Raw genomic sequence first — 54,028 nt, forward strand, 5'->3', positions numbered from 1 at the left:
GATCGAGCGGGAGCGCGTCACCGACACCGGCGCGGTCCCCGCGGTCGCGCAGCGCTGGGTGGACCACCGGGCCGCGGACGACCGGCGCGACCTGTCCAGCCTGCGCGCCCTGCAGATCGGCGGGGCCCGGCCGCCCGCCGCGCTCGTCCGGCGGATCCGCCCGGTCCTCGGCTGCGCCCCGCAGCAGGGGTACGGGATGGCCGAGGGGCTGATCTGCTTCACCCGCCCCGGCGACCCCGACGAGGTCGTGCTCGGGACGCAGGGCCGCCCGATCTGCCCCGCCGACGAGCTGCGGGTCGTCGGCGCGGACGGCCGCCCGGTGCCGCCCGGCGAGCCGGGCGTCCTGCAGACCCGCGGCCCGTACACGCTGCGCGGCTACTACCGCGCGCCCGAGCACAACGCGCGGGCCTTCACGCCGGACGGCTGGTACGTGACCGGCGACATCGTCCGGCTGCGCCCCGACGGCAACCTGGTCGTGGAGGGCCGCGACAAGGACATGATCAACCGGGGCGGGGAGAAGATCTCCGCCGAGGAGGTCGAGGACCTCGCCCACCGCCTGCCCGGGATCGCGCAGGCGGCCGCCGTCGCCATGCCCGACCCGGTGCTGGGCGAGCGGGTCTGCCTCTACGCGGTGCCCCGGCCGGGCGCCGCGCCGCGGCTGGCGGACGTCGTCGCGGAGATGGACCGGGCCGGCGCGGCGCGCTACAAGCGGCCGGAGCGGCTCGTCCTGGTGGACGCGCTGCCGTTCACGCCCGTCGGCAAGGTCGACAAGAAGGCGCTGCGGGAGGACGTCCGCCGCCGGATCTCCGAGGAGTCCTGACCCCGCCGGGGCGCGCCGTCCCGCCGGGTCACCGCTGCCGGGACGTCTCCGCCAGGCGGCGGGTGAGGTAGCGGCGCTCGGCGTCCGTCGGAGCGAGCGCGAGCGCCGCCCGGTAGGCGTCGGCCGCCGCGCCGCCGTCGCCGAGGCGGCGCAGCAGGTCGGCACGGGTGGCGGGCAGCAGGTGGTAGCCGGCGAGGTCGCCGTCGTCCTCCAGCCGCCGGACGAGCGCGAGCCCTGCCGCGGGCTCCTCGGCCATCCCCACCGCCACCGCCCGGTTCAGCTCCACCACCGGCGACGGGACCAGCTCGACGAGCCGCCCGTACAGCGCGGCGATGCGCGCCCAGTCGGTGTCGGCGGCGTCGCGGGCCGTGGCATGGCAGGTGGCGATCGCGGCCTGCAGCCGGTAGGGGCCGGGCTCGCCGGCGTGCGACGCCGCTGCCAGCACCGCCACCCCCTCGGCGATCTCGTCGCGGTCCCAGCGGGCGCGGTCCTGCTCCTCCAGGGGCACCAGGTCGCCGCCGGCGTCCACCCGGGTGCCGCGGCGGGCGTCGTGCAGCAGCATCAGCGCGAGCAGCCCGCCCGCCTCCGCCTCCTCCGGCATGAGCCGGGCGAGGACCCGGGCCAGCCGGATGGCCTCGGCGCACAGCTCCCGACGGATCAGCTCCGCGCCGGCCGTCGCCGAGTAGCCCTCGGTGAACAGCAGGTAGAGGACCCCGAGGACGGCCGTGGTGCGCTCGGGCAGCTCGGCGGCCTCCGGCACCCGGTACCGGATCCCGGCGTCGCGGATCTTCCGCTTGGCGCGCTGCAGCCGCTTGGCCATCGTCGCCTCCGGGACGAGGAAGGCGCGGGCGATCTCCGGGACGGTCAACCCGGCGAGGGTCCGCAGCGTCAGCGCGACCCGCCCGTCCAGCGGAAGCGCGGGATGGCAACAGGTGAACATCAGCCGGAGCCGGTCGTCGCGGACGCCGCTGACCGCCGCCCCGTCGTCGGTCTCCGCGCCGGCGGCCGCGCGGTCGGCCAGCACGGCGAGCTGGCGGAGCTTCGCGCTGCCGGTCGCCTCCCGGCGCAGCCGGTCCGTCGCGCGGTTGCGGGCGGCCGTGGTGAGCCAGGCTCCGGGCCGCCGCGGCACGCCGTCGCGCGGCCAGCTCTCCAGCGCGCGGGCGAACGCGTCCTGCGCGCACTCCTCCGCGAGGTCCCAGTCGCCGGTCAGCCCGATCAGGTAGGCCACGATCTGGCCCCACTCGTCGCGGAACGCGCCGTCGACGGCCGACTCCACCCCCGGCGGCGTCACGGGGTCTCGAACGGGTGTCTCACGAACCCTCCCTGCCGGTCCTGCGGCACGCCCATCGTAGCCGCCCTCCGGCTCCCGTCGGCAGCCTCGCGGTCACGCATCGTCACAGGGCGGGTCCGCGCGCCGTCCCGGCGGGGCCCGCGCACTCCGCACGTTGGAATAGTCGCCGACCGGCCGGCTTGGCTAGTCTCGGAAGCGCATGATCGAAAGATGCTTGGCCGCGGGATCCGGCCACGTGCGATGCGACGAGGGACTCGAACGTGACACTCCCCATTCCGACCGGCGCGGGCGCGACGCCCGCGCGGCCACGCCGATGAGCCCCCGCCGGCACGACCCGCGGATGCGGCCGGCGCTCGTCGACATCGCGGCGCGGCTGCTGCGCGAGGAGGGCCCCCAGGCGCTCACGGCGCGTCGGCTCGCCGCGGAGGCCGGCTGCTCGACGATGGTGGTCTACACCTACTTCGGCGGGATGAGCGGGCTGGTACGCGAGGTCGTCCACGAGGGGTTCGCGCGGCTGCAGTCGTACTTCAACCGGGTGGCGATCACCGAGGACCCGGTCGCCGACATGGCGCTGCTCGGCCGGGCGTACCGGCTGAACGCCCACGCCAACCCGCACCTGTACGCGGTGATGTTCGGCGCGGCCTCGCTGGCCGGGTTCTCGCTGTCGGAGACCGACCGCCAGCACGGCCGCTACACCCTCATGAACGTCGTGCACTGCGCGCACCGGTGCGTGCGCGCGCGACGGTTCACCGCCGACGACGCCGAGCTCGTCGCGCACCAGATGTGGACCGCCATCCACGGGCTCGTCACCCTGGAGCTCGGCGCGTACCTGGTCGCGCCGTACGACGCGGACGTGTGCTTCGAGGCGCAGCTCGTCGCGCTGATGGTGAGCGTGGGCGACACGCGGGAGGCCGCGTCGCGGTCGGTCGCCACGTCGCTCGAGCGGCAGGGCACCGAGGTGCGGGCGGCGCCCGGCCAGACGGTCCGCTGATCCGGTCCCGCGGCCGACGGCCGCCGCGCCACCGGCCCGCCGCCGGCACCGGCGCGGCACGGCCGTGGACTAGCATGCGGGCGTGAAGTACATGCTCATCTTCTGCAGCGACGTGTCGACCGGCATGAGCGCCGCCGAGGTCGAAAAGGCCGCCGTGGCGATGGACGGCTGCGACGAGTGGACGCGGGACATGGAGCGCCGCGGCTACCTGCGCGGCGGCGCGGGCCTGCGGCCGAGCGAGGAGGCGCGGACGCTGCGGGTCCGCGACGAGCAGGTGCTGCTGTCGGACGGCCCGTTCGCCGAGACCCGCGACCAGATCGGCGGGTTCAACCTGCTGGAGTGCCCGACGATGGACGCGGCGCTGGAGGCCGCGGCCGGGCACCCGTGGGCCCGGATCGGCCAGATCGAGGTCCGGCCGGTCTGGGAGCCCTGAGCCGGCGCCCGGCCGCGGCCCGCCCGCCGAGCGGCGGCGGGGTCCCAGGGCGTCAGGACGCCGCGGCGAACTGCCCGGGGGCGCGTCCCGGCCCGGCGGGCCCGCGGTAGGCCTGCGCGATGTCCAGCCACCGGTCGGCCTCCGGCCCCGACGCGGTCACGGCGAGGTCGGCGCGGTGCCGCCGCCGCGTCACCAGCAGGCAGAAGTCCTCGGCCGGGCCGCTGATCCGGTCCGGGGCGTCGGCCGGGCCGAACGTCCACCGGGCGCCGGACGGGGCGGTGATCTCGTACCGGAACTCGTGCGCGGGCGGGGTGAGCCCGCGGGTCTGGTAGCCGAAGTCGCGGGTGAGGATCGCGAACCCGACCAGGTGCAGCAGCCGGTCGGTGCGCTCCGGGCGGATCCCGAGCGCGTCGGCGATGTCCTGGCCGTGCGCGAACGCCTCCATGATTCCCGCGCAGGCGAGGATCGCCGGGGGCAGCGGGTTCACCAGCCACGGCACTGTCTGATCCTCCGGGAACGCGGCGAGCGCCGCGATGCCGTCGGCGCGCTCGCGCTCCCAGACGGCCAGCAGTTTGTCCGGTGATCCGGTGGGGTATTCGCGCAGCGCGGCGTTCACCGCGCCGTTGAAGTCGTCCTTCGCACGCGCGGTCAGCGCCTGGAACGCCGCGGCGTCGGAGGCCGCGGTCCCGGCGAGCCGGAAGATGAAGGCCAGGTGCGCGACCTGGTCGGCGACCGTCCAGCCGGCGGCGGGGGTGGGCCGCGCCCACCCCGCGCCGTCCAGGCCGGCGACCATCCGGTCAACCTGGGCGCTCTCGGCGTCCAGGTCGGCGATCACGGTTTTCAGATCCGTCACGAGCCGGTCCTTTCCCGATGCGGAGACCCCGCGGGCAGCGGGCACGACCAGCGTCTCCCGCCGCCGCGCGGGCGTCTCGTTCGATCGTGCGGACCTGGGCCCGGACGTCCGTCAGTCGGCCACCGAGGCGGACTCCGCCGCGGGCGCGGCTTCGTCCGCCCGCTCGCCGCGCCGGAAGATCTCGCCGGGCCACCACATCCACCGGCCGAGGTCGAGCGCCACGGCCGACACCAGCACGGACCGGACCACGAACGTGTCCAGCAGCACGCCGAGCGCCACCGCGATGCCGATCTCGGCCATGAACGCCAGCGGCAGGACGCCGAGGGCGCCGAACGTCCCGGCGACCACGACGCCCGCCGAGGTGATGACGCCGCCGGTCGCGGCGAGGGAGCGCAGCACGCCCGGCCGGGGCCCGTGCAGCAGCGCCTCCTCCCGCATCCGGGTGGCGAGGAAGATGTTGTAGTCAACGCCGAGGGCGACCATGAAGACGAACGCCCACAGCGGGAAGGACGGGTCGGCGGCGGGCAGGCCGGCCAGGTGGTCGAACACCAGGGCGCTGAGGCCGAGCGCGGCGCCGAAGGCGAGCAGCACCGTGCCGACGAGGACGAGCGGCGCGACGACGGCCCGCAGCACGAGCAGCAGCAGGACGAGCACGCCCAGCGTCACCAGGGGGATCACCACCGCGCGGTCGTGCCGGGAGGCGCGCAGCACGTCCAGGTTGACCGCGTCGCCGCCGCCCACCTTCGCCTGGGCGCCCGGCACCGCGTGCGCCGCGGAGCGGACCCGGTCGACCGTCCGGTACGCGGCGGACGACCCGGGCTGCGCCGTCAGCGTGGCCTCCAGATACACGGCGTCACCGGAGGTGCGGGGCGCGCCGACGCCCGCGACCCCGGGGGTGCGGGACACGGCGGCGGCGAGCGCGTCGCCCGCCCCGGCCCGCCCGACCACCTGGAGCGGCTGCCCGGCCCCGGCGGGGAAGTGCCGGTCGCTGACCTGCTGGCCGACGACCGAGTCGGGCTTGCCGCGGAAGGAGTTCGCACCGCTGAAGCCGTTGGCGTTGAGGCCGAGGACGCCGAACGACAGCGCGCCCAGCACCACGACGGTGCCGATCCAGATCGCCCGCGGCCGCGCGGCGATGACGCCGCCCGCCCGCGCCCACAGGCCCGCGCGGTCCGGCTCCGCGGACCCGGCGAGGGGACGCGCCGGCCAGAACATCCAGCGGCCGAACACGACGAGAAGGGCGGGCAGGAACGTCAGCATCACCGCGAGGCTGACCGCGACGCCGATCGCGGCGACGGGCCCGAGGCTCCGGGTGGAGTTCAGGTCCGCGGCCGTCAGGCACAGCATCGCCAGCACGACGATGCCGGCGCTCGCGGCGAGGCTCAGCGAGGCGCGGCGCAGCGCCGCCGCCATCGCCGCGTGCCGGTCGGCGTGCCGGCGCAGCTCCTCCCGGTACCGGGAGACGATCAGCAGGGTGTAGTCGGTGGCGACGCCGAAGACCAGGACGATGAGGACGAACGAGCTCTCCCCGCTGACGGTGAGGCCGCCGTGCCGGGCGAGCCCGTAGATGATCGCCTGTGCCACGTTCAGCGACAGGAACGCGCCGATCAGCGGCAGGACCCACAGGATCGGACTGCGGTAGGTCAGCACCAGGATCGCGATGACGACGAGCACGGTCACGCCGAGCAGGGTCGAGTCGAGCCCGGTGAACGCCTTGCTGGAGTCGGCCTGGAACCCGGCCTGGCCCGCCACGTGCGCCTGGAGGCCGCCGCCTCCGGCGCGGGCGGTGGCGCGCAGCCGGTCGACCATCGGACCGAGGGCCGGCCAGCCCTTCGCGCCGACCTTGATCTGGACGACCGTCTCCAGCACCTGGCCGTCCTTGGACGGCATCGGGCCCGCCACGCCGACCACGCGGCTGTCGACCGCGCCGCCGGCCCCCTCGGTGAGGGTGGCGAAGCGGCGGGCGTCGGCGGCGGCCTTGGCGCGGTCGGCGGCGGTGACCGCCGTCCCGTCCCGTTTGTAGACGACCAGCGCCGGATAGGTGTCGCGCGAGTGGAACCGCTGCGCCACCTGCAGGGCCCTCGCCGACTCGGCGTTGCCCGGAAGCCACTGGGACGCGTCGTTCTTCTGCGCGTCGGCGAGTTTGGCGGACAGCGATCCGGTGGCGAGGAAGACGACTATCCAGAACAGCACGACCAGCCATTTGGTCAGCCGTCCGACGGGGAGCCCGGACAGTCTGTGCACTGCGGACATGGGACCTGCAACCTCCCGCTCGTTCGGTTCAGTCGCCCTACCGACGAACGCGCGGCGGCGGAAAGGACACCCGGCGCCGGACGGACACCGCACGAGCCGAGAAGACCGCGCCGGCCGGGAGCCGCGCGCCGAGAACGCCGTGCGGGCCGAGAACGGCGTGCGAGCCGAGAACGGCGCCCGCCCGGTCCCGGCGGGATGCCGGTGACCGGGCGGCGCCGGGACGGTGCGGGCGGTCAGCCCGCGAAGAACGCGGTGAGGGCCGGGGCCAGCGCGCCGGGCGCGGCGTCGTGGGACTGCCCCGCCAGCTCGGCGTGCTCGCCGGCCGGCAGCAGTTCCGCGAGCCGCCGCGCGACCTCCTTCATCGGGTCGGGGCTCGCGCCGCCGTAGGCGACGAGCGCGGACACCGCGACCCCCGCGGCGAGGTCGGCCGGGACGGACCCGCCGGCGTCCGCCGCGATCACCTCGTGGTCGTAGGCGAGGGTGTGCGCGATGGCCTCCAGCGCCGGGAACATCGGGGTGTGCCGCATCCCCTGCGCCATCTCCGGCGGCATCCCGATGCCGGTCATGAACTCCACCACCGCGTCGGCGCGGCGTCCCTCGTCCAGCAGCGCCCGCACCGCGTCGCCCCGCCGCCGGGCGTGCTCGCGGGCACCCTCGTCGTCCGGGACGAACGGCACCTCGTACACCGCGACCCGCGACACCGGCACGCCGGCAGCGGCCGCGCGCAGCGCCAGCGCCCCGCCCGACGAGAGCCCGAACAGCGCTGGCCGGCCGCCGATCTCGGCGACCAGCGCGGCCAGGTCCTCGATCTCGCGGGCGACGTCGTAGGGCGGGGTGTCGCCGCTGTCGCCGCGCCCTCGCCGGTCGTAGCGGACGGCGGTGAGGCCCGGCGCCAGCAGCTCGGCGAGCGGCGCCGCCGAGCCGCGGTCGTTGAACGCGCCGCCCACCAGGATCACCGCCGGCCCCTCCCCCGATCGCTCGAACGCGATCGGGGTGCCGTCGGCCGAGATCACCTTCTCCATGGCAGTCCCCTTCCGGTAGTTCGTGTCCTGCCCCTTCGCCCTACCGACGAACGGGGCGTCCCGGAGAGGACACGTCCGGAGCGTCACTCGCCCCAGCGGAAGTAGATGACGGGCGGCTCGCGGCCGGGCACCGAGATCTGCCGCAGGGACACCTGGTCGAACCCGATGACCTCCTGCAGCGCAGTCGTCTCCCCCGGCCACTTGGGGTGCGCGAACTCGTCGAACGCGACGATGCTGCCGCGGGTCAGGTGCGGCAGGATCGCGCGCAGCGTGTCGCGGGTGGGCTCGTACAGGTCGAGGTCGAAGTAGGCGAGGGCGATGACCGTCTCGGGATGGTCGGCCAGGTACTGCGGCACGGTCTCGCGGACGTCGCCCTTGACCACGAAGCTGCGGCGGGTGTGCCCGAACGGCTCGCCCACCTCGTGCGCGGCGAGGACCTCGCGCAGGTGCTCCACCTCGTCGGGCGGGACGGCGAACCGGCCGTCCACCGCGCTCGGGCTGGCCCGGTCGATGTCGGCGATGCCGGTGAGGCCCTCGAAGGTGTCGAACCCGACGACCCGGCGCAGCGAGTTGTACGGCTCGTACACGTGCCGCAGCGCGGTCAGCGCGGCCAGGTGCCGGCCGTGCAGCACCCCGAACTCCATGATCACGCCGGGCAGGTCCGGGATCATGCGGTACAGCGCGTCCATCGACAGCAGGTCGCTGAGCTCGAACCGGCGCAGGTACACCGTCAGGTTGTCGATCAGGTACTGCGGCGGGATCGGGGTCTCGGCCAGCAGCTTGGCGAGCCGCTCGCGCGACTCGCGCTCCAGCTCACCCTCGTGCGGGACGGTCCGCGGGTCGCGGTACTGGGCCTCGGTCATCTGCGACGTCCTTTCCGGAGGGCCGCGGCGGGACGGGAGGTCATCCCTCCGCCCCGGTGCGGGTGGACTCCACGGCCCGGTAGAGCGCCCGGATGTTGCCGGAGCCGAACGAGCGCGCCCCCAGCCGTTCGATCACTTCGAAGAAGAGGGTGGCGCGCGGGTGCGCCGACCGGGTGAAGATCTGGAAGAGCTGGCCGTCGTGGTCCGCGTCGACCAGGACGTTCAGCTCCCGCAACTCGGGAACGGTGTGCCGGGCGACGGTCAGCCGCTCGGGCAGCAGCCGGTAGTAGCCGTCGGGGGTGGTGAGGAAGTCGACGCCCCCGGCGGCCATGGCGCGCACCGTCCCGGTGATGTCGCGGGTGGCGAACGCGATGTGCTGCACGCCGGGCCCGTCGTGCGTCTTGAGGAAGTCGTTGATCTGGCCGGCGGTGCGCGACGGGTCCGGTTCGATCAGGGTGAGGGTGACCTCGCCGGACATGCTCTGCACCACCGTCGTGATCATGGCCTGGGCGCCCACCGCGATGCGCTCGGTGAAGATCGTCTCGAAGCCGAGGACGCGCCGGTAGAACCGCTCCGTCGCCTCCAGCTCGCCCGCCTCGACGCACACCGCGAGGTGGTCGACCGCGAACAGCCCGGTGCCGTCGCCGCCGTCCGCCGCCCCGGCCGCGGGCCGGGCCGGCAGGCCGGGCAGCGAGCGCTCGTCCGCGCCCGCGGGCCGCTGCACGAACGTGTGGACGGTGTCGCCGAACCCGCCGATCGTCGCGGTCACGAACCCGTCCCGCTCGGACGGCTCGGCGACCGGGCGCGCGCCGGCCGCGACGGCCGCCGCGTAGGCGGCGCGGGCGTCGGCGACGCCGAGCGCGATGTCGGCGACGCCGTCCGCGTGCCGGGAGAGGTAGGCCGCGCCCGGGTGGTCGCCCTCCGGCGGCGCGGTGAGCACCAGCCGGATCCGGCCCGCGCCGAGCCCCGCCGAGCGCCCCTCCGCCGCGGACTCGGCGTCCGCGTACGGACGGAATCCGTATCCGCCGGTGAAACGCCGGACCTGCTCGTCGAGATCGGTGACGTAGAAACGCAGGTGGTCAACCGTCATATCGGAGAACGGCGACCGTTGTGCCGGTGACATCATTGCCTTCCCATGGAGTTCCACTTTTACCATTGTCGGTTCCGCGGCCGCGCTCCGGCATCTCCCGGGTTGCGCTCAGAAATCGCGGAATTTACGCAGTTCCCGGAAGGAGTCGAGGTCCGGCGCGGTCCAGCCGTCCAGGTCGTACTCGGCCATGCAGCGCTCGGCGAACGCCTTGTAGCCGTCGATCTCGCCGCTGGCAAGCTGCGCGGTGAGCAGGTCGACCCGCGTGGTCTCGTGGTTGCCGAAATGGTTGAGCTCGTACAGTTCGTGCCGGCTGCCGAACTCCGTTCCCACGGCGTCCCACAGCAGTTTCATCAGTTTCACGCGGTCCTGCGCCTCCACCCCGCCGGAGCCGCGCAGGTAACGGTCGAGATAGCCGCGGACGTCGGGATTGGCGAAGTCGTCGGCGGACGAATTGACGTAGATGAGCCCGCTGGCGACGTCCTTCAGGATGTTCTGCCGGACCGCCGGGTACGCCTGCTGCATGAACCACCGGTAGGCGAGCCCGTAGCGCGGGTTCGGCAGGACGGCACCGTTGCGCCACGGCACCGGGTTGCGGGCCGCCGCGTCCGACAGCGCCCAGAACAGGTTCCGCCACGCCAGCACCTCGCCGACCCGGGCCTGCACACCGCGGAACCCGTCGGTGCCGTTGATCTCCAGCGCCTTGACCAGCAGCCCGGCGATGAACTCCAGCTTCACCGCGAGGCGCGTGCAGCTGTGGAACGTGCCTTGCTCCAGGAAGCCCGACTGCCCGGTGAACAGCTGGGAGCGCCCGACGTCGCCGTAGACGAACACGTTCTCCCACGGAACCAGCACCTCGTCGAACACCAGGATCGTGTCGTTCTCGTCCAGCCGCGACGAGAGCGGGTAGTCGAACGGGCCGCCCATGACCGCGGAGGACGCGGTGTAGGACGTCCGGCAGATCAGCTTCACCCCCGGCGCGGCCATCGGCACCGCGGCGACCAGCGCGAACTCCTTCTTCCTGATGGGGAGCCCGTAGTGGGCGATGAAGCTGAAGTGGGTGAGCACCGACCCGGTCGCGACGACCTTCGCCCCGCTGATGACCACGCCGGCGTCGGTCTCCCGCACCACGTGCACGAAGACGTCCGCGACCTCGTCGGGCGGGCGTGTGCGGTCCACCGGCGGATGGACGATCGCGTGGTTGAGGTAGAGGACCTTCTCCTGCGCCTCCGCGTACCAGCGGCGGGCGTTCTCCTCGAACGGGCGGTAGAAGTCGGCGTTGGCGCCGAGCGTGCTGAGGAACGCCGCCTTGTAGTCGGGGCTGCGGCCCATCCAGCCGTAGCTGAGCCGCGCCCACTCCGCGATCGCGCCCTGCGCGGCGACCAGGTCGTCCGCCGACCGCGGCGTGGTGAAGAACGGATGGGTGTAGCCGCCGCTCCCGGTGTCGGTGGGGCGGGTCAGGACGTCGCGCCGGGCGGGGTCGTGCAGCGCGTCGTAGAGCCGGGCGGTCATCGCGACCGGGTTGCGGAAGGCCGGGTGGCGGGTCGGGTCCTCGACCCGTTCGCCGTACAGGTAGACCTCCCGCCCGTCGCGCAGGCTCTCCACGTACTCGTCGCCGGTCAGCGGCCGGGACCCGGCCATCAGTCGACGACCGTGCCGCAGGAGACGTTCACCACGGTGCCCGTCATGGCCCCGGCCCGGTCGGACGCCAGGAACGCCGCGACGTCCGCGACCTCCTGGACGGACGGGCGGCGCCGCAGCAGCGCCTCCTGCTCCACCACGTTCGTGATCGTCGCGCGGTGCGAGTCGGGGTCCGGGTCGGCGAACGGTTCGGCGATCCCCTCGGGCCGCAGGCACACCACGCGGACCCCGGACGTGCCGAGCTCCCCGGCGAGCGCGCGGGTCAGGCCCTCGATCGCGGCGCACGCCACGCCGAAGCCGCCCATGGGGATGGGGGTGCGCAGGGCGACCTTGCTCAGCGTGCCGGTCGCGCTGAGCGTGAGGATCACGCCGGAGCCCTGCGCGGCCATCCGCCGCGCCGCCGCCCGCGCGGTGAGGAAGTGGGCGGTCGTCGCGATCTCGACGGGCCGCAGGTAGTCGGCCAGGCCCAGTTCGACCATCGGGGTGGCCTGGACGTCTCCCCAGGTCCCGACCGCGTTGAAGGAGACGTCGAGGCTCCCGGCCGCGGCGGCGACCGCGGCGGCGTGCTCCTCCACGGCCCGCTCGTCCAGCGCGTCCACCACGGCGGTCTCGACGGCGCCGCCGGCCTCGGCGATGGCGGCGGCCGTCTTCTCCAGCCGGCCCGGGGTGCGGCCGGCGAGGAACACGCGGGCGCCCTCCCGGGCGAACGCGCGCGCCACGGCGCCCCCGATCCGGCCTCCGCCGCCGTGGACGACGGCGTTCTTGTTCTGCAGCAGCATCGGCTCCTCCGCGGGTCGTCGATTCTCCCCGCAACTACATCCCAGCCCTGCTCACCGCGCATCTTCACGAATGCCGAACGGGCCGGGCGGGGCGCGGCGGCCTACGCATTTCCGGAGATGCGGGCGGCGGCCGCCGGTGATGACGATGACCTGAGACGCCCGGCCGGAGAAGGGACAGCCCGCCGTGGAGGAGAAATCTGTTCCGCGCCCCACCGGCACGGAAACGGGAACGGGGAAGGCGACCCTCAACATCGTCATTCCCGTGCTCAACGAGGAACGGTCGCTGCCAGGCTGCGTCCGGACCCTGCATTCCTTCCTGGACGGTTCCTTTCCGCTTTCCTGGCGCATCACCATCCTGGACAACGACAGCACGGACGGGACCTGGCGCGTCGCCCACGACCTCGCCGAACAGTTCCCGGAGGTGCGGCCGGTGCGGCTGCCCGTCCGCGGCAAGGGCGCGGCGCTCAAGGCCGCCTGGTGCGACAGCACGGCGGAAATCGTCGCGTATATGGACGCAGATCTATCCACCGGGCTGGACGCGCTTCTCCCGCTGGTCGCCCCGCTCATCAGCGGGCAGTCGGAAATTGCGATCGGCAGCAGGCTCAACCCGCATTCCCGGATTCGCCGCGGCCTGAAACGCGAGCTGGTCTCGCGGGCTTACAACGGGCTGCTGCGGTACGGGTTCGGCGTCAGTTTCTCCGACGCCCAGTGCGGGTTCAAGGCGGCCCGGACCGAGGCCGTCCGGCCGCTGCTGGAGCGGGTCCGCAGCCAGGGCTGGTTCTTCGACACCGAGTTCCTGCTGCTCGCCGAGTACAACGGGCTGCGCGTCCACGAGGTCCCCGTCGACTGGGTCGAGGACGTCGACTCGCGGGTGCGGATCGCGCGGGCGTCCTGGGAGAACCTCACGGGGCTCGCCCGGCTCGCCGGGACGATGGCGACCGGCCGCGCCGACCTGCGCCTGCCGCGCCCGCGGGAGCTGCGGACCGCGCACCCCGACGCCATCCTCGCCCGGCCGCGCTCCGCCCGGCTGCCGAAGGTCGCCGCGTTCGGCGTCATCGGCGCGATCTCCACGCTCCTCTACGTGCCGCTCTACGTGGCGCTGCGCTCGGTGTGGCCGGCGCTGGCGGCCAACTTCGGCGCCCTGGTGCTGGCGGGGCTGTTCAACACGGAGGCCAACCGGCGCTGGACGTTCAACCGCGCGGGCGGCCCGCTGGTCGTGCTTCACCTGAAGGCCGCGACGCTGTTCGCCGCCAGCTTCGCCGTCACCACGGCCGAGGTCGTGGTCCTCCACCTGACCGCGCCGCACGCCGGAAAGGTCGTCGAGGTGGTCCTGCTCGGCCTCGGACAGCTCTGCATCACCGTCCTGCGCTACATCGGCTTCGACCGGTGGGTGTTCCGCAGAAAGGACTGAACCCGATGGACGCGACGGAGATCCGCCGGCTCGCCGAGCAGGAGGACCGGCACTGGTGGTTCCGGGAGCGCCGCGCCCGGCTCGCGCGGGAGCTGCGGCGCCTGCCCCGCCCGCGCGACGGGGACCGGGCCCTGGACGTCGGCGCCGCCGGCGGCGGCAACACCAGGGTCCTCGCGGCGCACGGCTGGCGGGCGCTCGCCGCCGACATCTCCCCCGAGGCCGTCGCGATCGCGCGGTCGCGGGGGCTGGCGGCGGTGCGCGCCGACGCGCGCGCCCTGCCGCTGCCGTCCGGCGCGTTCGGCGTGGTCACCGCGCTGGACGTGCTCGAGCACGTAGACGACGACGAGCGGGCCGTCCGGGAGATCGCGCGGGTGCTGCGGCCCGGCGGCACCGCGCTGATCACCGTGCCGTGCGACATGGCGCTCTGGTCGCCGCACGACGAGGCGCTGTCGCACGTGCGCCGCTACGACCGCTCCGGCCTCGCCGCCGTGGTCACCCGCGCCGGGCTGGTCGTCGACCGGCTGTGGAGCTGGAACGTGCTGCTGCGTCCCGTGGTGCGGTGGCGGCGCGGCCGGGGCGGCGACGACCTGCGCCCGCCGCATCCGCTGCTGAACGCCGCGCTCGGCGCGGTCGTCGGCGGCGAGCGGTTCCTGCCGGTGGCGTCGCTGCCCGGGGTGTCGCTGATTCTGCGCGCCCACCGCCCGTACCGCGGCAATCCGGGAGATGCACCCGCCTCCGGCACCGGGTGATTCTGCGGAGGGTGACGCGTCCGGGCGCTCCCTCCCGCCGCCGCTCACCGCCACCACCGCTCCAGGGGAAGGACTCCGCATGGCCATTTCCGCAACGTCGCCGACACCGGTGAGCCGGGGTCCGCTCTCCTTCAACCAGGAATTCCTCTGCATGTTCGACCAGGGGAACGGCGCCGGGCCGTTCGGGCCGCGGTACACGCTGGCGGACGGCTGGCGGCTGCGCGGCGACCTCGACATCGGCGCGCTCCGCGCGGCGCTGACCGACCTGGTGGACCGGCACGAGGCCCTGCGCACCTCGCTGGTGCGCGGCGACCGGGACCGCTCCCAGGCCGTGCAGCCGACGTCCCCGCCGGAACTGGAGGTCCGCGACCTGGCCGGCGCCGCCGACCGGGACCGCGCCGCGCAGGAGCTGATCAACGACGTCGAGGCCGGCACCCACGCAATCGGCGACCTGCCGCTGCTGCGCGCCGTGCTCGGCCGGTTCGACGGCGCCGACGCCGCGCTGGTGGTCAACACGCACCACACCGCCACCGACGGCTGGTCGATGCAGCTGATCATCCGGGATCTGGCGGAGCTGTACGCGGCGCGCCGCGAGGGCCGTCCGCCCCGGCTGCCGGAGGCGCCGTCGTACGTCGAGTTCGCGGAATGGGAGCGGGAGAACCTGACCGGCGACGCCGTCGCCGCCTCCCGGGAGCACTGGGAGAAGACGCTGCCGGGCGCGGAGATCCTCGCGCTGCCCGCCGACCGCCCGCGGCCGGAGGGCGAGGAGATGGTGGCGGCCGTCGAGCGGTTCGTCCTGGACGGCCCCGTGGCCGCCGCCGCACTCGACTACGCCAAGGCGATGCGGTGCTCGCCGTTCATGGTGCTGCTCGCCGCCTACAACACCGCGCTGCTGCGCATGACCGGCGTCACCGACCTGGTGGTGCCGACGATCACCTCCAACCGGCGGCAGCCGCGCTTCCAGGAGACGGTCGGATCGTTCTTCAACTTCGTGCCGCTGCGCACGGACCTCGGCGACTGCGCCACCTTCCGCGACGTCACCGTCCGCACCCGCGCGACCTGCCTGGACACCTACGCCAACGACGTCCCGTTCGAGTACATCGCCACGCCCGAGCTGATGCGGCAGTTCGCCGACCCGGACCGCGCCGTGTTCGGGTTCCAGGTCGCGCAGTTCCCGCCGACGCTGGACGGCGCCGCGCACGCGGGCGTGCGGATCGAGCGGATCCGGCGGACCCTGCGGCAGGACATCAGCTCCCACATCCCCGACGGCGCCCTGTGGGACCTGGAGGTCGAGCCGGACGGCACCGTCCTCGGCTCGCTGAAGTACAACAGCCGGGTCTTCGACGCGGCGACCATCACGGCGACCGTCCGGCGGTTCACCGAGGCGCTGCGCTCCGGCGTCGCCGATCCCGACGCGCCCCTGGAGTGAAGGCCATCGCGATGAACCACACCATTCCCGAGCGCTTCGCCGCGCAGGCCGCGCGGCGGCCGGACGCGTGCGCGCTGCGCGCCGCCGGCGCGTCCGTCACCTACGGCGAGCTCGACCGCCGGGCGAACCGGCTCGCGCACCGGCTGCTCGGCCTCGGCCTCCGGCCCGAGCAGCCGGTCGCGGTCCTGCTGGAACGCTCGTCCGACCTCGTTGTCGCGCTGCTCGCCGTCGCCAAGGCGGGCGGCTGCTACCTGCCGCTGCACAGCGCCGACCCGATCGAGCGGATGCAGGGCATCGTCGACGATACCGCCGCGCCGATCCTGCTGGCCGACACCGCCTCCCGCCGCGGCGGGCTGCCGCACACCGACCACGTCCTGATCGTCGACCGGGGCGGCGCGACCCGCGGCCGGCCCGAGACGGCGCCCGCCGTGGACGTGCCGGCGGACGCGCTCGCGTACGTCATCCACACCTCCGGGTCCACCGGGCGGCCGAAGGGCGTCGCCGTCACCCACCGGCACGTCACCGAGCTGGTGGACGACCCGTGCTGGGCGACCGGGCGGCACGAGCGGGTCCTCATGGTCGCCCCGTACGCCTTCAACGTCTCCACCTACGAGCTGTGGGTGCCGCTGCTCCGCGGCGGGACGGTCGTGCTCGCCCCGCCCGGCCGCCCGGACGTGGCGATGCTGCGGCGGCTGGTCGCCGCGGAGGGCGTCACCGCCGCGCACCTCACCGCGGGCCTGTTCCGGGTGATCGCGGAGGAGGACCCCGGCGCGCTCGCGGGACTGTCCGAGGTGCTGACCGGCGGCGACGTCATCGCCCCCGCGGCCGTCCGCCGGGTCCTGGACGCCTGCCCGGACATCACCGTCCGCGCCATGTACGGCGCGACCGAGGCCACGCTGTTCAGCACGTCCAACCCGATGTCGGGCACGGCGCGCCCCGGCACGGCCGTCCCGGTGGGGCGGCCCATGCAGGGGGTGGCGGTCCGCGTCCTGGACGAGGCGCTCGCCCCGGCGGCGGCGGGCGGGACCGGCGAGGTCTACCTCTCGGGACGGCTCGCCCGCGGCTACCACGGCCGCCCGGCCCTGACCGCCGAGCGGTTCGTCGCCGACCCGTACGGGGAGCCGGGCGCGCGGATGTACCGCACCGGGGACCTGGCCCGCTGGACCGGCGACGGCCTGCTGGAGTTCGTCGGGCGCGCGGACGGCCAGGTGAAGGTCCGCGGGTTCCGGGTCGAGCTCGGCGAGGTCGAGGCGGTGCTGGCGGAGCACCCGCAGGTCCGGCACGTCGCCGCGGCCGGGTACCGCGACGACGATGGCGGGCTGCGGCTCGCCGCGTACTACGTCCCCGTCCACGGCCGGCTCGACGCCGCGGACCTGCGCGCGCACGCCCGCGCCACGCTGCCGGACTACATGGTCCCGGACGCGCTGCTCCCGCTGGAGGCGCTGCCGCTGACGCCCAACGGCAAGGTCGACCGCCGGGCGCTGCCCGCGCCCGAGGCGGGCGTCGCCGCCGACGACGGCCCGCCCGACCCGCTGCAGGCGGTGCTGTGCGCCGTGTTCGCCGAGGTGCTCGGCTGCGGGACGGTCGGCGTGCACGCCAGCTTCTTCGACCTCGGCGGCCAGTCGCTGCTGGCCATGCGGCTCATCGCCCGCATCCAGGCCCGGTTGGGCGTGGAGCTGTCGATGGCCGACCTGTTCGACTCCCCCACCGTCGCCGAGCTCGCCGCCGTGGTCGGCGAGCGGCAGGCGCCGGCCGCGGGCCGACCCCGGGAGACCCCATGACCACCGGTACGGCCACGCCCGCGCCCGCGCGGGCCGGGCGGCGCGAATGGCTCGGCGTCGTGGTCCTCGCGCTGCCGACGCTGCTGGTCTCGGTCGACCTCAGCGTGCTGTTCCTCGCCTTGCCGCGGATGAGCGCGGACCTGCGGCCGAGCGCCACCGACCAGCTCTGGATCCTGGACGTGTACGGGCTGATGCTCGCGTCCTTCCTGATCCCGATGGGCGTCCTCGGGGACCGCACCGGGCGGCGCCGGCTGCTGCTCGCCGGCGCCGCGGTGTTCGGCGCGGCGTCGGTGTGGGCGGCGTGGGCCGGCGGCCCCGGCGCCCTCATTGCGGCCCGCACCGCGATGGGCGTCGCCGCCGCGACGCTCGCGCCGTCGTCGCTCGCGCTGATCAACGGCATGTTCCCCGACCCGAAGCAGCGGTCGGCCGCGGTCGCGGTCTGGATGAGCTGCTTCATGGGCGGCTCGATCGTCGGCCCGATCGTCGGCGGGACGATGCTCGCGGCGTTCTGGTGGGGGTCGATCTTCCTGCTCGCCGTTCCCATCATCGGCCTGCTGCTCGTCACCGGGCCGCTGCTGCTGCCGGAGTCGCGCGGCTCCACCGAGGGCCGGCTCGACCCGGTGAGCGCGGCGCTCGCGCCCGCCGCGCTGCTGCCCGTCATGTACTCGGTCACGGAGGGCGCCCGGGACGGATGGGACCCGGGCCCGGTGTTCGCCGGGCTCACCGGGCTCGTCCTCGGCGTGGTCTTCTGGCGCCGGCAGTCCCGCTCGTCCCACCCGGTCCTCGACCCGGCGCTGTTCCGGAACCGCACCTACCGGTCCGCGCTCGTGCTGTCGGTCTCCGGCGGCGCGATCCAGGGCGGGGCGCTGCTCATGGCGAACCTGTACCTGCAGTCGGTGGCGGGCCTGTCGCCGCTGTCGGCGGGCCTGTGGATGATCCCGGCGACGCTGGCGATGGTGGCCGGCATCATGGCCGGCACGGGCGCCGGGCGGGCGCTGCGTCCCGCGCACGTAACCGCGGCCGGGCTGCTGCTGTCGGCCGCCGGCTACCTGATGGTGACGGGGGTCGGCACCGGCACCGGCGTGCCCGTCCTCCTGATCGCCGGGTTCGCGGTCGCGATGGCGGGCATCGGCCCGGGCATCGGGCTCGGCTACGGCATGATGCTCGGCTCCGTCCCGCCGGAGAAGGCCGGGGCGGGCTCGGCGACCGTGGAGGCGGGCGGCCAGTTCGGCGTCGCCACCGGCATCGCCGTCCTCGGCAGCGTCGGCGCCGCCGCCTACCGCGACCACCTGCGCGTGCCCGCGGGCACCCCCGCCCTGGCGGCGGACGCCGCCCGCGACGGCATCACCGGCGCCGTCGCGGTGACCCGGCACTCGTCCGCCGCGTGGGCGGGCGGGCTGTCCGAGAGCGCCCGGCACGCGTTCACGGCGGGGCTGCACTCCGTCGCCGCGGTGGGCGCCGTCCTGTTCCTCGTCCTCGCCGGATTCGTGCTCGTCGCGCTCCGGCACGTCCCCCCGGTCGGCGCCGCCGACCCCCGCGGAGAGCGGAGGGGACCACCGCAATGACCACGACCGGAAGGAGCGCCATGCGCACGGTGACGTCCAAGGACGGCACGGAGATCGCCTACGACCGGCTCGGTGACGGCCCGCCGGTCGTCCTCATGGGCGGCGCGCTGAACGACCGGGCCACCTGCGCGCCGATCGCCGAACTGCTCGCGCCGCGGTTCACCACCTACAACTACGACCGGCGTGGCCGGGGCGCCAGCGGCGACACCCCGCCCTACTCCCTGGACCGCGAGGTCGAGGACCTGAGCCGGATCGTGGACGAGGCGGCCGGCGAGGCGTTCCTGTTCGCCAACTGCACCGGCGGGATGCTGGCACTGGAGGCGGTGGCGCGCGGCCTGCCGATCACCCGGCTCGCCCTGTACGAGCCGCCGTACATCGTGGACGACAGCCATCCGCGGCTCGACGACGCCTACGTCCGGGACCTGGACGCGATGATCGCTGAGGGGCGGAACGGCGACGCCGTCGCGCACTTCCTGGTGAAGGCGGTCGGGTTCCCGCCGGAGGCGGTGGCGCACTTCCGGACCATCCCGGCGTGGCCGGCGCTGGAGGCGCTGGCGCCGTCGCTGCGGTACGAGGCCGCCATCGCCGGGGACAACTCCCTGCCCACCGAGCGGGTCAGGGCCGTCGCCGTCCCGACCCTCGTGATGGACGGGACGGAGAGCCCGCCGTTCCAGCGCACCGCGATGCGGGAGCTGGCCGCCACGCTGCCGGACGTGACCTACCGGTCCCTCGAGGGCCAGAACCACCGGCTCGTCCCCGAGCTGGTCGCCCCCCTGCTGGAGGAGTTCTTCACCGTCTGAGCGGCCTGAGCAGCGCCCACGCCGAGCGTCCCGGCGCGGGCGCTCCGCGCTGCGTTCCGGTTCGCGCCCTTCCTGCGTTTCGGCGGTCCGCAAGGCGCTCCGGAGCGGTTCCGCCTCGCGCACGGGAGAAGATGAGCGGTTCCGCGGCCGCGCTCATGCTGAGTCGCATGAGAACCGAGCCAGCAGACCACGGGGCGCCCGTCCGGGCGGCGGCCTCCGACCAGACGCCGGGCCGCCCAGGCCGCGCCGCCTTCTCGTGGTGGTGGGCAGGGATGACCGCCTGCCTCGCGATCGCGACCGTCCTGCGCGTCTGGCACCACGCCGCCGACACCGGGACCGGCAACGCCTACTACACGGCGACCGCGCTGAGCATGTCCGGGGACTGGACGTCGTTCCTGTCCGGCAGCCTGGACACCGGCCACTTCATCACCATGGACAAGCCAGCGCCCGCGCTATGGCCGTCGGCGATCCTCATCGGCATCTTCGGCGTGCACTGGGCTACGGTCTTCCTGCCCACCGCGCTGGCGGGCGTGGCGTCCGTGCTCATGCTGGGGCTCGCGGTGCGTGAGGCCGGCGGCGACTCCCCCGCCGCGCGGGCCGCCGCGCTGCCGGCTGCGCTGGGCCTGGCGCTGAGCCCGGTCAACGTCGCGATCGAGCGCGACAACAACCCGGACGCGCTGCTGCTGCTGACGATGCTGACCGGCGCCTGGCTGCTGCTGCGGGCGCTGCGCCGGGACCGCGTCCGGCCGCTGCTCGGCGCCGCCGCGGTCATCGGGCTCGGCTTCGACGTCAAGTACCTGGAGGCGTTCGTCGTCGTCCCGGCGATGGCGCTGACCTGGCTGCTGTTCGCCGCGGGCCCGGTGCGGCGGCGGCTCGTCCGGCTGGCGGCCGCCGGGGCGGCCCTCGCCGCGGTCAGCGCCGTCTGGCCGCTCGTCTTCCGGCTCCTGCCCGACCGCCCGTGGGTCGGCAACAGCACCGACGGGACCGTGGGGAACCGGATCGGGCAGATCCTCTCCCAGCACCTGTCCGAGCCCGACACCCAGGTCAAGGGGCCCGGAGCGGTCATCATCCACGCGTTCCAGACCGGGCAGGCATTCCACGCGGGCGAGGCGGGGCCCGGCCGGCTGCTGTCCGGGGTGCTCGCCGACCAGATCTCCTGGTGGCTGCCGCTCGCCCTGGTCGGCGCCGTGACCATGGCCTACGACCTGCGCCGCCGTGGGGACGGCTCCCCCGCCGGGCTCGTGCTCTGGACGGGCTGGGCCGTGTGCTGCTGGGCGGTGTTCAGCTTCATGCAGGGCGTCCTGCACCCGTACTACACGAGCCTCATGGCCCCGGCTCTGGCGGCCCTCGCCGCGGGCGGCCTGGTGACGGCCTGGCGGGCGTGGCGGCGCGGACGCGCCTTCGGCGCCGTCGCCCTCATCGCGCAGATCGCCGTGGCCGGCGGCTGGTCGGCGTGGGTGCTGCACGACACCACGGCGCACCGTCCCGGCTGGCTGCTGCCGGTGGTGCTGGCCGCGGCCGCGCTGGCGCTGCTGTCCGTCCCGCTGTCGCGGCCGCTGACGTGGGCGGGCCCGGCGCTCGCGGCGCTGACCGCCGTCGCCGTCCTCGCCGCCCCGGCGGTCTGGTCGGCGAAGACCACCGAGCAGCGGCTGCTCGGCATCAACCCGCTCGCCAACCAGGGCGGGCGGTACGGCCTCGCCGTGGTCCCGCCGCAGATCGGCAACGCGATCATAGGCGTCATCTCCGGCTCGCAGCGCGTCGACCCCGCGCTGCTGGGGTTCCTCCAGGCGAACCGGGGCTCGGCGCGCTGGCTGGTGGCCGTCCCCAGCGGGCTGCAGTCCGCGCCGATGGCCATCGCCGCCGGCGGCGCGCCGATCATGGCGATGGGCGGCTTCGACGGGTCGAACCCGACGCCGACGCTGCCGCAGTTCCGCAGGCTCGTCGCCAAGGGCGAGATCCGCTTCATCCTGACCGCCCCGCCCGGCCGCGGCTTCACCGGCTTCGGCTCGGGTCCGTCGATCGCGGTGTCGATGTGGGCGCTGAAGGCGTGTCGCATGGTGCGGCCCACGGCGACCGGGCTGCTGCTGCTCGACTGCCAGGGCGCCGGCTCGCGATGACCCCGCCCACGCAGGAGTTGTCCGCGGTGCGGCACTCGTGGATCGTGGACGACTCCGGCGTCCGCTACACCGCCTTCCGCCGCACCCTCGCCCCGCGCTGGCCGTCCGTCTGGGGCAAGCTGCTCGGCGGGCACCTGGCGCTGGCCGGCTGCGGCGCGGCGATCGCGCTGCTGGAGCGGGCCGTCCCCGGAACCCTCCCGGGGGCGGCCGCCGGCGCGGTGCTCGCCGTCGCCGGCGGCGCCGTGCTCGGCTTCTGGCTGCACTACCTGCTGCTGTTCCAGCACGAGGCGGCGCATTACAACCTGGCGCCGGGCCGGAGGCTGAACGACCTCGCCGCCAACGCCTGCCTCGGGGTGATCCTGGGGTCGGACGTGCGCGCCTACCGCCAGATCCACTTCGTGCACCACCGCAACCTCGGCACCACCGCCGACACCGAGACCAGCTACTTCGACCCGCTCGACCGCCGGTTCCTGCTCGAGAGCCTGACCGGCGTGCGGCTCGTGCGGTCCCTGGCCGGCTACCAGCGGACGTCCGCCGGGGCCACGGAGAGCGCGGCATCGCGCACGCCGTCCGCCGAAACCGCCGGACCGCCCTTCCTGGGCCCGGTCTTCCTCGCCGCGGGGGCGGTGAACGCGTCCGTCGTGGTGGGCGCGCTGCTGCTCGGCCTGCCCGCGCTCGCGGCCGCGTGGGTGCTCGGCATGCTCACCTTCCTGCCGCTGTTCAACAGCGTCCGGCAGGTGCTGGAGCATCGCGGCGACTCCGCCGACGACCGCGCCGACTACCGGCGGACGCCGCACGGCGCCGTCAACCGGCTGTTCGGCGACGGCATGCTCGCGGCCACGCTCGGCGGCGCGGGCTTCAACCGGCACCTGCTCCACCACTGGGACCCGAGCGTCTCGTTCACCCGGCTGCGCGAGGTGGAGCGGTTCCTGCTGCGCACCGACGTCGCGCCGCTGCTGCTGCGGCGGACGACGACCTACCGCGAGGCATGGCGGGAGCTGAACCGCGTATGACCGGCTGCCCCCTCTGCCGCGCCCCGCGGACCCTCCCGTGGGCCCGCGCCCGCGACCTGGAGTACTTCACCAGCGGCGACGAGTTCGCCTACCGCCGCTGCCCCGACTGCCGCCTGGTGTTCATCGACCCCGTCCCGGCCGACCGGCTGGCCGAGATCTACCCGCCCTCCTACTACTCCTACGGGCCGCCGGACCGGTCGTTCGCCGCGCGGGTCAAGCTCCGCCTGGACGCCGCCCTGTTCCGCCGCGTCCTGGCGGGGGTGCCGGGCGAGGCGGTGAACGTGCTGGACGTCGGCGGCGGCGACGGCGCCCACCTGTCCCTGATCCGGGAGCTGGAGCCGCGGACCGCGCTCACCCAGGTCGTCGACCTGGACGAGCGGGCCGGCCGGCTGGCGCGCGCCCGCGGACACCGCTACCACCAGGGCCGGATCGAGGACTTCGAACCCGGCGAGCGCTTCGGCCTCATCCTGCTGCTCAACCTGATCGAGCACGTCGCCGACCCGGCCGCGGTGCTCGCCGCGCTCCGCCGCTGCCTCGCGCCCGGCGGGGTGATCCTGGTGAAGACGCCGAACGCCGACAGCCTCGACGCCCGCCTGTTCCGGCACCGCAACTGGGGCGGGCTGCACTGCCCGCGGCACTGGCGGCTGTTCGACCGCGGAAACCTCACCCGGCTGGCCGGGGCGGCCGGGCTGCGGGTCCGCCGGTTCCGCTACACCCAGGGCGCGCCGTTCTGGACGGCGAGCGTCCTCGCCTGGCTCGCCGGGCGCGGACTGGTCCGGCTGTCGGCCGGCCGGCCCGTCGTCCGCCATCCCCTCTACCCCGTTCTCACCCCGCTGTTCGCCGGTTTCGACTTCGTCCGGGCGCGATTCCGCGGGCGGCCCTCGCAAATGTTCCTGGAATTGGAGTCCGACGGCTGGACGGGAAACTCACCTGGCAATCTTTGAGAAGCAAGTGACCGCTCTGACCACTAGCGTTGCCGGTAAGAACGCCGTGCGTCCGGCACGGCGAACGGCGCCCGAAAAAGGCCATGTGGAGGACACCGATGCGGGACGCGGGCGGATTTCTATGAAAGCCCTGATACTGTCCGGCGGAATGGGAATGCGGCTCCGGCCGCTCAGTCACGCGATGCCGAAGCAGCTCGTTCCGGTGGCGAACCGCCCGGTGCTGGAACACGTCGTGGCGGGCATCCGGGAGCTCGGCGCCACCGATATCGGCGTCGTCGTCGGCGCGGGCGGCGACCAGATCGCCGCCGCGCTCGGCGACGGGTCCCGGTTCGGCGCGCGGATCACCTACCTGCCCCAGGAGAGGCCGCTCGGCCTGGCGCACTGCCTGATCGTCGCCCGCGCGTTCCTCGGCGACGACGACTTCGTCGTGTGGCTCGGCGACAACATGCTGCTGGACGGCGTCGCCGGGCTCGCCGCGGCGTTCCGCGAGCACCGCCCGGCCGCGCACATCGTCGTCGGCAAGGTCGCCGACCCGCGCCGGTTCGGCGTCGTCGACCTGGACGGCGCCGGCGCCGTCCGCGCGATCACCGAGAAGCCGCGGCGGCCGCGCAGCGACCTCGCCGTCATCGGGGTCTACTTCTTCACCGCCGCCGTGCACGAGGCCGTCGCCGCGATCACCCCCGGGGAGCGCGGCGAGCTGGAGCTCACCGACGCGCTGCGCTGGCTGGTGGAGCACGGGCGCCCGGTCACCGCGCACCAGTACGACGGGCACTGGCAGGACACCGGCCGCCCCGACGACGTCCTCGCCGCGAACCGGCGCGTCCTGGCGGGCCTGTCCCGCGACGTCGCCGGGCACGTCGACGAGCACAGCCGGCTGCTCGGCCCGGTGGTCGTCGAGCCCGGCGCCCGGGTGCTGCGCTCCACCCTGCACGGCCCGGTGGTCGTCGGCGCGGGCAGCCGGGTCGAGGACAGCCGGATCGGCCCGGACGTCTCCGTCGGCCGCGGCTGCACGCTGCTCGGCGCCCGGGTCGCCGACTCGATCCTGATGGACGGGGCGGAGGTGCGGGCGCCCCACCCGCTGCGCGGCTCGCTGCTGGGCCGCGGCGCGACCGTCCGCCCCGCGCCCCGCGCCGGTGCCGGGCACCGGTTCGTGCTCAGCGACCACGCCGACGTCGGGCTGGAGGGCCCCGCGGCCCCCGCCCCGGAAGGAGACCAGCGGCCATGAGGATCCTCGTCACCGGCGGCGCCGGGTTCATCGGCTCCGAGTACGTGCGGTCGGCGCTGCGCGGCGACCTGCCCGGGTCCGCCGGCGTCCACGTCACCGTGCTGGACCTGCTCACCTACTCCGGCAACCCGGCGAACCTGGAGGAGGTCCGCGACCACCCCCGGTTCCGGTTCGTCCAGGGCGACACCAGCGACCCGGTCGTGGTGGACGAGGTCGTCGCGGGCCACGACGTCATCGTGCACTTCGCCGCCGAGACCCACGTCGACCGATCCATCGCCAGCGCGGCCCGCTTCGTGCAGACGAACGTGCTCGGCACGCAGGTGCTGCTGGAGGCCGCCGACCGGCACCGCGCCGGCCGGTTCGTGCACGTGTCCACCGACGAGGTCTACGGCTCCATCCCCGAGGGGACGTGGACGGAGCGGTCCCCAGTCGCGCCGAACGTCCCGTACGCGGCGGCCAAGGCCGGGTCGGACCTGCTGGCACTCGCCTGGCACCGCACCCGCGACCTCGACGTCGTCGTCACCCGATGCACCAACAACTACGGCCCCCATCAGTACCCGGAGAAGGTCATCCCGCTCTTCGTGACGAACCTGCTCGACGGGCTGCGCGTCCCGCTGTACGGCGACGGCCGCAACGTGCGGGACTGGCTGCACGTCTCCGACCACTGCCGCGCCATCCAGCTCGTGCTGCTCGGCGGCCGCGCCGGCGAGGTGTACCACGTCGGCGGCGGCACCGAGCTGACCAACCGGGAGCTGACCGACCGGCTGCTGCGGGCGTGCGGCGCCGGCTGGGACATGGTCGACCACGTCCCGGACCGGCCGAACCATGACCTGCGGTACTCCCTCGACATCACCAAGATCCGCGAGGAGCTGGGGTACGCGCCGCGCGTCCCGCTCGAGCGGGGGCTCGCGGAGACCGTCGCGTGGTACCGCGACAACCGGGCCTGGTGGGAGCCGCTGAAGAACGCCGCGCCCGCCGTCGCGGGCCGAGGCCTGCCCCGCCGCGTCACCGCCTGACCGCGCGGCCCACACCGACAGGAGGAGCGATGCAGGAGATCGTGCGGAAGGCCGACGGCTGCCGGGTGTGCGGGCGGGACGACTGGCTGGACGTCGTGTCGTTCGGCGAGACCCCGCTCGCCGGCGACTTCCTCGACCCGGACGCCCCGATCGGCGCGGAGCGGCGGGTACCGCTGGAGGTCGTGGTGTGCCGCGGCTGCCGGCTGATGAGCCTGCGCCACGTCGTCGACCCGGAGGCGATGTTCGGGCACTACCGGTACGTCTCGTCCGAGTCCGAGACGATCATGAGCCACATGCGGCGGCTGGTCGCCGACGCGGACCTGGCCGAGGGCGACCTCGTCGTCGAGTTCGGCAGCAACACCGGCGTCCACCTGGACCTGTTCCGGCGGGCGGGGATGCGGGTGGCGGGCGTCGACCCGGCCCGCAACCTCGCCGAGATCGCCAACGCCCGCGGCGTGGAGACAGTGCCGGAGCCGTTCACCGGACGCGTCGGCGCCCGGCTGACCGAGCGGCACGGCCGGGCCCGGCTGGTGCTGGGCCGGCAGTGCTTCGCCCACATCGACGGCGTGCACGAGGTCCTGGACGGGGTGACGGCCGTCCTCGACCCGGGCGGCGTGCTCACCATCGAGGTCCCGTACCTGGTGGAGCTGCTCGCCAACGACGAGTTCGACACCATCTTCCACGAGCACCTGTCGTACTTCTCGCTCGGCACGCTGCGCACCCTGTTCGGCATGCACGGGCTCGACCTCGTGGACGTGCGGACGGCGCCCGTGCACGGCGGCTCCATCGTCGTGTCCGCCGCGCCGCGCGGCGCGGGCCGCCCGGAGCGTCCGGCGGTCGCGCGGATGCTGGCCCGCGAGGACGCGCTCGGCCTGTCCGGCGACGGCCCGTACCTGGAATTCGCGCGCCACACCGAGGCCGCCCGCGCGGAGATCGGCGACCTCATCCGCTCGCTCGCCGCCGAGGGCCGCACGGTCGCCGGGTACGGCGCGCCCGCCAAGGGCGCCACGCTGCTCAACGCGTGCGGGCTCACGCGGGAGCAGGTGCTGTTCTGCACCGACACCACCCAACTCAAGCAGGGCCGGCTGATGCCCGGCTCGCGGGTCCCGATCGTCTCGCCGGAGGAGGGGCTGGCCCGCCGGCCGGACTACTTCCTGCTGCTGGCCTGGAACTACGCCGACGAGATCATCGCCCGCGAGGGCGCGTACCTGGAGGCGGGCGGCCGGTTCATCGTGCCGGTCCCGCGGCCCCGGTTCGTGACCGCGCCGTCCGCCGTCCCGGCGCCCTGACGCCGCCGCGACGCCGCCTCGTCCCCTCCCGGCCCGAGCGCTGCGGCACCGCGGATGTCCTGTCGCCGCCGCGGCGTTCGTCGGGTAGACGAGACCCGACGGCGCACGGCCGCCCGTGCCCGACCCCCGAGAGGCCCTTCATGACCGACGCATCCTTTCGGCCCGGCGCCGCCCTGTCCCGCGACCCGGGGACGGAGCGGCCCGTGCTGCGGCTCGACCACCGCTACCCCCGTCCGGCCGAGCGGATCTGGCGCGCGCTGACCGACGGCGCCGAGCTGTCCCGGTGGACGCCCTGGGAGGTGGCCGTCGACCCCGTCCCCGGCGGCGCGATCCGGCTCGCGTTCGCGGGCGGCGCCCCGGAGGCGGGGACGGTCACCGCGGCCGAGCAGCCCCGGCTGCTGGAGTTCCACTGGCCCGGCATCCCCGGCAGCCCGTACGACGAGAACCTGCGCTGGACGGTCTCGCCCGACGCCGGCGGAAGCGTCCTCGTCCTCGACGTGACGCTGCAGGACCTCGCGCACGCGCCGCAAAGCGCCGCCGGCTACCATCTCTCGCTCGCCCATCTGGACGACCTGCTCGCCGGGCGGCCGGTGCGGCGCGCGCAGATCCCGCCGGCCGACCCGCGGTTCCAGCCGCTCGTGGACCACTACACCGCCGTCCTGCCCGGCGAGGTGTGACCGGCGGCGTTTCGGCTACGCGTCCAGGTCCAGGTGTGGGAACGCGGCTTCCAGTGCCGCGCGCCAGTGCTGGATCGGGGCGAGCCCGGCGCGCGCCCACGCCGCGTGCCCGAGGACGGTGTACCGGGGACGCAGGTGCGCGCCCGGGAAGCGGTCGGCGGGCATCGGCGCCACCCGGCCGGGGTCGGCGCCGAGCAGCCGGAACACCTCGCCGGCGAGGTCCCGGCGGGACGCCGCGCCGCCGCTGGTCGCGTGGAACACCCCGGCGGCGCCCGTCCGGGCGAGCGCGACGATCTGGCGGGCCGCGTCGGCGGCCCACGTGGGCTGGCCCCACTCGTCGTCCACCGCCTCGGCGCGGCCGCCGGCCCGCTCGACCCGGGCCATGGCGCGGACGAAGTCGGTCCCGTGCCGGCTGTAGAGCCACGCCGTCCGGACGATCGCCGCGCCCCCGGCGGCGACCAGGCCGGCGGCGGCGCGCTCCCCCACGAGCTTGGTGCGGCCGTAGGCGCTGAGCGGGCGCACCGGCGCGTCCTCGGCGTAGGGGCGGCGGGCCGTCCCGTCGAAGACGTAGTCGGTGGACACGTGCACGAGCCGGACCGACGCGTCCGCGCACGCGCGGGCGAGCGCGCCGACCGCGGCGCCGTTGATCCGCAGCGCCTCCGCCTCGCGCTCCTCGGCGCTGTGGAAGTCCGTCCAGGCCGCGCAGTTCACCAGCACGGACGGCTGGTGCCGGCGGACGGCGGCGCGCACCGCCCGCCCGTCGGTGAGGTCGAGGTCGCGCCGCGTCAGGGCGACGGTCTCGGCTCGGCGATCGCGGAGCACGTCCTGCAGCTCGCGGCCGAGCACGCCGCCCGCGCCGGTGATCAGCCAGCGGGTCATGCGGGCGGCCGCACCGACAGGCCGTGCCGGAACACCCCGAGCGGGTCGTAGCGTTCCTTCACCCGCTGCAGGCGCGGATAGTTGCCGCCGTAGTACAGGTCGTGCCACGGCACGCCCGAGGTGTTCCACTCCGGGCCGGCCAGGTCGACGTCCGGGTAGCCGATGTAGGAGCCGTCGCTGACGGCGTCGGGGACCGGCACTCCCCCAGTGTGCGCGTAGACGTCGCGGTAGAAGCGGCGGATCCAGTCGATGCGGGGTCCATCCTCGTCCGGGGACGTCCACTGGCCGCCGCAGAACATCGCCTTGAGCACGGGCGTCCGGTGCGCCGCGGCCGTGTCGCCGGACGGGACCTCCGCGATCCGGCAGCCGTACCCCGACAGCACGAGGCAGGCGAAGGGGTTGCCGCCGTCCCCGCCGAGGTAGGAGCAGACGACCTCCAGCTGTCGGTCGTCGAACCCCCGGCGCAGGTAGGCGGCCTTGTTCTTGTAGCGGCCCAGCGGCTCGGGAGGCCAGGTGAAGGACGGCATCCAGCCGCTCATCCACGGCTGGACGGCCCGGTCGTCCACGGCCGGGACGACGCCGACCCCGCCGGTGAGCCGCGCGTACTGCTCGTCGAGCAGCTCCGCGGCGCCCGGCGCGGCCTCGTCGACGACTGAGGTCAGCGTGATCGCGCCGGCCGACCGGTGGCTGAGGATGAGGTTGCTCCACAGCGGCGCGGCGGGCGAGCCGGGGGCGGAGTTGTCCTCATGCCAGTCGCAGAAGTTGCGGACGAGGCGGGTCAGGGCCTTGTCGTCCATCGGTTCCCACGGCCACACCACCGTGCGCCGCAGGACACGTCCGGGTGCGGCGGGCAGGAGCCGCGCCGGGTCCGCGTCCGGGCTGCGGAACCAGTAGCGGGTCACCACGCCGAAGTTGCCCCCGCCGCCGCCGGTGTGCGCCCACCACAGGTCGCGGTGCGGGTCGTCCGGTTCGCGGGTCGCGGTGACGACGCGCGGCTCCCCGCCGGCGTCCACCACGACGGCCTCGACGGCGTACAGGTGGTCGACGACCAGCCCGTCCCGCCGCGACAGGTGGCCGTAGCCGCCGGCGGCGACGTGGCCGCCCATCCCGACGTCGAAGCAGGTCCCGGCCGGGATCGTCACCCCCCACCGGGCGTGCAGGGCCCGGTACACCGGGCCGAGCCGGGCGCCCGCGCCGACGGCGAACGCGCGGCGGGCCGGGTCGTAGGCCACGCCGTCCAGCTGCGAGACGTCGAGCAGGACCGCGAGGTCGGCGGCGGACGCGAAGCCCTCGAAGCAGTGGCCGCCGCTGCGCGCGGCGATCCGGGCCCCCGAGCCGGCCGCGTCGCGCAGCGCGGCGGCGACGTCCGCCGCCGACACCGCCACCCGGATCTCGCGGGGGCGGGCGGAGAACCGGTGGTTGTAGGCGTCGAGCAGATCCTCGTAGCGCGGGTCGCTCGGCGTCACCACCGCCGTGCGGGCCGCCGGGTCCGTTGCGGTCATGTCGCTCTCCGATCGCCGGTTCAGTTGTGGTACTGGCCCCCGTTGACGTCGAGGCAGTGCCCGGTGACCGCGCGCGCGAGGTCGGAGACCAGGAACACGATCGCGTCGGCGGCCTCGTCCGGCTCGGTGAGCCGGCGCCGGTCGATGGTGGCGGCGGTCTCGTCGTAGACCTGCCGGAGGGGGACGCCGCGCTGCTCGGCGACGGCGGCGAAGTGCGCCTTCACGGCGTCCGCCCACAGCGGCCCGGGCGCGACCGTGTTCACCCGGACGCCGCCGGATCCGAGCTCGGCCGACAGCGTCTGCGCCACCGCCACCAGCGCGCTCTTCACCGTCTTGTAGACGCCCAGGCCGGGCGGCGACTCGCGGATCACGCTGGAGGCGACCATCACCACGGCGCCGCCGCGCTCGGCGAGCGCGGGTGCCAGCAGCCGGGTCAGCCGAAGCGCCGCGACGACGTCCACGCCCATGCCCGCCGCGAACGCGCCGAGGTCGACGGTCGCCAGGTCGGCCGGGGGGATGCCCGCGGTGGCGTTGTTGACCAGCGCGTCCAGGCGCCCGAACGCGTCCACGGCGCGGGCGGCGAGCGCCGCGGCCGACTCTTCGTCGGTGATGTCGGCCGGCACCGCGACCGCACGGCGGCCGAGCGCCGCCACCTCCGCGGCCACCGCGTCGAGCCGCTCGCCGTCCCGGGCGGCGAGGACGACGTCCGCGCCGGCGCGGGCGCAGCGCAGCGCCGTCGTGCGGCCGAGCCCCGGTCCCACGCCGGAGACCAGGACCGCCTTGTCCCGCAGCAGTCCGTCCATGCCCGTCCCTCCGTCCCCGGCACGGGGGCGGCGACGCCTGGCCGCCCCCGTCCCGTCATCGGCCGCCCGTCACCGGGCGTCGTAAGCTGCGACCACCCTCTTGGGGGCCTTGTTGCGCCAGGCGTTCTCGACCAGTTCCCGGACGCGCTCCTCGTCGACCTTCGCCAGGTCGACCCGCAGGCCGACGAAGATCTTGGTGGCGGCGGTGCGCCACACCTCCTCGTAGACCTCGGAGTCGGCGGCGACGGCCCGCGCCGCCTCCTCCTCCGACACCGAGAAGACCGCGGTCGCCTCCCCCTTCTCCACGCCGGCGAAGGGCTTCTTGCGGACCTTGAAGCTCGGCAGCCGGAAGTGCGTGACCTCCTCCACCTCGGGCAGGGCGAGCGCGAAACGGCGGATGTCGTCGAGCGTGATCACAGCGGGACTCCTTCGGACTCGATGGCGGGGGCGCGCAGCCCTGACCGTCCGGCCGCCGACCCCTCCAGGGCGGCGGCCACCGCGCCGGGGGCCGGCTCGCTCAGCGTCTCGCGGCGCAGCCGCTCCGCCGCCTCACCGAATCCGGGCTCCGCCAGCAGCCGGGCGACCGCGTCGCGCACGGTGTCCGGGGTGGCCTCGTCGTGGGAGACTACCAATCCGGCCCCGGTCGCCCGCAGAAGATCGGCGCGCACCGTCGAATCGCCGAGCTTGGGCAGCGTGAGCTGCGGAACGCCGTGTCGCATGGCCGTGGACATCACCCCGAACCCGCCCATGTGCACCACGGCCGAGCAGGTCTCCAGGAGCGGGTCCATGGGGACGAAGTCCACGAGCCGCACGTTGTCCGGCACCGCGGGCCGCTCCCCGTCGCCCGCCGCGACGGTCGCGACCACCTCGACGTCGAGGGCGGCGAGCCGGTCCAGCAGGGCCGGGCCGAGCAGGTCGGCGCCGTACAGGCCGCGCGCGGTGAGCCCGCCGGTGACGCACACCCGCGGCCGCCGCGGCGGCTCGCGGAGCCAGTCCGGGATCTCGGCGGGCCCGTTGTACGGGACGTACCGGGCCGGGATCGTCCGCACCCCGGACTCCAGCCGCATGCTCGGCGGCGACTGGTCGATCGTCCACTGGCCGGTGAACAGCTCCTCGTCGAAGTCCGCGCCGAACCGCGCCGCCTCGGCGCCGAGCCAGTCGCGCAGCGGGTCCGAGCGCAGCTCGGGCGAGCGCTCGGCCAGCAGTTCGGTGAACCGGCGGCGGGCGCGCACCCACACGTCCGCGCCCCAGGTCACACGGGCGTGCGGGATGCCGAGAGCACGGGCGGCGACCGCCGCGGCGAACGTGAACGGCTCCCAGAGGATCATGTCGGGGCGCCATTCGCGCGCATAGCCGGCCAGCCCGTCGACCAGGCCGTGGTTGAAGTGCTTCCAGGCGTGCTCGACCTGCTCCTCGAAGTAGGCGTGCAGGTCGTCCCAGCCCATCCGGTGGCCGGTGCGGGCCACGTCCGTGACCCGCTGCACCCAGCCCTCCCAGTCGCCCTTCGCCGAACTGGCCGCCACCACCCGGCGCTGCCAGTCGTGGTCGCCCGCCACGGCGACGGTCGGCAGGCCGCTCTCCAGCACGGCCGGGACCAGCGGACGCTGCGTCGCCACCCGCACCTCGTGCCCGGCGGCGCGGAGCGCCCAGGCGATCGGCACCATCGGAAAGAAGTGCGTCCGCTCGGCGTAGGATGCGAACAGGAAACGCATCGGAACCCCTCCCCGCCGGCCCTAGAGCGGGCGGCCCTCGATGATCGGCAGGCCCCCGGTGCGCACCACCTCGGCGAGCCGCAGGCCCGCCGCCTCCATCAGCTCCGCCAGCCGGGCCGCGCTGCGGCTGCCGCCGCCGCGCATCGCGAGCAGCAGCAGGTCGTACAGCTTCCCCCAGCTGAACGCGTCGCCCGGCTCCGACAGCGGCTCGATCACCAGCAGCCGCGAGTCCGGGCCCATCGCGGCGCGCACCGACCGCAGCACGTCCACCGCGCGGTCGTCGTCCCCGACGTCGTACAGGGCCCGCTTGAGGATGTACGCGTCGGCGCCGGCCGGCACCGTCTCGAAGAAGCTGCCGCCCACCACCGTGCACCGGTCGGCCACGCCCGCGGCGGCCAGCACGGGCCTGGCCGCCGCCACGACGCGCGGCTGGTCGAACAGGATGCCGCGCATGCCGGGGTTGGCCTGCAGCAGCGCCGCGAGGAACGCGCCGTTGCCGCCGCCGACGTCGGCGATCGTGGAGAACCGCGACCACGGGTAGGCGGGCAGCAGCGCCCGCACCTCGCGCCGGGTCACGCCGCGCTGCGTCGCGTCGAAGCGGGCGCCCTCGTCCGGGTGCTCCGCCATGTACGTCCAGTAGTCCGTGCCGTGCGCGTGGTCGAAGGCGGGCTCGCCGGTCCGCAGGCTGTGCGGCAGCGACGCCCAAGCCCGGACGTCCGCGGCGAGGAACCGGTAGGCGTCCCGCAGCGACCGCGGGTGGTCGCTGCGCAGCGGCTGCCCCAGCTCCGTCAGCCCGAACACCTCCGGCTCCGGCTCGGTGAACACGCCCCGTCCGGCGAGCGCCCGCAGCGCCTTCAGCAGCGCCTGGGGGTCCGTTCCCGTGCCGCGCGCCAGCTCGTCCACCGGGCGCGGCCCGTCCGCGAGCAGGTCGGCGACGCCGAGGTCGCAGACCGCGCGCAGCGTGAAGGGCACGATGTAGTCGGCCATCTCGGTGAGCCGCGCCACGGACTGCGCGTCCCGGCTCGGCGCGGGCGCCACTGGGCTGGGCGGGGTCATTCGGGTCTCCCTCTGGAGCGTGCCTGGCTGGGTGCGTCCGTGGTGGGCGCCGTGCCCAGGCTCGCCGACCGGCCTACCGGCCCGCATCTTCCGGAATGCCGCGCCGACGCGCAGCCCCGGAGATGCGCCGCACCGCCGCCCCCGGACCGGCCGAACCGGCAATACCGAAGATGCGCGCGCACCCGCCAAATGGGACGGTCGGCTCACGGATCCGAGCGGGAAAGGGACCACCACCGGTGAATCCATTCGACGACGAGAACCTCTCTTTCCGCGTCCTGACCAATTCCGGCGGGCAATTCTCGCTCTGGCCCGGGACGCTCGACGTACCGGCCGGATGGAATGTGCGCCACGGCCCCGCCGCACGAGCGGAGTGCCTGGAATCCATCGCGGCGAACTGGACGGACATGCGGCCCCGCGCCGCGGCCGGACCGGCCGCCCCCTGACCCCCGGCGTCACCCGACGCACCGGCAGCCACCACAGCAGATGGGACAGTCATGCGTTCCTTCCGGATCGACATCCCGCAGGCGGAGCTGGACGACCTGCACCGCCGGATCGCCGCCACCCGGTGGTCGGACGACCTCGGCGGCCCCGGCTGGGACCGCGGCGTGCCGCTCGGCTACCTGCGCGACCTGGCCGAGTACTGGCGGACCGGCTTCGACTGGCGCGCCGCCGAGGCGGAGCTGAACCGGTACCCGCAGTTCACCACCGAGATCGACGGCGCGACCGTCCACTTCCTGCACGTCCGCTCGCCGGAGCCGGACGCCCGTCCGCTGCTGCTGACGCACGGCTGGCCCGGGTCCGTCGCGGAGTTCCTCGACGTCATCGGCCCGCTCAGCGATCCTCGGGCGCACGGCGGGGACCCCGCCGACGCGTTCCACCTGGTGATCCCGTCGCTGCCCGGCTACGGGTTCTCGGCGCCGCTGCGCGACACCGGCTGGGACGTGCCGCGGATCGCCGCCGCGTGGGCGGAGCTGATGCGCAGGCTCGGCTACACCTCCTACGCCACGCAGGGCGGGGACGCCGGCTCGCCGATCTCCCTGCAGGTCGGCCGCTGCGACCCCGACCACGTCATCGGCGTGCACGTCAACATGCTGATGGCCTTCCCGTCCGGCGACCCGGCGGAGCTGGCCGGCCTCGGCCCGGACGACCAGGCGCGCCTCGGCAGGCTGGCCCGGTTCGACGCGGAGCTGTCGGCGTACATGAAGGTGATGGCCACGCGGCCGCGGACCCTGTCGTACGCGCTGGACGACTCCCCGGTCGGGCACCTGGCGTGGATCGCGGAGAAGTTCGCCGAGTGGACGGACCCGGGCGGGCGCCCGGAGGACGCCGTCGGCCGCGACCGGATCCTCACCAACGTGGCGATCTACTGGTTCACCCGCACCGCGCACTCGGCGGCGAACTTCTACTACGAGGGCGCCGCGGCGGTCGCCCAGGCGGCGTCCGGAGTGCAGCCGCCGCCGGTCCCCGTCCCGGTCGGCGTCGCGGTGTTCCCGCACGACATCTTCGTCCCGGTCCGCCGGCTCGCCGAGCGGGACCTGCCGACGATCACGCACTGGACGGAGTTCGACCGCGGCGGGCACTTCGCCGCGCTGGAGCAGCCGGGGCTGCTCGTCGAGGACGTCCGCGCCTTCCTGCGCACGCTCAAGTGAGGAGAGATCCCATGCACGACGGCTGCCCCTTCAAGCTGGACACCACAGGCTGGGACATCCACGGCGAGGCCGCCCTGCTGCGCGCGCAGGGGGAGGCGGTGCAGATCGAGCTGCCCGGCGGGGTGCTCGCCTGGTCCGTCAACCGGCACTCGGTGATCAAGAGGCTGCTGGCCGACCCGCGGGTGACCAAGAGCGCCCGCAACCACTGGCCCGCGTTCATCAACGGCGAGATCCCCCTGGACTGGGAGATGATCAGCTGGATCGCCATGGACAACATGGTGACCGCCTACGGCAAGGACCACGTCCGGCTGCGGCGCCTGGTCGGCAAGGCGTTCACGCCGCGCCGCACCGAGGCGATCCGGCCGCGCGTGGTCGAGCTGACCGGCCAGCTGCTCGACGGGCTCGCCCAGGCGGGCCCCGGCGAGGTCGTCGACCTGCGGGAGCGGTTCGCCTACCCGCTGCCGGCCCGGCTGGTCGCGGACCTGATCGGGATGTCGGAGGAGGCCCGCGCGAAGACCGCGACGGTCATCGACATGATGGTGGACACCACCGTCACGCCCGAGCAGGCGCAGGCGGTGCTGGCCGGATGGCGCGGCGCGATGGCCGAGCTGATCGAGGCGAAGCGCCGCGAGCCCGGCGGGGACATCACCAGCGACCTCATCGCCGCCCGGGACGAGGACGGGTCGCGGCTCAGCGAGGCGGAGCTGACCGACACGATCTTCGCGATCCTCGGCGCCGGCTCGGAGACCACGATCAACTTCTTCGACAACGCGATCACCGCGCTGCTGACCCATCCGGAGCAGCGCGCGCTGGTGACGTCGGGCCGGGCGTCCTGGGAGGACGTCATCGACGAGACGCTGCGGGTGGAGTCGCCGCTGGCGCACCTGCCGCTGCGGTACGCGGCCGAGGACATCGAGCTGGACGGGGTCACGATCCCGAAGGGCGACCCGATCCTGGTCAACTACAGCGCGGTGGGCCGCGACCCGGCCCTGCACGGCGGCGACGCGGACGTCTTCGACGTCACCCGGGCGGACAAGGAGCACCTGTCGTTCGGGCACGGCCCGCACTACTGCCTGGGCGCCGGGGTGGCCCGGATGGTCGCCGAGGTCGGCCTGTCGACGCTGTTCCGCCGCTTCCCCGACCTGGAGCTGGCGGTGCCCTCCGAGGAGCTGACCCCGCTGCCGACGTTCATCATGAACGGGCACCGGACGCTCCCGGTGCGGCTGACCGTCCCGGCCGGCTCGGGACGGCGCTGACCGGCGGGTCCCGCCGCGCACCGCGCGCCGGCCGCCCCACCCGGAGCGGCCGGCGCTTTCCCGTGCCCCGCTCCGGCCCGTGCCCCGCTCCGGCCCGTGCCCCGCTCGGGCCTGTTCCCCGTCCCGGCCCGTGCCCCGCCACGACGACGAGGACCGCCGCCGGCGGAGGCCACCGGCGACGGTCCAGGAAGGAGGGCGCGGTCAGAAGTACAGGGTGTTGGGCTCCAGGCCGCACAGCACCCGGCCGTACAGCTCGTCGTTGGTGTCGGGGTTCATCAGCGCGTGCATCGTGATCGCCTGGACGTCGCGCAGGATCCGCTGGATCGGCACGGAGCTGTAGATGGAAGACCCGCCGCTCGCGCCCGCCAGCAGGTCCACGGCCTGCTTGGCGAGCCGGACGGCGCGGCCCATGTCGGCGCGGGCGACCGCGCGCTCCTCGGCGCTCCATGGGGCCCCCGAAGCGCCCTTGGAGTCGACCAGGTCGGCGAGCCGGTGCGCGTGGAAGAACGCCTCGTCGATCCGCATCGCCGCGTCCGCGAGCTGCAGGTGCGTGACCGGCGCCTCGCTCTGCTCCTCGTACGACGTGTAGGTGATCTTGCGGGTGGGCAGCCGGTCGAGGAACTCGGCCTTCGCCGCCGCGGCGAGCCCGACGGCCGTGCCGACCGACAGGGCCGACGCGGTCGGCAGCAGCGGCGCCCGCCACACCGGCGACGCGGCGTTGGCCCGCGACGCGTACTGGCCGGCGAGGACCAGCGGCAGCGGCAGGATCCGCCGCTCGGGCACGAAGACGTTCTCCGCGACGGTGCTCACCGAGCCCGTCCCGCGCAGCCCGGAGGTGTCCCAGTCGTCGACCGTCGTGAGGTCGCTCATCGGGACGACCGCCATCACCGGCCAGAAGTCGCCGCCAGGCGCGGGCGCGACCGCGATGACGACCTGCCAGTGGCTGTGCGGGGCGCCGCTGATGAACCCCCACTTGCCGTTCAGGACGAGGCCGCCGTCCGCGGGGACGCCCATGCCGGTCGGGCTGAGCGTGCCGCACAGCCGCACGTCCGGGGTCGCGAACACCTCGTCCTGGACCTCGTCGGGCAGCAGCGCGGCCATCCAGGTGGTGATGGCGTTGACCCCGACGACCCAGGCGGCGGAGGCGTCGCCGGCGGCCAGCTCGGCGACCGCGTCCACGACGGTGCGGGCGTCGCTCTCGAACCCGCCGTAGCGCGCCGGGAGCCGGAGCCGGAACATCCCCGCCTCCGCCAGCGCCGCGACCGCGTCGTCGTGCAGCCGTCCGTTCCGCTCGCTCCACGGCGCGTGCTCGCGCAGCGCCGGCACCGTGTTCCGCGCGGCGGCCACCAGCTCCGCGCGCGATGGCACCTCGGTGATTGTCACCCTTTCCTCCCAGCGCTCGGATTCCCGCATTGCATTCCTTCGGATCCTCACATCGCGCACGCCCGCCCGCCATCTTCTGGAATGCTTCCGAGGAATTGCGGAGAAAGAGCCATGGCGCAAGCCAGGAGATGGCCGCCGGACGGTCGCGGTGGGATTGTCGGAATGCGAGCACAGGACCGTGCTCAGGGAATTGACCGGGCACCGGCAGAAAAGGACCGCACATGACCACGAGCACGTCATCCAGTTCCACCGAGCAGGCCGCCCTGGCGGCCGTCCCGGCGCGCGTCGTCGAGGCCTGGGCGGCGCACGACGCCGGCGCGTTCGCCGAGGTGTTCACCGAGGACGGCACCATGATCCTCCCGGGCGTGTTCCGGGAGGGGCGCGCGGAGATCGCCGGGTTCATGGCGGCCGCGTTCGAGAACGACCTGAAGGGCACCCAGGTGACCGGGACGCCGCTGCACGTCCGGCTGCTCAGCGACACGGTGGGGCTGCTCATCACGCACGGCGGCGTCCTCGCGCCGGGCGAGACCGAGCCCTCGGACGAGCGCGCCATCCGGGCGTCCTGGCTGCTGGTGAAGCAGGAGGGGATGTGGCGGCTCGCCGCCTACCAGAACACCCCGCGCGACGCGCGGTGAGCGACGGCTTCCTACCTTCCGGGAGATGACGGTGAGCGCAAGTGACGGGTCCGTGGGCAGGCGGGCCGTGGTACTCGGCGGGAGCATGGCGGGGCTGCTGGCGGCCCGGGTACTCGCGGACGCCTTCGACGAGGTGGTGGTGGTCGACCGGGACCGGCTCACGGGGGTGACGGAGGCCCGGCGCGGCGTCCCGCAGGGGCGGCACGTGCACGGGCTGCTCGCCCGCGGGCAGCAGATCCTCGATGAGCTGTTCCCCGGTTTCACCGAGCGGGCCGTGGCGGCGGGCATCCCGACCGGGGACCTCGGCGAGCTGCGCTGGTTCTTCAACGGCAAGCGGCTCCGCCCGGCCGCGACCGGGTGCATCTGCGTGTCGACCGACCGGCCCGTCCTGGAGGCCCACGTCCGGGACGGCGTGCAGGAGCGGCCGAACGTCCGGTTCATGGAGGAGTACGACATCCTCGGGCCGACGGCGACGGCGGACGGCCGGCGGGTCACCGGGGTGCGGGCCCAGCACGGCGACGCCGAGCCGGAGGTCGTCGAGGCCGACCTGGTGGTGGACGCCACCGGGCGCGGTTCCCGCACGCCGGCCTGGCTCGAGGAGATGGGCCACGCCCGGCCGCGCGAGGAGCGCATCAAGATCGACCTGAGCTACACCACCCGGCACTACCGGCTGCCGGACGAGTCGATCCTGAACGGGGACCTGTCCATCAACCCGGTCTCCACGCCCGCGACGCCGCGGGGGGCGTTCTTCTCCCGGGTGGGGCACGGCCGGTCGATCGTGTCGCTCACCGGGGTGCTGGGCGACAGCGCGCCGACCGACGACGAGGGCTTCGACGCGTGGCTGCGGTCGCTGCCCGTCCCGGACGTCCACGACGCCGTCAAGGACGCCGAGCCGCTGGACGAGCCCGTCGCCTTCCACTACCCGGTGAGCGTGCGGCGCCGCTACGAGGAGTTGGAGAGCTTCCCGGACCGGTTCATCGTCCTAGGGGACGCGGCGTGCAGCTTCAACCCGGTCTACGGGCAGGGCATGACGGTCGCGGCGCTGGAGGCGCTGACGCTCCGCTCGCACCTGGAGCGCGGTATCCCCGAGCCGCTGCCCTTCCTGAAGGACATCGCCGGGGTCATCGAGGCGCCGTGGCAGATCTCGGCGGGCGGCGACCTCGCCTTCCCCGAGGTGGAGGGCCCGCGGCCGCCCGAGCTGCAGATGGCGAACGCCTACATGGCGCTGCTGCAGTCGGCGGCGACCAAGGACAGGCAGGTCACCCGGGCGTTCATGCGGGTGGCGGGCCTGGTGGACCCGGCGGACGCGCTGATGAGCCCGGAGATGATCTACCGGGTGCTGAAGAGCGGCACCCCGCCGCAGCCGGCGCCCGCCGGGTGACGACGGGGTCACCGGACGGGGGAAGGGGAGCGAGGCCGAGGGCCTCGCTCCCCTTTCGTCCGCCTGTACTTTCGTCCGCCTGGTCGCGGGCCGGGCGGTGCCGCCGCCGGTCAGCGGGGCGCGAACCGCGCCGGGAGGGACTTCACGCCGTTGACGAAGTTCGACTCCAGCCGCACCGCCGGCCCCACCGGCTCGAACCGGCGGAGGTGCGGGCGCAGCGCGGTGAGCAGCTCGGCCAGCTCCAGCCGGGCGAGATGGGCGCCCAGGCAGAAGTGCGGCCCGACGCCGAACGCCAGGTGCGGGTTGGGCCGGCGGGACAGGTCGAGCCGGTCCGGGGCGGTGAAGACCGCCTCGTCCCGGTTCGCGGACGCGTAGTACAGGACGACCTTGTCGCCGCCGCGGATCCGCGCCCCGGCCAGCTCGGTGTCCCGGGTGGCGGTGCGCCGGAACTGCATGATGGGCGTCACCAACCGGATCAGCTCCTCCACGGCGTCCGCCATCGGCACCTCCCCGGCCGCCAGGGCGTCCCGCTGCTCGGGGAAGGCGGCCAGGGCCTGCAGCGAGCCCGAGATCAGGTGCCGGGTGGTCTCGTTCCCCGCGACCACCAGCAGCAGCCAGAGGTTGCAGAACTCGCGGTCGGACAGGTCCGCGGCGGCGAGCCGGCCGATCAGGTCGCCGGCCGGCTCCGCGCGCCGCCGCGCCCGGAGCCGCAGGGCGTACCCGAACGCCTCCGCGAACGTCGCCCGGTAGACGTCGATGTCGCCGCCGCCGTACTCGGGGTCGTCGAAGCCGACGAGGTTGTTGCTCCACCGGTAGAGCAGGTGCCGGTCGGCCTCGTCCACGCCGAGCAGGCCCGCGAGCACCAGCAGCGGCAGCTCGGCGGCGAGGTCGGCGACCGCGTCGAACCGCTCCGCCGCCACCGCCCGCTCGGCCAGCGCCGCGGCGTGCGCGCGGACCGACCCGGCGAGCGCCCGCACGGCCCGCGGCGTGAACACCGCGGTGATGAGCCGGCGCAGCCGCAGATGCTCCGGCGCGTCCATGTTCACCAGCAGCTGCCGGGCCTGGACGAGGTCGGCGCGGCTGCGCGGGTCGGTGAGGAAGGCGCCCTTCGCGGCCGAGGAGAACACCTCGGGCCGCCGCGACGCCTCCTGCACCGCCGCGTGGGACGTGACGGCCCAGTACCCGGTGCCGCGCTGGGCGATCCGCCCGGCGCTGCTGTGCCGGACGAGCAGCGGCTCCTCCACCCAGCCGACGGGCTCCTCCCGGCGCCGCCGCGCGAACTCCGCGTACGGGACGCCGGCGGCGTAGGTGGCGGGATGGGCGATGTCCCGGGCGCTCATGCGGCCGTCCCGGGCAGGTCGCCGAGGCGCAGCGCGTCCCGGCGGAGCTTCCCGGTGGGCTCGCGCGGCAGTGTGTCGACGAAGTGGTAGGCGCGGGGGGCCTTGAACCCGGCGAGCCGGGTGCGGCAGTGCCGGTCCAGCCGGAGTGCGAGGTCGGAGCCGGTGCCCGGGGCGGGCTCCACCACCGCGACGACCCGCTCGCCGAACTCCGGGTCGGGCAGCCCGACCACGGCGACGTCGCGGACGCCCGGATGGGCGATCAGCGCCGCCTCCACCTCGGCGGGATAGACGTTGACCCCGCCGCTGACGATCATGTCCTGCTCCCGGCCGGTGAGGTAGAGGCGGCCGTCCTCGTCGAGGCGGCCGAGTTCGCCGAACGTGAAGGTGTCGGGCGCGAGGTGCGCCTTGCGGGTCTTGTCCGGGTCGTTGTGGTAGCTGAAGCTCCGGCCGACCTTGCGGCGGACGAAGACGCGCCCCTCCCGGCCGGGCGGCAGCGGCGCGCCGTCCGGGCCGACGACCAGCAGTTCGTAGGCGGGCACGGCGCGGCCCACGCTGCCGGGACGGCGCAGCCACTCGTCGGAGTCGATGAGGGTGACGGCGCCGCCCTCGGTGGCGCCGTAGTACTCCACGAGAACCGGCCCCCACCAGTCGATCATCGCGCGCTTCACCTCGGCCGGGCAGGGCCCGCCGCCGTGCCACACCCGCCGCAGGCTCGCGCCGGAGAACGCGCGGCGCGTCTCCTCGTCCAGCCGCAGCAGCCGGATGAACTGGGTCGGCACCAGGTGAACGGCGGTGATCTGCTCCCGGTCGATGGTGCGCAGCGTGGCGACCGGGTCGAAGCGGCGCCGGACCACCAGCCGGGACCCCTGCAGCAGCGAGAGCAGCGAGAAGAACAGTTGCGCCGAGTGGTACCAGGGGCCGTCGAGCATCACCCGCTCCCCCGCGGGGACGCCGAGGACCGTCCGGGCGTAGCGGGTGAGCCGGTCGACCTTCTCGAACGGGGCCCCGACCGTGAAGAGGTTGTTGACGACGCCTTTGGGCTTGCCGGTGGTACCGGAGGTGTAGAGCATCGTCGATCCGCACGACTGCCGTCCGGGACCGGCGGGATCGGCGGCGGCCAGCAGCGGCTCGGCGGCCGCGAACCCGTCCCGGTCCCGGTCGCCGAGGACGATCCCCAGCGCGCAGCCCTCGGTGCGCGCCTCGGCCGCCGTCGCCGCGTAGGCGGGTTCGGCGACCAGGGCGCGGCTGCCGGAGTCGGCGAGGATGTGGCGGATCTCCGAGGCGGTCAGGTGCCAGTTCACCGGCACCAGCACGAGGCCGCCGTGCAGGCACGCCAGCAGCAGCTCGAACGCCTCGGGGCGGTTGCCGACTACGGCGGCGACCCGGTCGCCCTCGCCGAGGCCGGCGCGGGCGAGCACGTCCCTCCAGCGGTCGACCCGCTCGCCGAGCCCGCTCCAGGTGAGCGCCGCGCCGCCGTCGCCGGCGAGCGCGATCCCGGAGCCGTCCCGGTCGATGTGTCGGTTCAGCAGCGTGGGCATGGGCGAAGGTCTCCTACTCCAGCAGGCCGGGTTCGGCCCGAACGATGTCGGTGTAAAGCGGCCGGAAATTGAGCCGCCCCATTGCGGGAGAGCCCATGTGCGCGCGGGTCTCCCGGGCCGTCTCGGCGGGGATCGGGACGGGGGCGCCCGCCGCCTCGGCCAGCAGCTGGATCTGGCAGCACCGCTCCATGGACACGAACCACCAGGCGGCCTCCTGGACCGTTCCGCCGACGGTCAGCAGCCCGTGGTTGGCCAGGATGACGGCCTTCCCGGTGCCGAGGCTCGCGGCGACCCGGTCGCCCTCCTCGGCGTCCAGGACGACCCCGCCGAACTCGCGGTACACCGCGTGGTCCTCGAAGAAGGCGCACGCGTCCTGGGTGAGCGGGTCCAGGAGGCGGCCCAGCGCGGACCAGGCCCGGCCGTGCACCGAGTGGGAGTGCGCGGCGGCCACCACATCCGGGCGGGCCGCGTGCACCCGCGAGTGGATCGCGTACCCGGCCGGGTTCACGCTCCCCTCGCCGTGCAGGACCGTCCCGTCGGCGTCGACCAGCAGCAGGTCGCTGACCCGCACGTGACCGAAGTCGACGCCGAACGGGTTGATCCAGAACCGGTCGGGGTGCTCCGGGTCGCGGACGGTGATGTGGCCGCCCGCGCCCTCGGCGAACCCGAACCGGGCGAACAGCCGCAGTGCGGCGGCGAGCCGCTGCTTGCGGTACAGCCGCTCCTCGTCCGGGCTCCGCTCGGGCCGGCGCGGGGCGCGCCGCTCCCCCGCGGGCGGGGCGGTCCTCATCCGCAGCCCCCCGCGGTGTCGACGTCGTAGGCGCCGCCGCTCAGCAGTTCGGCGGGGATGCCCTCCCACGGGTCCGGCTCGTCCGGCCCGGCCTCAGGCATGGTCCGGGGCGTGTCGTGCGGCGTGTCGTGCGGCGCGGTGCCGGTCCGGGGCCGGACGTGCGCGGGCGTCTCGGTCATGTGGTGCTCCCTTCGAGCGCCGGTCTCCAGGTCTCCAGGAAGGCGTCCAGGCGGTCGTAGCCCCAGAACCGGTGCCGGCCCCACTTCAGGTAGGGGATGCCGAACACGTCGTCGAGGTACGCCTGGTAGAGGCAGTCGGCGGCCTCGGCCCGGATGGACGGGTCGTCGGGCGCGGCCACGGCGTCGTCCGGGTCGAGGCCCGCCTCGGCGGCGGCGGCGCGGACGGCGGACGGGTCGCAGATGTCGCCGCCGCGTCCCCATCGGGCCCGGACGACCGCCTCGTAGAACGGGCGGGCCAGGCCGCGGCGGCGGGCCAGCAGCCAGGCCAGGTGCGGCGGCTCCCACCACGGGTCGACGTCGACGGGCCACGCCATGGCGAGCCCGGCGCGCTCGGCCGTCCGCTTGGTGTCGAGCAGCATGTACAGGTGCTTCGCGCGGCTCATCTGCACGTAGTGGAACTCGCCGCCGCGCTCGCGCAGCAGCTCGCAGGTCCGCTCGTCCGGGTCCCAGTAGGGGAACAGGTCGAACGTCTCGAAGGCGTCGGGCGCCTCTTCCAGGAGGCGGTGGACCGTCAGCCAGCTGTAGGGGCTGCGGAAGGAGAAGTAGAGCCGGGGCCGCCGGGTCCGGGCCGGCTTCCCCGTCCGCGCCGCCGGCCGCGTCATCGTCCGCCCCCGGTCAGCGCCGCGACGGTGGCGTCGTCCAGCTCAGCGAGGCCGCCCGCGCCCTCGCCCGCGGCAATCGCGTAGCCGTGCAGGATGCTCGCCGTGGCGACGGGGACGAGCCGGTCGCCGCGCTGGACGTAGCAGTCCATCCGGGCGTCGAACATCACGCCGCGCAGGATGTCCACGACCGTGAAGACGCTGTGCACGGTCTCCTCCATGCGCGCCGGGGCGAGCAGGCCGATCCGGGCGCGCGACACGACGGGGATCCAGGACCTCTCGTCCAGCAGCCGTCCCACGGAGATACCGCGGTCGGCGAGGAAGCGGTCCACGACCTCCTCCAGCGCGCGGACGAACCCGGAGTGCTGCACGCGGTCGGTGTAGTGGCAGTAGAAGTAGGGCGCCCGCCACGACCACAGGAACGCGTCGGCGCCGACCGCGCTCCGGACGGAGCGTCCCGGCGGGAGCGGGATGGGGGCGGAGCCGCCCGGACGCGCCAGTTCGGCGGTCTCCAGGGCGGCGAGCGCCGGCGGCGCGGTGCGGTGCCGGTCGGCCTTGCGCTCGCGGACCAGCGCCACCGTCACCTTGCCGCGCAGCACGGTCACCTCGGCGCCGTCGCGGACCACGGTGAGCCGCACGTCGAGGCGGCCGTCGGGGCGGGCGGCGACCCGGGCGGTCACCTCGTCGTCGATCTCCAGGACGGCGGGCAGCTGCACGGAGCACTCGACGATCTCCGCGCCGAGCCCGTGCTCGATGAACAGGGTGCGGGCGCCCGCGCCCTGGTCGGCCAGCCACTGCAGGACGGCCTGCTCGACCAGGTAGATGAAGTGCTTGAAGCCGATCCAGGTGCGGATGTTGGCGCCCTCGTAGCCGGGACGGGCGCGCACGACCGTCGGCGCGGCGGTCGTCGGTGCTACCGGGGTTGCGGTCATCGGAAGTTGCCTGCCGTTCTCGTCGGGGGCGGGTGGACCGCGCGGGCCAGCCGGGCGATCCGGCCAGCGATGGCGGGGGCGTGGCGCAGATGGCAGAAGTGGTCGTAGCCGGGGCCGATGACGGCCTCGGCGCCGGGCATGCCGGCGGCGAGCTCGCGGGCCGCCTCGCCCGAGGTGGCGGGGTCCTGGTCGCCGGCGATGACGAGGGCGGGCCGCGCCGCCGACGCCAGCGGCAGGTCGGCGGTGGCCGCGTACTGCTCGAACACCGTCAGGAAGCCGGCCGGGCCGACCCGGTCCACGGCGAGGTCCATCATCGTGTCGAGCAGCGCCCGGTTCAGCGTCGCGGCCCGAGGCCCGAGGCGGGCCCGCACGCCGTCGCGGATGTGCTGCGTGAACGTACTGCGCGACCGGTCGAGCATCCGCCAGGTCAACCGGTGCCGGGGCGGCCGGTACAGCGGGCACAGCAGCGCCGAGGCGCGCCCGGCCCGGGGGTCGTCCGCGCACAGCAGCTCCAGCGCCGCGTTGGCGCCGAAGGAGTGCGCGACGAGGACGTCGGGGACGGCGCCGACGAGGTCGAGGCCGTCGCCGAGCCACTCGCCGGGCCGCCGGTGCCGCCAGCGGTAGTCGTTGCCGGCGCGCCACGGCAACTCCAGCGCGACCATCCGCCAGCCGCGGTCGAGCCGGCGGGCCAGGGGCGCCCAGCTCGTCCAGGCGTCCTCCAGGCCGTGCGCGAAGACGATCAGTGGGGCGCCGGGCCGGCCGGGCGACAGGACGTGCAGCGGCGCGGTCATCGCGCCCTCCGCACCCGGGCCGCGCCGTGCACGTCCGCCGCGCAGGCCCCCTCGTCGGCGACGAGGTGGGCGGCGAGCGCCAGCCCGACCACCGTCTCGGCTCCGTGGTGGTCGCCCCATTCCGCCGCCGTGTCGAACCCGCCGGGCCCGATCGCGACCGCGTCCCCGCCGCCGGGGTCGCACAGTTCGAGGCGCGCGCCGTCCGGCGGCGCCGTCTCCGGCACGGCTTCGAGGACGACGCAGGCGGCTCCGGCGGCGAGGGGCGACGCGGGGTCGCCCGCCGCGTGCAGGGCGGTTGCGACCTCGTCGCCGGGTTCCGCGCCGACGAGGACGACCCGGTCGGCGCGGCGGGCGCGCAGCAGGGTGAGCGCGAGCCGCAACCCGTGCGCGCCGGAGCCCGGGCCGGACGACACCATCAGGTTGGGACCGCCGAGGCGGAAGCGGATCGCGACCGTGGCGGCGACCACGTTCCCGGACACGTTGGGCGCGTCCAGGATGCTGACGGCCGCCGCCCCCTCCGTCGCGACGGCGCGCGCGACCCGGGCGACGGCCTCGGCGTTGCCGAGGTCGCCGCAGGCGACGACGGCCGCGCTCGGATCGGCGGGGCCGTCCGGACGGTGCTTCGGCGGCAGGTCCAGCGCCCGGTGCACCGCGCACAGCGCGAGCCGCGCCGCGGGCTCCATGCCCAGCAGCCCCTTCCGGCCGAGGACGTCCGCCGCGCGATCCGCCGGAACCGCGTCGGCACGCGCCCAGGCGCCCGGCGGCGTCCCGAGACAGGCGGCCAGCGCATCGGTCGGGCGCACGCCCGGCAGGTGCAGGCTCCACCCGGTTATCGCGACGTTCATGAGGGGGCCTCCAAGAGCGTGACGGCGTTGACGCCGCCGAAGCCGAAGGCGTTCAACTGGACGAGTCCGGACGGCAATGCGGCCGGCCCGTCCTGGACGAACCGCACGTCCGCGCCCTCGTCCAGGACGGTCCGCAGGCCGACGACCGGCGGGACGGCGCCCTCCTCCAGGCAGCGGACCGCGACGTCCAGGTTGACCAGCGCGGCGGCGCCCGAGGTGTGCCCGACCGCCCCCTTCACGGCGGTGACCAGCGGCGCGCAGCCGAGGTCGCGCAGGGCCCGGCACTCGGCGGGGTCGTTCAGCGCCGTCCCGGTCCCGTGCGCGACCACCAGGCCGACCTCGGCGAAGCGGCGTCCGGCGCGGTCGAACGCGTCCCGCATCGCGCGGCCGATGCCGGCGACGTCCGGGGCGGTCGGATGGGCCGCGTCGCACGACAGCCCGGTCGCGAGCAGCCGGGCGAGCGGCCGGGCGGGCCGCCGGCCGGACGGGCGCCGCTCCGGGACGACGACCACCGCGGCGGCGCCCTCGCCCAGCAGGACGCCCTCGCGTCCGGCGTCGAACGGGCGGACCGCCGACGCGGGCACGGGCGACACGCGGCCGATCATGGCGAGCATCGACCGGGTCGCGGTGTCGGCCGCCGCGGCGACGACGGCGTCCGCGGCGCCGAGCTCCACGAGGTCCTGGGCGAGCGCGAGGGCGTGGCCGCCCGCGCTGCACGCGCCCGACAGCGTCGTCACCTCGGCGGCGCCGGGCAGCGCCGCCCGGACGGCCGCCTCGAAGTCCAGGGCGCGCGGCGGGACGTCCGTCCCGTCGACCGCCCACCGCTCGACCGCCGACAGCTCCCCGAGCCCGGAGCCCACGAGGACGGCGATCCGCTCGCGCGCGGGGTCGAGCCCGGCGCTCCGGACCGCCTCCGCGACGACGTCGGTGAGCAGCCGGCTCGCCTTGAACGCCGAGCCGCCGCCGTCGACGAGGTGGTAGCCGGTCGTCACGCCCGGCACGCCGGGCCCGCCGTCCCGCAGCGGCCCGGCCCCGGTGCGCCCGGCGAGCAGCGCGGCGAACGTGTCGGCGCCGGTCCCGAAGCAGGTCCGGACCGCGCTAGCCGTGATCAGCGCCGGCACCGGCGGCCCCCCTCCGGTCCGGCCCGCCGCGGACGACCGCGACCCCCGCGGCCCCGTCCGCGCCGCGGGCGGTGAGCAGCACGACGCCGCCGCCGTCCAGCCGGCCGGACGCCAGCAGGGCGCCGAGGCCGAGCGCGGACGTCGCGGCGCCGCAGTCCCCGGCGTCCCGGCCGGCCGGGACCCGGTCCGGGCTCCGGCCGAGCACCCACGCGACCGGCGCGTACTCGCCGCCGTCGGCGTCGGCGCCCTCCCCGGTGACCACGGCGGCCACGTCGGCGGGGGCGATCCGCGCGCGGGCGAGGGCCCGCTCCGCGCACCCGGCCAGGGCGCGGCCGTCCGGATCGCCGCCGGGGCCGTACCCGGTCGCGACCGCGAGGATCTCGGCGGCGCGGTGTGCCCCCGCCCAGGACGGGGCGCGCGGGCCGGTCAGCACGAACACCCCGGCGCCCTCCCCCGCCTCGAACGCGCCGGGCGGGGCGGTCAGGTGCGACGCCCAGGCGCGGTGCGGGGTGAACTCCTCGGCCGCTCCGGTGAGCATCACGTCGGCGTAGCCCCGCTCGATCGCGTTGCCCGCGTACCGGACCGCGTTCAGGAACGCCACCGGCCCGCCGGCGATCGTGGCGTTGACGGCCTTCAGCCCGAACCGGATCGCGACCTGCCCTGCCGCGCAGTTCATCACCGTGTTCGGGAACAGCAGCGGGTTGACGAGGTAGGGCCGCTCCTGGACGAGCGTGTCGCGGCTGTAGTCGCTGGTGGACTTGAAGCTGCCCATCGTCGTGCCGAGGGCGACTCCGATCCGGGTGCGCGCGGCGCCGTCGACGGCGGTGCCGGCGTCCCGCAGCGCGTCCTGGCAGCAGACGACCGCGAGCCCGGTGACCCGGTCGTAGGAGCCGGTACCCTTGCGGCCGAGCCGGGCGCGCACGTCGAAGCCGGCGACCGCCCGGCCAGTGGGCGAGGGCAGCGGCTCCTCGTACAGCTCCGTGACCTTCGCCGGGACGCCGGTGAGCACGCTCCAGCCCGCGATGCCGATGCCCGTCACGCGACCGCTCCCAGCATCACGATGGCGTTGTTGCCGCCGAACGCGAACCCGTCGTTCTGCGCGATCCGGGGCCGGGCCCGGCGGGCGGTGTTCGGCACCGGGTCGATGCCCGGCATGCCGGGGTCGGGGGTCGTCCAGTTGATGGTGGGCGGCAGGAACCCCTGGTCGACGGCCAGGACGGCGGCGATCGCGCCGAACCCGCAGGCCGCGCCCATCGTGTGCCCGATCATGGACTTGATGGAGCTGACCGGCGGCGGGTCGTCCCCGAACACCTCCAGGATGGCCTTGCTCTCCACCAGGTCGTTGGTGGGCGTTCCCGTCCCGTGGGCGCAGATGTAGTCGACGTCGCCCGGCGCCACCCCGGCGTTGCGGTGCGCGAGCCGCATGCACTCGGCGACGCTCGCCGTGTCGGGCGCGACCGGATGCCTGGCATCGCAGTTCAGCCCGTGGCCGAGCAGCTCGGCGTAGATGCGGGCGCCGCGCACCCGCGCGTGGTCGAAGGTCTCCAGGAGCAGTACAGCCCCGCCCTCCCCGGTGAGGATGCCGGAACGGTCCCTGTCGAAGGGGGCGCAGGCGTGCTCCGCCAGCGCCCCGAGCCGGTAGAACCCGGCGTGGGCCCACCGGCAGACGGAGTCGGCGCCGCCGGCCAGCACGACGTCGGCCTCGCCGGTGACCAGCAGGTCGTAGGCGTAGCCGAGGGCGTAGTTGCTGGCCGAGCACGCCGTCGCGATCGTGAGCGACTCGCCGAGCAGGCCGAGCTCCTCGCTGACCGCGTTCGCCAGCCGCCCGGCCGGCACCTGCGCCAGCAGCGCCGGGTCCTGCACGGCGAAGCCGTGCTCGACGATCTGCGCGGTCAGCGCCTCGGCGACCGCCGACTCGCCGCTGGTGGTGCCGATGACGGCGTGCGCCCGGCCCGGGTCGAGGGACCCGGGGTCCAGACCGCCGTCGGCGGCGGCCAGCCGCGCCGCGCTCGCGGCGAACAGGCTGGACCGCCCCCAGCGTCGCGGGTCCAGCCGGCGCAGCCGGCCGTCCGGCCGGAAACCGCGGACCTCGCCGGCGTTCTGGTGCGGGAACCCGGACGGATCGAAGCTCGTGATCCGCGAGATCCCGGACCGTCCCGCCCGCAGCGCCCCGGCGAACGCCCGGCGCCCCACGCCGATGCTGGACACCGGGCCGAGCCCGGTCACCGCGACGCGCGCCATCGGTCAGCCCCGCCGGTCCGCGTGCCGCAGGAGCGCGGCGTGCACGGCCTTGAGGTTGCGCAGCTCCGGCAGCTCGGCCTGCGGGATCTGCACCTTGTACGCCTTGTCGATGCGGGCCAGGATCTCGATGGCACGCAGTGAGTCGGCCTCGTAGTCCTCCACGAAGTCGCCGGTGTCGGTGAGCTCCTCCGGCTCCACCTCCAGCACCTCGGCGACCATCTCGCGCAGCTCCTCGAGCCGCTGCTCTTCCGGCGTCATCGCGTTCCTTCCTAGGACGACCGTGCGTCGTCGCGGTCGTGGCGGTCCGCGCCCAGGGCGGGCGCGGGATCAGGGGGGCGCACCGGGTCGGCGGGACGCACCGGGCGCCGGGTGGCGATCAGGCTGCGGACGGCGGCGACGCGGCGGTGCCCCACCCACGTCTCGCCGGTGGCGAACGCCGTGCCGGCGACCACGATGTCCAGCCGGACGCGGTGGCGCAGCACGTCCCCGGGCAGGACGGCGCCGTCGAACGAGAAGTCCCGGGCGCCCGCGAACATCAGGACGGCGCCGTCGCCGGGAAGCGTCGCGCCGTCCAGCCACAGCAGGGCCGCGGCCTGGCCGAGGGACTCGATGATGAGGGACGGCGGGTAGTGGTGCGCGCGCTCGTCCGCGCCGTCGCGGACGCCCGCGTAGCACGGTTCGTTCGCGGTGACCGCCTTCACCGCGACGAGGCCGATGCCGGGGTCGGACTCCAGGACGCGGTCGACGAGCAGCAGCGGATGCCGCTGCGGAAGGGCCGCACGGACGGCGGTGTGCTCGCGCACCCCGGCGGGGTCGTGGACAGCCGCGCCCAGGCTGGTGAACGGGACGTCGGGCACGGGCGGCGGCGCGCCGAACAGGGCGGTGAGGCGCGTCACCGGGACACCGTCGCGGACGCGGCGGCCGGTGCCGGTGACGTCCCACCCGCCGCCGGGCCGCTCGGTCGCCGTGATCTGCAGGTGCAGCTCGTCGCCGTCCAGCAGCGGGGACAGGAAGCGGACCGAGCGGAGCACCCGCAGGGCCGGGTCGCCGGGAACGGCGAGGGCCATGGCCTGGCAGAGCGTCTCCACCATGAAGATCCCCGGGTAGACGGCCAGGCCGGGGAAGTGGCCGCGCAGGTTCGGGTCGTCGCCGCGGACCCGGACCCGCGCGCCGATCGCCCAGCCGCCGTCGATCGGCTCGGCCCACCAGGCGTCGACGGCCCGGGCGGGCGCCGCGGCCGCCGGCGCGGCGGGTGCGGTCCGCCAGTGCGGTGCGGGGGCGGTGGTCACAGCAGGATCCCCCCGTCGACCTGGAAGACCTGGCCGGTGATGTAGGACGCGCGGTCCGACAGCAGGAACGCGACCAGCTCGGCGACGTCCTCGGGACGCCCGAACCGTCCCACCGGTATCTGGGAAAGGGCCTGCGCCCGCAGTTTCTCGGGCAGTTCCCCGGTCATGTCGGTCTCGATGAATCCGGGGGCGACGACGTTCACCCGAACCCCGTATCCGGCGACCTCTTTCGCTAGCGATTTACTGAATCCGATGATTCCGGCCTTCGTCGCGGAATAGGCGGTCTGCGCCGCGTTCCCGTAGACGCCGGCGACCGACGACATGTTCACCACGGCACCACCGTGGTTCTTCATGAAGCGGAAGGCCATCGCCCGGCACATGTTCCGGGTGCCGGACAGATTGGTGGCGAGGACGGTGGCCCAGTCCTGGTCGGAGGAGAGCACGAGCGGCGCGTCCCGGGTGATGCCGGCGTTGTTGACCAGCAGGTCGATGGGCCCGATCCGGTCCTCGGCGGCGCTGATGAACGCCTCTGCCGCCTCCGGGTCGGCCACGTCGCATTCGGCGAGATAGCAGCCGTTCCCGAACTGCTGGACGTCCTTTTCCGTCTGCCGGGCCTCGGCGCTGGCCGTCCGATGGCAACCCGCCACCGCATACCCCTCCCGGGCCAGCCGCAGGGCGATCGCGCGGCCGATGCCGCGCGAAGCGCCGGTGACCAGAACACCATGCCTTTCCGACATCGCACCCCTCCCTGCGGACGCTTTCGACACCATGAACACTAAAGAGCCGGCGGCGTTTCGTCGTTATTTACAAGTGCGGCCTTCCCGCGCCCCTTTTCCGGGGCGCGGGCGAGCTCGCCGAGCACCTCGGCGGTGTCGGCACCCGGCCGGGGCGCGGGGCGGCGGATCGAGGTCGGGGTGGCGGAGAACCGGGCGGGCGGCGCGAGCAGCGGCGCGACGGTCCCGTCGCTGAGCCGCGTCGGGCGCAGCGTCCCGCGCGCCACGACCTGCGGGTCCCGGACGGCCTCGGCGAGGTCGCGGACCGGTGCCACGACCAGCCCCGCCCCCTCCAGGACGGCCAGCGCCTCGGCCACGGTGCGGCGCGCGCACCATTCCGCGACCAGGTCGTTGACCGCGTCGCGGTTGGCCAGCCGCTCGTCGTTCGTGCGGTATCCGGCGGCGCGGCCCAGCTCGGGCCTGCCGATCGCCTCGGCCAGCAGCCGCCAGTGCTTGTTCAGCGCCACCGCTAGGTAGAGGTGGCCGTTCGAGCAGGCGTACACGTTGGACGGCGCCACAAAGTCGGTCTCGTTGCCCTGCCGGGACGGGGGCGCCCCCGCGGCGGCGAGGGTCGGCAGCCCGCTGCTGCTGAACAGCAGGCTGTCGAGCATGGAGACCTCGACGTGCTGCCCCTCCCCCGTCCGGTCGCGGTGCGCCAGTGCGGCCAGCGCCCCGATCGCGGCGTGCAGCCCCGCCAGCTCGTCGGCGATGAACGTCGGGGAGCGGACGGGCGGCCCACCGGGCAGCCCGTTCAGCGCCATCCAGCCCGCGGCGGCCTGCACGACGGGGTCGTAGGCGGGGGCGTGCGCCTTCGGCCCGTCCTGCCCCCATCCGGAGATCGACACGAAGACCAGGTCGGGCCGGACGGCCCGGCACGCCTCGTACCCGACGCCCCAGCCCGCGAGCGTCCCGGGCATGTAGTTCTGCACCACCATGTCGGCGGTGGCGACGAGTCGCAGGAACGTCTCGCGGCCCTCGTCGCTGCGCAGGTCGGCGGCCACGCTGCGCTTGTTGCGGTGCACCGACTCGCGGAACCACGACAGCCGGCTGCCCGGGATCAGCGGCGGCACCTGGCCGTCCCGCGACCCGGGCAGCTCCACGTTGACGACGTCGGCGCCGAGGTCGGCCAGCACGCACGCGGCGAGCGGCCCCGACCACGCCTTCGTCACCGCCAGCACCCGCACGCCCGACAGCGGCCCCGCCGCCGCGGTGCTCTCCCCCACGT

Annotated in this window: 51 protein-coding genes; 21 read left to right on the forward strand and 30 right to left on the reverse strand. The window is 75.0% G+C overall.

Annotated elements, in window-relative coordinates:
• The coding region (locus E1293_RS09295; protein WP_165978150.1) for an AMP-binding protein at positions 1-820 on the forward strand (820 nt) is incomplete at its 5' end.
• 28 nt (positions 821-848) lie between these two features.
• Here the strand turns inward: E1293_RS09295 and E1293_RS09300 are convergent.
• Positions 849-2,111, reverse strand: a complete 1,263-nt coding sequence (locus E1293_RS09300) for an RNA polymerase sigma factor (protein ID WP_132195933.1) — start codon at positions 2,109-2,111, stop codon at positions 849-851.
• A 235-nt stretch (positions 2,112-2,346) separates the two neighbouring features.
• Between E1293_RS09300 and E1293_RS09305 the strand changes: the two genes are divergently transcribed.
• Together E1293_RS09305 and E1293_RS09310 are read left to right on the forward strand one after the other, a co-directional pair.
• Positions 2,347-3,102 (forward strand): TetR/AcrR family transcriptional regulator, encoded by a 756-nt coding sequence (locus E1293_RS09305; protein ID WP_243716120.1) that lies wholly within the window; start codon positions 2,347-2,349, stop codon positions 3,100-3,102.
• A 91-nt stretch (positions 3,103-3,193) separates the two neighbouring features.
• On the forward strand, positions 3,194-3,535 hold the full coding sequence (locus E1293_RS09310) for a YciI family protein (protein ID WP_243716126.1): 342 nt from the start codon (positions 3,194-3,196) through the stop codon (positions 3,533-3,535).
• Positions 3,536-3,587: 52 nt separating this feature from the next.
• On the opposite strand, the gene E1293_RS09315 is transcribed toward E1293_RS09310, so the two are convergent.
• From E1293_RS09315 to E1293_RS09345, 7 genes are all read right to left on the reverse strand, one after another.
• Positions 3,588-4,388, reverse strand: a complete 801-nt coding sequence (locus E1293_RS09315) for a TIGR03084 family metal-binding protein (protein ID WP_132195935.1) — start codon at positions 4,386-4,388, stop codon at positions 3,588-3,590.
• Positions 4,389-4,499: 111 nt separating this feature from the next.
• Positions 4,500-6,641, reverse strand: a complete 2,142-nt coding sequence (locus E1293_RS09320; RefSeq protein ID WP_132195937.1) for an MMPL family transporter — start codon at positions 6,639-6,641, stop codon at positions 4,500-4,502.
• 233 nt (positions 6,642-6,874) lie between these two features.
• Positions 6,875-7,663, reverse strand: a complete 789-nt coding sequence (locus tag E1293_RS09325; protein ID WP_132195939.1) for an alpha/beta fold hydrolase — start codon at positions 7,661-7,663, stop codon at positions 6,875-6,877.
• An 83-nt stretch (positions 7,664-7,746) separates the two neighbouring features.
• Entirely contained in the window at positions 7,747-8,526 is a 780-nt protein-coding gene (locus E1293_RS09330) for a class I SAM-dependent methyltransferase (RefSeq protein ID WP_132195941.1), read from the reverse strand.
• Positions 8,527-8,566: 40 nt separating this feature from the next.
• Positions 8,567-9,616 (reverse strand): 4-hydroxyphenylpyruvate dioxygenase, encoded by a 1,050-nt coding sequence (gene hppD, locus E1293_RS09335; protein WP_243716121.1) that lies wholly within the window; start codon positions 9,614-9,616, stop codon positions 8,567-8,569.
• Between the two features lie 108 nt (positions 9,617-9,724).
• On the reverse strand, positions 9,725-11,254 hold the full coding sequence (locus E1293_RS09340; protein ID WP_132195943.1) for a 4-hydroxyphenylacetate 3-hydroxylase family protein: 1,530 nt from the start codon (positions 11,252-11,254) through the stop codon (positions 9,725-9,727).
• Positions 11,254-12,033 (reverse strand): SDR family NAD(P)-dependent oxidoreductase, encoded by a 780-nt coding sequence (locus E1293_RS09345; RefSeq protein WP_132195945.1) that lies wholly within the window; start codon positions 12,031-12,033, stop codon positions 11,254-11,256. The genes E1293_RS09340 and E1293_RS09345 overlap by 1 nt, the downstream gene beginning before the upstream one ends.
• 262 nt (positions 12,034-12,295) lie before the next feature.
• Between E1293_RS09345 and E1293_RS09350 the strand changes: the two genes are divergently transcribed.
• From E1293_RS09350 to E1293_RS09410, 13 genes are all read left to right on the forward strand, one after another.
• The gene (locus E1293_RS09350; RefSeq protein ID WP_243716122.1) at positions 12,296-13,444 is read left to right on the forward strand and encodes a glycosyltransferase; all 1,149 of its coding nucleotides are present in this window, start codon (positions 12,296-12,298) and stop codon (positions 13,442-13,444) included.
• A gap of 5 nt (positions 13,445-13,449) precedes the next feature.
• Positions 13,450-14,193: a class I SAM-dependent methyltransferase gene (locus E1293_RS09355; RefSeq protein WP_132195949.1), complete on the forward strand. Its 744-nt coding sequence runs from the start codon at positions 13,450-13,452 to the stop codon at positions 14,191-14,193.
• Between the two features lie 79 nt (positions 14,194-14,272).
• Positions 14,273-15,622: a condensation domain-containing protein gene (locus E1293_RS09360; protein ID WP_165978152.1), complete on the forward strand. Its 1,350-nt coding sequence runs from the start codon at positions 14,273-14,275 to the stop codon at positions 15,620-15,622.
• A gap of 11 nt (positions 15,623-15,633) precedes the next feature.
• A complete protein-coding gene (locus E1293_RS09365; protein WP_132195953.1) occupies positions 15,634-17,403 on the forward strand; it encodes a non-ribosomal peptide synthetase in 1,770 nt (589 codons plus the stop codon).
• A complete protein-coding gene (locus E1293_RS09370; protein ID WP_132195955.1) occupies positions 17,400-18,968 on the forward strand; it encodes an MFS transporter in 1,569 nt (522 codons plus the stop codon). The genes E1293_RS09365 and E1293_RS09370 overlap by 4 nt, the downstream gene beginning before the upstream one ends.
• 20 nt (positions 18,969-18,988) lie before the next feature.
• Positions 18,989-19,768 carry an alpha/beta fold hydrolase gene (locus E1293_RS09375; RefSeq protein WP_132195957.1) on the forward strand — a complete coding sequence of 260 codons (780 nt, stop codon included), beginning with the start codon at positions 18,989-18,991 and terminating at the stop codon, positions 19,766-19,768.
• A 167-nt stretch (positions 19,769-19,935) separates the two neighbouring features.
• Positions 19,936-21,885, forward strand: a complete 1,950-nt coding sequence (locus tag E1293_RS09380; RefSeq protein ID WP_165978153.1) for an ArnT family glycosyltransferase — start codon at positions 19,936-19,938, stop codon at positions 21,883-21,885.
• Positions 21,882-22,898, forward strand: a complete 1,017-nt coding sequence (locus E1293_RS09385) for a fatty acid desaturase (RefSeq protein ID WP_132195961.1) — start codon at positions 21,882-21,884, stop codon at positions 22,896-22,898. The genes E1293_RS09380 and E1293_RS09385 overlap by 4 nt, the downstream gene beginning before the upstream one ends.
• On the forward strand, positions 22,895-23,842 hold the full coding sequence (locus tag E1293_RS09390; protein ID WP_165978154.1) for a class I SAM-dependent methyltransferase: 948 nt from the start codon (positions 22,895-22,897) through the stop codon (positions 23,840-23,842). Before E1293_RS09385 ends, E1293_RS09390 begins: the two co-directional genes overlap by 4 nt.
• Positions 23,843-23,963: 121 nt before the next feature.
• Positions 23,964-25,067, forward strand: a complete 1,104-nt coding sequence (locus tag E1293_RS09395; protein ID WP_132195965.1) for a glucose-1-phosphate thymidylyltransferase — start codon at positions 23,964-23,966, stop codon at positions 25,065-25,067.
• Positions 25,064-26,083, forward strand: coding sequence for a dTDP-glucose 4,6-dehydratase (rfbB, locus tag E1293_RS09400; protein ID WP_132195967.1), 1,020 nt, complete (start codon positions 25,064-25,066; stop codon positions 26,081-26,083). Before E1293_RS09395 ends, rfbB begins: the two co-directional genes overlap by 4 nt.
• Before the next feature lie 29 nt (positions 26,084-26,112).
• Positions 26,113-27,372, forward strand: coding sequence for a class I SAM-dependent methyltransferase (locus E1293_RS09405; protein WP_132195969.1), 1,260 nt, complete (start codon positions 26,113-26,115; stop codon positions 27,370-27,372).
• Between the two features lie 140 nt (positions 27,373-27,512).
• On the forward strand, positions 27,513-28,049 hold the full coding sequence (locus E1293_RS09410) for an SRPBCC domain-containing protein (protein WP_132195971.1): 537 nt from the start codon (positions 27,513-27,515) through the stop codon (positions 28,047-28,049).
• A gap of 15 nt (positions 28,050-28,064) precedes the next feature.
• On the opposite strand, the gene rfbD is transcribed toward E1293_RS09410, so the two are convergent.
• The 6 genes from rfbD to E1293_RS09440 form a co-directional block, all read right to left on the reverse strand.
• On the reverse strand, positions 28,065-28,928 hold the full coding sequence (gene rfbD, locus E1293_RS09415; RefSeq protein WP_132195973.1) for a dTDP-4-dehydrorhamnose reductase: 864 nt from the start codon (positions 28,926-28,928) through the stop codon (positions 28,065-28,067).
• Complete coding sequence (locus E1293_RS09420) at positions 28,925-30,430, reverse strand: FAD-binding oxidoreductase (RefSeq protein WP_132195975.1); 1,506 nt, start codon at positions 30,428-30,430, stop codon at positions 28,925-28,927. The genes rfbD and E1293_RS09420 overlap by 4 nt, the downstream gene beginning before the upstream one ends.
• 20 nt (positions 30,431-30,450) lie before the next feature.
• Positions 30,451-31,233 carry an SDR family oxidoreductase gene (locus E1293_RS09425; protein WP_132195977.1) on the reverse strand — a complete coding sequence of 261 codons (783 nt, stop codon included), beginning with the start codon at positions 31,231-31,233 and terminating at the stop codon, positions 30,451-30,453.
• Positions 31,234-31,302: 69 nt separating this feature from the next.
• The gene (locus E1293_RS09430) at positions 31,303-31,650 is read right to left on the reverse strand and encodes an MmcQ/YjbR family DNA-binding protein (protein WP_132195979.1); all 348 of its coding nucleotides are present in this window, start codon (positions 31,648-31,650) and stop codon (positions 31,303-31,305) included.
• Complete coding sequence (locus E1293_RS09435; RefSeq protein WP_424923611.1) at positions 31,647-32,897, reverse strand: activator-dependent family glycosyltransferase; 1,251 nt, start codon at positions 32,895-32,897, stop codon at positions 31,647-31,649. Before E1293_RS09435 ends, E1293_RS09430 begins: the two co-directional genes overlap by 4 nt.
• A 69-nt stretch (positions 32,898-32,966) precedes the next feature.
• Positions 32,967-34,001 carry a methyltransferase gene (locus E1293_RS09440; protein ID WP_132195983.1) on the reverse strand — a complete coding sequence of 345 codons (1,035 nt, stop codon included), beginning with the start codon at positions 33,999-34,001 and terminating at the stop codon, positions 32,967-32,969.
• A 170-nt stretch (positions 34,002-34,171) separates the two neighbouring features.
• Between E1293_RS09440 and E1293_RS09445 the strand changes: the two genes are divergently transcribed.
• Genes E1293_RS09445 through E1293_RS09455 form a run of 3 tightly spaced genes read left to right on the forward strand, consistent with a single transcriptional unit; the run spans position 34,172 to position 36,906 of the window.
• On the forward strand, positions 34,172-34,444 hold the full coding sequence (locus E1293_RS09445; RefSeq protein WP_132196030.1) for an MbtH family protein: 273 nt from the start codon (positions 34,172-34,174) through the stop codon (positions 34,442-34,444).
• Between the two features lie 51 nt (positions 34,445-34,495).
• The gene (locus tag E1293_RS09450; RefSeq protein ID WP_132195985.1) at positions 34,496-35,650 is read left to right on the forward strand and encodes an epoxide hydrolase family protein; all 1,155 of its coding nucleotides are present in this window, start codon (positions 34,496-34,498) and stop codon (positions 35,648-35,650) included.
• 11 nt (positions 35,651-35,661) lie between these two features.
• Positions 35,662-36,906: a cytochrome P450 family protein gene (locus E1293_RS09455; protein ID WP_132195987.1), complete on the forward strand. Its 1,245-nt coding sequence runs from the start codon at positions 35,662-35,664 to the stop codon at positions 36,904-36,906.
• A gap of 201 nt (positions 36,907-37,107) precedes the next feature.
• Here the strand turns inward: E1293_RS09455 and E1293_RS09460 are convergent, their stop codons facing one another.
• Positions 37,108-38,274, reverse strand: coding sequence for an acyl-CoA dehydrogenase family protein (locus E1293_RS09460; protein ID WP_243716125.1), 1,167 nt, complete (start codon positions 38,272-38,274; stop codon positions 37,108-37,110).
• Between the two features lie 236 nt (positions 38,275-38,510).
• On the opposite strand from E1293_RS09460, the gene E1293_RS09465 reads away from it, so the two are divergent.
• Together E1293_RS09465 and E1293_RS09470 are read left to right on the forward strand one after the other, a co-directional pair.
• Positions 38,511-38,924, forward strand: coding sequence for an SgcJ/EcaC family oxidoreductase (locus E1293_RS09465; protein ID WP_132195991.1), 414 nt, complete (start codon positions 38,511-38,513; stop codon positions 38,922-38,924).
• 25 nt (positions 38,925-38,949) lie between these two features.
• On the forward strand, positions 38,950-40,305 hold the full coding sequence (locus tag E1293_RS09470; RefSeq protein ID WP_132195993.1) for an FAD-dependent oxidoreductase: 1,356 nt from the start codon (positions 38,950-38,952) through the stop codon (positions 40,303-40,305).
• 110 nt (positions 40,306-40,415) lie between these two features.
• Here the strand turns inward: E1293_RS09470 and E1293_RS09475 are convergent, their stop codons facing one another.
• From E1293_RS09475 to E1293_RS09550, 15 genes are all read right to left on the reverse strand, one after another.
• The gene (locus E1293_RS09475) at positions 40,416-41,645 is read right to left on the reverse strand and encodes a cytochrome P450 (protein WP_132195995.1); all 1,230 of its coding nucleotides are present in this window, start codon (positions 41,643-41,645) and stop codon (positions 40,416-40,418) included.
• On the reverse strand, positions 41,642-43,183 hold the full coding sequence (locus E1293_RS09480; protein ID WP_132195997.1) for an AMP-binding protein: 1,542 nt from the start codon (positions 43,181-43,183) through the stop codon (positions 41,642-41,644). The genes E1293_RS09475 and E1293_RS09480 overlap by 4 nt, the downstream gene beginning before the upstream one ends.
• Positions 43,184-43,196: 13 nt before the next feature.
• On the reverse strand, positions 43,197-43,973 hold the full coding sequence (locus tag E1293_RS09485) for a class II aldolase/adducin family protein (RefSeq protein ID WP_132195999.1): 777 nt from the start codon (positions 43,971-43,973) through the stop codon (positions 43,197-43,199).
• Positions 43,970-44,152, reverse strand: a complete 183-nt coding sequence (locus E1293_RS09490; protein WP_132196001.1) for a hypothetical protein — start codon at positions 44,150-44,152, stop codon at positions 43,970-43,972. The genes E1293_RS09485 and E1293_RS09490 overlap by 4 nt, the downstream gene beginning before the upstream one ends.
• Entirely contained in the window at positions 44,149-44,814 is a 666-nt protein-coding gene (locus tag E1293_RS09495; RefSeq protein ID WP_132196003.1) for a 2-hydroxychromene-2-carboxylate isomerase, read from the reverse strand. Before E1293_RS09495 ends, E1293_RS09490 begins: the two co-directional genes overlap by 4 nt.
• A complete protein-coding gene (locus E1293_RS09500) occupies positions 44,811-45,743 on the reverse strand; it encodes an acyl-CoA thioesterase family protein (RefSeq protein WP_132196005.1) in 933 nt (310 codons plus the stop codon). The genes E1293_RS09495 and E1293_RS09500 overlap by 4 nt, the downstream gene beginning before the upstream one ends.
• Positions 45,740-46,534, reverse strand: coding sequence for an alpha/beta fold hydrolase (locus E1293_RS09505; RefSeq protein WP_132196007.1), 795 nt, complete (start codon positions 46,532-46,534; stop codon positions 45,740-45,742). Before E1293_RS09505 ends, E1293_RS09500 begins: the two co-directional genes overlap by 4 nt.
• On the reverse strand, positions 46,531-47,379 hold the full coding sequence (locus E1293_RS09510; RefSeq protein ID WP_132196009.1) for a beta-ketoacyl synthase N-terminal-like domain-containing protein: 849 nt from the start codon (positions 47,377-47,379) through the stop codon (positions 46,531-46,533). Before E1293_RS09510 ends, E1293_RS09505 begins: the two co-directional genes overlap by 4 nt.
• The gene (locus E1293_RS09515) at positions 47,376-48,500 is read right to left on the reverse strand and encodes a beta-ketoacyl synthase N-terminal-like domain-containing protein (protein WP_132196011.1); all 1,125 of its coding nucleotides are present in this window, start codon (positions 48,498-48,500) and stop codon (positions 47,376-47,378) included. Before E1293_RS09515 ends, E1293_RS09510 begins: the two co-directional genes overlap by 4 nt.
• Positions 48,478-49,539, reverse strand: coding sequence for a beta-ketoacyl synthase N-terminal-like domain-containing protein (locus E1293_RS09520; protein WP_132196013.1), 1,062 nt, complete (start codon positions 49,537-49,539; stop codon positions 48,478-48,480). Before E1293_RS09520 ends, E1293_RS09515 begins: the two co-directional genes overlap by 23 nt.
• Complete coding sequence (locus tag E1293_RS09525; RefSeq protein WP_132196015.1) at positions 49,536-50,741, reverse strand: beta-ketoacyl-[acyl-carrier-protein] synthase family protein; 1,206 nt, start codon at positions 50,739-50,741, stop codon at positions 49,536-49,538. The genes E1293_RS09520 and E1293_RS09525 overlap by 4 nt, the downstream gene beginning before the upstream one ends.
• Positions 50,742-50,744: 3 nt before the next feature.
• Positions 50,745-50,999, reverse strand: coding sequence for an acyl carrier protein (locus tag E1293_RS09530; protein ID WP_132196017.1), 255 nt, complete (start codon positions 50,997-50,999; stop codon positions 50,745-50,747).
• 11 nt (positions 51,000-51,010) lie between these two features.
• Positions 51,011-52,030, reverse strand: a complete 1,020-nt coding sequence (locus tag E1293_RS48525; RefSeq protein ID WP_207938753.1) for an ApeI family dehydratase — start codon at positions 52,028-52,030, stop codon at positions 51,011-51,013.
• On the reverse strand, positions 52,027-52,767 hold the full coding sequence (gene fabG, locus E1293_RS09545; RefSeq protein WP_132196019.1) for a 3-oxoacyl-[acyl-carrier-protein] reductase: 741 nt from the start codon (positions 52,765-52,767) through the stop codon (positions 52,027-52,029). Before fabG ends, E1293_RS48525 begins: the two co-directional genes overlap by 4 nt.
• Positions 52,768-52,805: 38 nt before the next feature.
• Positions 52,806-54,028: CaiB/BaiF CoA transferase family protein (locus E1293_RS09550; RefSeq protein WP_207938754.1), on the reverse strand; the 1,223-nt coding region annotated here is incomplete at its 5' end.

The organism is Actinomadura darangshiensis (genome assembly GCF_004349235.1).
Taxonomy (GTDB): domain Bacteria; phylum Actinomycetota; class Actinomycetes; order Streptosporangiales; family Streptosporangiaceae; genus Spirillospora; species Spirillospora darangshiensis.

Bases quoted from the DNA above. Each gene is read 5' to 3' on its own strand.
- E1293_RS09310 (WP_243716126.1), top strand. From the start codon at position 3,194: ATGCTCATCTTCTGCAGCGACGTGTCGACCGGCATGAGCGCCGCCGAG.
- E1293_RS09320 (WP_132195937.1), bottom strand. From the start codon at position 6,641: ATGTCCGCAGTGCACAGACTGTCCGGGCTCCCCGTCGGACGGCTGACC.
- E1293_RS09325 (WP_132195939.1), bottom strand. From the start codon at position 7,663: ATGGAGAAGGTGATCTCGGCCGACGGCACCCCGATCGCGTTCGAGCGA.
- E1293_RS09330 (WP_132195941.1), bottom strand. From the start codon at position 8,526: ATGACCGAGGCCCAGTACCGCGACCCGCGGACCGTCCCGCACGAGGGT.
- hppD (WP_243716121.1), bottom strand. From the start codon at position 9,616: ATGACGGTTGACCACCTGCGTTTCTACGTCACCGATCTCGACGAGCAG.
- E1293_RS09340 (WP_132195943.1), bottom strand. From the start codon at position 11,254: ATGGCCGGGTCCCGGCCGCTGACCGGCGACGAGTACGTGGAGAGCCTG.
- E1293_RS09345 (WP_132195945.1), bottom strand. From the start codon at position 12,033: ATGCTGCTGCAGAACAAGAACGCCGTCGTCCACGGCGGCGGAGGCCGG.
- E1293_RS09355 (WP_132195949.1), top strand. From the start codon at position 13,450: ATGGACGCGACGGAGATCCGCCGGCTCGCCGAGCAGGAGGACCGGCAC.
- E1293_RS09360 (WP_165978152.1), top strand. From the start codon at position 14,273: ATGGCCATTTCCGCAACGTCGCCGACACCGGTGAGCCGGGGTCCGCTC.
- E1293_RS09365 (WP_132195953.1), top strand. From the start codon at position 15,634: ATGAACCACACCATTCCCGAGCGCTTCGCCGCGCAGGCCGCGCGGCGG.
- E1293_RS09370 (WP_132195955.1), top strand. From the start codon at position 17,400: ATGACCACCGGTACGGCCACGCCCGCGCCCGCGCGGGCCGGGCGGCGC.
- E1293_RS09375 (WP_132195957.1), top strand. From the start codon at position 18,989: ATGCGCACGGTGACGTCCAAGGACGGCACGGAGATCGCCTACGACCGG.
- E1293_RS09380 (WP_165978153.1), top strand. From the start codon at position 19,936: ATGAGAACCGAGCCAGCAGACCACGGGGCGCCCGTCCGGGCGGCGGCC.
- E1293_RS09385 (WP_132195961.1), top strand. From the start codon at position 21,882: ATGACCCCGCCCACGCAGGAGTTGTCCGCGGTGCGGCACTCGTGGATC.
- E1293_RS09390 (WP_165978154.1), top strand. From the start codon at position 22,895: ATGACCGGCTGCCCCCTCTGCCGCGCCCCGCGGACCCTCCCGTGGGCC.
- E1293_RS09395 (WP_132195965.1), top strand. From the start codon at position 23,964: ATGAAAGCCCTGATACTGTCCGGCGGAATGGGAATGCGGCTCCGGCCG.
- rfbB (WP_132195967.1), top strand. From the start codon at position 25,064: ATGAGGATCCTCGTCACCGGCGGCGCCGGGTTCATCGGCTCCGAGTAC.
- E1293_RS09405 (WP_132195969.1), top strand. From the start codon at position 26,113: ATGCAGGAGATCGTGCGGAAGGCCGACGGCTGCCGGGTGTGCGGGCGG.
- E1293_RS09410 (WP_132195971.1), top strand. From the start codon at position 27,513: ATGACCGACGCATCCTTTCGGCCCGGCGCCGCCCTGTCCCGCGACCCG.
- rfbD (WP_132195973.1), bottom strand. From the start codon at position 28,928: ATGACCCGCTGGCTGATCACCGGCGCGGGCGGCGTGCTCGGCCGCGAG.
- E1293_RS09420 (WP_132195975.1), bottom strand. From the start codon at position 30,430: ATGACCGCAACGGACCCGGCGGCCCGCACGGCGGTGGTGACGCCGAGC.
- E1293_RS09425 (WP_132195977.1), bottom strand. From the start codon at position 31,233: ATGGACGGACTGCTGCGGGACAAGGCGGTCCTGGTCTCCGGCGTGGGA.
- E1293_RS09435 (WP_424923611.1), bottom strand. From the start codon at position 32,897: ATGGTGCCGATCGCCTGGGCGCTCCGCGCCGCCGGGCACGAGGTGCGG.
- E1293_RS09440 (WP_132195983.1), bottom strand. From the start codon at position 34,001: ATGACCCCGCCCAGCCCAGTGGCGCCCGCGCCGAGCCGGGACGCGCAG.
- E1293_RS09445 (WP_132196030.1), top strand. From the start codon at position 34,172: ATGCGCGCGCACCCGCCAAATGGGACGGTCGGCTCACGGATCCGAGCG.
- E1293_RS09450 (WP_132195985.1), top strand. From the start codon at position 34,496: ATGCGTTCCTTCCGGATCGACATCCCGCAGGCGGAGCTGGACGACCTG.
- E1293_RS09455 (WP_132195987.1), top strand. From the start codon at position 35,662: ATGCACGACGGCTGCCCCTTCAAGCTGGACACCACAGGCTGGGACATC.
- E1293_RS09465 (WP_132195991.1), top strand. From the start codon at position 38,511: ATGACCACGAGCACGTCATCCAGTTCCACCGAGCAGGCCGCCCTGGCG.
- E1293_RS09470 (WP_132195993.1), top strand. From the start codon at position 38,950: ATGACGGTGAGCGCAAGTGACGGGTCCGTGGGCAGGCGGGCCGTGGTA.
- E1293_RS09475 (WP_132195995.1), bottom strand. From the start codon at position 41,645: ATGAGCGCCCGGGACATCGCCCATCCCGCCACCTACGCCGCCGGCGTC.
- E1293_RS09480 (WP_132195997.1), bottom strand. From the start codon at position 43,183: ATGCCCACGCTGCTGAACCGACACATCGACCGGGACGGCTCCGGGATC.
- E1293_RS09485 (WP_132195999.1), bottom strand. From the start codon at position 43,973: ATGAGGACCGCCCCGCCCGCGGGGGAGCGGCGCGCCCCGCGCCGGCCC.
- E1293_RS09490 (WP_132196001.1), bottom strand. From the start codon at position 44,152: ATGACCGAGACGCCCGCGCACGTCCGGCCCCGGACCGGCACCGCGCCG.
- E1293_RS09495 (WP_132196003.1), bottom strand. From the start codon at position 44,814: ATGACGCGGCCGGCGGCGCGGACGGGGAAGCCGGCCCGGACCCGGCGG.
- E1293_RS09500 (WP_132196005.1), bottom strand. From the start codon at position 45,743: ATGACCGCAACCCCGGTAGCACCGACGACCGCCGCGCCGACGGTCGTG.
- E1293_RS09505 (WP_132196007.1), bottom strand. From the start codon at position 46,534: ATGACCGCGCCGCTGCACGTCCTGTCGCCCGGCCGGCCCGGCGCCCCA.
- E1293_RS09510 (WP_132196009.1), bottom strand. From the start codon at position 47,379: ATGAACGTCGCGATAACCGGGTGGAGCCTGCACCTGCCGGGCGTGCGC.
- E1293_RS09525 (WP_132196015.1), bottom strand. From the start codon at position 50,741: ATGGCGCGCGTCGCGGTGACCGGGCTCGGCCCGGTGTCCAGCATCGGC.
- E1293_RS09530 (WP_132196017.1), bottom strand. From the start codon at position 50,999: ATGACGCCGGAAGAGCAGCGGCTCGAGGAGCTGCGCGAGATGGTCGCC.
- fabG (WP_132196019.1), bottom strand. From the start codon at position 52,767: ATGTCGGAAAGGCATGGTGTTCTGGTCACCGGCGCTTCGCGCGGCATC.